The organism is Vibrio sp. YT-19(2023), assembly GCF_033337395.1.
Genome location: NZ_JAWOQN010000005.1, coordinates 57,672 through 115,342, shown reverse-complemented (window position 1 = coordinate 115,342; position 57,671 = coordinate 57,672). Strand labels below are relative to the sequence as shown.

The following is a 57,671-nucleotide window of genomic DNA, read 5'->3' as shown; positions in this document are numbered from 1 at the left end:
GTTGCTTAACCATGTCTTTCACACAGTTGTGAAGCACATTATCAAGTAGTTGAGCACGGTATTCTTCTTTATCTTCATCTGTCATGTTTTCTGGCAGATTAAGAGTCGGAAACTCTTCCATCACATTAATACCAGCGAATGCTTGGCCTACAGAAACTAGAGCATGAAACTGTTCAAAGTTGTCTAGAATGTTCTGTGCACTTGCTGGCATTTCGTCCCATGATTCACGTACCGCTTCTTCAGACACTTCATGGATAGAGGTAACCATTTCGAACATTTGCTCTGGAACTTCGTCAAATTCGATAACTTTACGTAGCTCTGGAGAAATGCTGGCTAGATCGATTTTTTTGCTTTCGCTGTTAGTTGCTTCTGACATGGTGTGTCTCTCATTACAAAAAGGCGGGAATATTAATACCAAATGCATCAAATAGCTATACCCATTAATCCACAAGATGACCAAAGTGAATGAGTTTGTTGAACTTCTGCTCACAGGCCATGATTAGATAGGGTAACGTCCAGTCTAACTGCTTTATGCAATGGATTCCGTGATATTCAAACAAAAATATAGCACTTAATTATGAGTCGAATGCAACAACTCTATGAGTATGGTATATGTTTAATAAAGACATAATTAAAAATGGAACGCGTTATGCAACCGACAGGGACATCGATGCGAATCCTTCTGGTTGACGATGTTCAGCTAGACAGGATGCAGTTGGCTATTCGTCTAAAGCAACTTGGACATATTGTAAAAGCCGTAGGTAGTGGACTAGAGGCGTTAAATACCTACGAGAGTTTTGATCCGGAACTGGTGTTACTCGATATATCAATGCCAGATATGAACGGTTTTGAAGTCTCTCTTCATATAAGAGAAACGTTTCCGGATTGGATCCCTATTATTTTCTTGAGTAGTCACGAAGAGCCAGAAATGATTGCTAAAGCCATAGACGCGGGCGGTGATGACTATTTAATTAAGCCGGTAGATAAACTGGTACTGAACTCTAAACTTATCGCAATGCAGCGTATTGCTCATATGAGACGAGAGCTTAAGCAAGCGACAGCTCAATTGGAGCAAGTTAATCAACTTTTGACTCAGCAAGCGAATGAAGATGGCCTAACCAAACTCTATAACCGCCGTTATATCGACCATAAGTTGGAATCGATGGTTGCATGGCATGGCCGTCACAATATGCCAATGGCTTTGATTCTATTGGACGTCGATTTTTTTAAACCGTTTAATGATAACTACGGTCATATTGAAGGCGACCGTTGCTTACAAGCGATTGCGAATCAACTAAAGGCGACGTTTTGTCGCTCTGGGGAATATGTAGGTCGATATGGTGGAGAAGAGTTTGTCGTGTTGCTAGGGTGTACCGACACTCAAACAGCAGAAAGAGAAGCCGAGCGTATACAAGAGGCTATGTATTTTCTCGATTACCCACATGAGTATTCTAGTGTGTCAAATAGAGTGACAGTGTCACAGGGTGTTTTTGTTTTTCAACCGACAGGGAAAGAAGTGCAATCAGACTTGTATGCAACCGTTGATAAAGCACTATATACCTCGAAGTCTTTGGGAAGAAACACACATACTGTAGTTAATTCTTTTTAAAAACAAAATCTTATGAATGCTATTCTTTTTGTTGCGTTGTCACTTTTGGTGGTTATTTTAAAGCTAACTCAAAGTAAGATAGGCAAACAGTGCGAACGGAATGTCGCAATCGGGCGTATACCTTATACCTTTGATTAGATAGATAACATCGGGATAGTGGCAACGATGAGTGCAGTTATTATGCTGATGGGGAAGTTCGGTTTTGTTGTAAACCCAGACAAGCTTGTTAACTTTCACGATTGGTGAGGGTCTAACGAAGCTTTATGCAGTTACGTCCGGCCTTTTTCGCTTTGTAAAGAGCTTCGTCCGCTGATTTAATGACGTCCAGAGGGGCTTGCCCATTCCGGCTATCAGCAACTCCGAAACTTGCGGTAACAAAAACCGACTTTCTTTTCGAACTGTTGCTACCACGACGTTTTTGTCCTTGTTTATGGTTCTCAGGGCGAGATTCTTCATCGCGTAATATCATCTCGTATTCTGCAATCGATTTGCGAGCTTCTTCCAAAAAGTTCTTACATTCGTCAGCGTATTTGCCTTTAAAAACGATGGTAAATTCTTCTCCGCCAAATCGATAAACTTTTGCGCCGCCTGGGGTTTTAGTGAGGCGCGAAGCGACCATTTTTAGAACGTCATCACCAGTATCGTGACCGTAGGTGTCGTTAAACTTTTTAAAATGGTCAACATCAAGCATTGCGATCGTGAACTTCTTACCCATGTGTTTTAGATCGAGATCAAGTGCACGTCTGCTTGGAATCAGCGTTAGGCTATCGGTGAAAGCCAGTTGATGGCTAGCGGAAGCGGCATAAATAATGATAAGCAGCCCTGTTAGCGTAAACATGGTGCTTGATATGTACTGCACATCAAAGAAAATGAACGTCGCAGACGCCAATACCATGGCAGAGTAGGTCATCGCATGGATAATTTCATTCTTCTTTAAAACAAGGATTCCAAGAAAACAGACAATACCCACGCAATATAAAACAAGAATTAAAGGCAGTTTAGAGACCGTAGGTACAATAAATAAAATACCGCTTGTCCATTGTTCAAACCCTCCTTCAACGTAATATGCTAGCGTTAGATAAGACCAAAGAACGAACATTGCTAACATCAAGATGTAAGTCAACATGGCTCTAGAGTCAAAACCTTCTTTACTAAACAAAAATACCGTAAGAAACGAGACAGGAAGTAACGTGGCTAAAATGGTTAGCTCAAGTAAAGCGGTACCACTTTGAAGCGGGACTTGTAGGCGGTGCTGTATCACGAAGTAGGCTAGCAACATTGCCAAGCACACCATGGACTCTCTGCCTTGCTTAAATGAATAACAAAGGAGTAGCGCACAACCTAATAGTATGTACGGCAAGTTTGCGGCAATGCCCCAGTTTGCCTGAGTCATCTGAATAATGCTGTCCATGCCCGAACTCACTATGCCCAGTAGCAAAAAAGGGAATGAGAATCTGAAGCCTGATGAAGTCATTGACGATGAGGACATCTATTACAAACTGCCTGAAAATAGTTGACTATATAATTGGTTAGGTAAATCGTTTTATCAATATGGATATTTATCCGTTATTGAATTTCGAACTTTGAGAACTAGCAAGAATACGTCTATTTGTTCCTTTTCCCAAGTATTTTGGAAGACATTACGGCAAAAAGAGAGAGATTGATTAAATTAAGAGCAATCAATAAGTTGTTATAAACAAGTCGTTGCTATACTCATTTCATAGGAAAAAGGAGATTTACAGATGCAGATAAGCTCAGATGTGCACAACTACATGGAAACATTAGTAGGCCAGGTTCTCAGTTTGCCCGAATTTTTAGAACAGTATGACAACGAACAGTTAGCCGATATTGCTTGCCTTGCGCTTATCCAGCTCAAGCCTGTCTATATCCGTCATGATATTGATTTTTTGTCTTCACTTCCTGAACAAAAATTAAGCCAGTTTAAGCAAAGCGCGGATATAGCGGTGAAAAACGCCGCAGAAATGGTGAAAGAAGACAGGCGTAAGAACCGAGAGTATGATGTGCCTGTAATTTTTTCCCATACTAGTTATGATGATGACAAAGAGTTGGATTGGTATGAAAAACCGATCCTTAACGTTAATATTAAGTAAGAGTCGCTCAGTTGACTAGTGAGCTGACCCAAGGAGGAATCGTGGGATTTTTTTCGCGTTTGTTTGGTGGTAGTGAGAAAACGGTTGAAGCCAAAAATATCGAACCAGTTGAATATAAAGGTTTCCTTATTTACCCAGAGAGCCTTTCAGAGGGCGGACAATATCGCATCGCTGGTCGAATAGAAAAGCATGACAATGATGAAGTGAAAACACATCGGTTTATTCGCTCCGATTTGCTTGGCTCAGAGCAAGATGCCAATGACCTTATGTTGAAGAAATCTCAAATGTTTATTGATCAAATGGGCGATAAAATCTTCGACTAGCAATTTACTGCAATTTGATTCCAGTCATCTTAAAAAGAGCCATTAGTGTATATGCTAGTGGCTCTTTCTTTTTAACGCTTAAATCTCTGTTAAGTCAGTATTTAATCGTTACCTGGTTAGACCTCAGTCTAGTACGGTGTTGCGTTGTTATTTTTCGTGCACAGAGCGACAATCATTCATTACTTAGCGTTATATGTAATGAAATTTAGTATTTAAATTACAAAACACTTGAAGTAATGAGACGCGTTCGATACAAACAGAATAATAACAGGGCTGTTAGTCAAGGTGTTATTGTGCAAATGGGTGTCCCCAAACATCATCTTTCGTTTGCAATTGTCTTGCGTGGTAAACAGATAGAAATAAAAAAGAATTAGAGTAGAGCGACGCTCTGTTTTGGGACTAATTTATTGATATGTATACAAGGAGTATGCGTTTTGCAAATCGGTGTACCTAAAGAGATACTCGCGGGTGAATCGCGAGTGGCTGCATCGCCGAAGTCGGTTGAGCAGTTAATAAAATTGGGATTCGATGTCGCGATTGAATCCCAAGCGGGGGTGCTAGCGAGTTTCGATGATGCCGCTTATGAAGCAGCTGGTGCGAAAATCGTTTCTAGTGAAGAAGTTTGGGCATCTGGCCTTATTTTAAAAGTTAATGCGCCAATTGTGGATGATGAGCAAGGCATTGACGAAATTGCGTTACTGCAAGATGGAGCAACACTGGTTAGCTTTATTTGGCCGGCTCAAAATGCTGAGTTGATGGAACAACTTTCAAGTAAGAACATTAACGTTCTTGCCATGGATTCCGTTCCTCGTATCTCACGTGCACAAGCCTTAGACGCGCTATCTTCGATGGCTAATATCGCTGGTTATCGTGCAGTGGTTGAGGCAGCTCATGAGTTTGGTCGTTTCTTTACAGGTCAAATTACGGCTGCCGGTAAAGTACCTCCAGCGAAAGTATTGGTTGCGGGTGCTGGCGTCGCTGGCTTGGCGGTTATCGGTGCTGCAGGTAGCTTAGGTGCCATTGTCCGTGCGTTTGACGTCCGCCCAGAAGTAAAAGAGCAAGTTGAATCGATGGGCGCTGAGTTCCTGACCGTTGACTTTCAAGAAGAGTCAGGCTCTGGGGATGGCTACGCAAAAGAAATGTCTGATGACTTCAACAAAAAAGCGGCAGAGTTATACGCAGAGCAAGCTAAAGATGTTGATATCATTATTACGACCGCGCTCATCCCTGGTAAACCTGCGCCGAAGTTGATCACCAAAGAAATGGTCGACAGCATGAAAGCGGGCAGTGTAATTGTTGACTTGGCAGCCGCTAATGGCGGTAACTGTGAATATACAGTGAAAGACCAAGTTATCATGACGGATAACGGGGTAAAAATTGTTGGTTACACTGACATGGTTGGTCGTTTGCCTACACAATCTTCTCAGCTTTACGCGACAAACCTTGTTAACCTTCTAAAACTGCTGTGTAAAGAGAAAGATGGCAACATCAATATTGATTTTGAAGATGTTGTTATCCGAGGCGTTACCGTGGTGAAAGCAGGTGAAGTTACTTGGCCAGCGCCACCAATTCAGGTTTCAGCTCAGCCGCAAGTGAAACAAGAACAGCCTGTAAAGCCAGAGCCTAAAATAGAAGAACCTACGTCTCCAACGAAGAAAATTATTGGTGTGGCAGCGGCTGTTGGAGCCTTTGCATGGGTTGCATCGGTTGCTCCGGCAGCGTTTCTTTCTCACTTTACTGTATTTGTTCTAGCGTGTGTTGTCGGATACTACGTAGTATGGAATGTTACCCATGCACTTCATACTCCACTAATGTCAGTAACGAATGCTATCTCTGGCATTATTGTCGTTGGTGCATTACTGCAAATTGGACAAGGTAATGGCGTCGTTTCATTCCTATCTTTTATTGCCGTATTGATCGCGAGTATCAATATCTTCGGTGGTTTCACCGTTACCAAGCGTATGCTTGAAATGTTCCGCAAAGATAAATAGGAGTCACAATGTCTGCAGGATTAGTACAAGCAGCTTACATTGTTGCTGCATTATTTTTCATCATGAGTTTGGCGGGGCTTTCAAAGCAAGAGTCTGCTCGTAATGGTAACTACTACGGTATCGCTGGTATGACGATCGCGCTAATAGCGACGATCTTTAGCCCAGATGCGCAAGGTTTTGGTTGGATCATTATCGCGATGGCGATAGGTGGTGCGATCGGTATTTTCTATGCGAAGAAAGTAGAAATGACCGAGATGCCAGAACTGGTTGCGATTCTACACAGCTTTGTAGGTTTAGCTGCGGTTTTAGTTGGCTACAACAGTTACCTAGATGCGCCAGAAGCAGCAACACATGCTGAGCATGTTATCCACCTTGTAGAAGTATTCTTGGGTGTGTTCATCGGTGCCGTAACTTTCACCGGTTCAATTGTCGCATTTGGTAAGCTGCGTGGTGTGATTTCTTCGTCGCCACTTAACCTGCCTCATAAGCACAAAATGAACCTCGCAGCGGTTGTTATTTCTACGCTTCTTATGATCTACTTCGTAAAAGCAGATGGCAGCATGTTCGCTCTTATTGTGATGACTTTGATCGCGTTCGCATTCGGCTACCATTTAGTCGCTTCAATCGGTGGTGCTGATATGCCAGTTGTTGTCTCTATGTTGAACTCATACTCAGGTTGGGCAGCAGCGGCAGCAGGTTTCATGCTAGCAAATGATCTATTGATTGTAACAGGTGCTTTGGTAGGTTCATCAGGTGCGATTCTTTCTTACATCATGTGTAAAGCAATGAACCGTTCGTTTATCAGTGTTATTGCCGGTGGTTTTGGTCAAGAGATAGTGATTTCAGGTGACGAAGAGCAGGGCGAATATCGTGAAACAACGGCTGAAGAAGTTGCAGAGATGTTGAAGAACTCAAAATCAGTAATCATCACTCCAGGATATGGCATGGCAGTAGCTCAGGCACAATACCCTGTTCATGAAATTACTGATGTACTTCGTTCACAAGGTATTGAAGTTCGCTTTGGGATTCACCCAGTAGCGGGTCGTCTACCGGGGCATATGAATGTGTTACTCGCTGAAGCAAAAGTACCGTATGATATCGTTCTTGAAATGGATGAAATCAATGATGACTTTGCAGAAACCGATACCGTATTGGTTATCGGTGCTAACGATACGGTCAACCCAGCCGCACTGGAAGATCCGAACAGCCCAATCGCTGGTATGCCCGTATTGGAGGTATGGAACGCGAAAAACGTAGTGGTATTCAAGCGCTCAATGAATACTGGTTACGCAGGAGTACAGAACCCACTGTTCTTCAAAGAAAATACATCAATGCTATTTGGTGATGCGAAAGAAAGTGTTGAGTCTATTTTTAAAGCACTTTAACCATTCTTGATTTAAAACTATACAGGGTCAGCAATCGCCGGCCCTTTTTTGTTCCGTTTCAATGTTATAGTAATGCAAATCCTTCTGTTAGCAGATGTCAATTGCTTGTAGATTGATGTATAGTTTTGGCTAATGTAACAAGTGACGGTAACAGTTTGATTAAAAAGTTTTTGCTCGGTTTTGCAACTGTATTGCCGCTTTTTTCGGCACCTGCATTTTCCGATTCACTACCAGAAAGAATAGATACGTTTACAGAGCTATTTAACTATGAAGTAGCTCTTAAGTCGTACGATATTCGTATTCTGCAATCAAATTATCCTACCAAGTTACTTGCGCCAGATTCGCTTCTGCCGCAAACGTCTGACTATCCGTTAAAAGATATCCAACAGCTTTACAGCTTGGCGAATACTTGTCGTGGCAAATTACCATTAAGTCCTTTAATTACTGAGCCTTTAGTATTTACAAGGGCGATTTGTAAAGGGACGCAGCTGACACCTCGTTGGTTCTCGCGTAGTGGTCTCATTCACCCTGGTGGTGGGACGTATGCGGCACGTTATGTGGATAAGTATCCAGAACTCAAACCCAAACTATCTCAGTACATGCATATAAAAGAGCGTGATAACGAGGAAGGGGATGAGTTGCTAGAAAGCTTGAAAAACATGGATGACGACGCCATTAATGCTTTGATTGCAGGCGCGAGCATGTTTATTGAAGGTAACGAACTTTGGTTAAGACGTGGTGACCGTTACTTTGTTTTCGAGAAAGATATCTGGCAAGAGAACGTAGCGAATGCGGGTCTGTCATACGCTCTAGCCTCTCAAAGCAAAAGTTGCTTTGTTAAACGAGGCAATATTTGTTGGGATGTAGAAGATCACTCGCAAGTTTTGCGGATCAGTATGATCATACTGGTAATCGCCAATATTCTTTTGGTGATTGGTTGGGCGGTGTACCGTTGGAATAGCAAGCGAGAAGAACTACGTAGTAGAATGCTCGTGTTGCAAATTTTAACGCATGAGCTCAGAACACCGATTGCATCCCTGTCACTAACGGTTGAGGGCTTTCGTCGAGAGTTCGAGCATTTGCCTGAAAGTGTGTATGACGAATTCCGCAGATTGTGTGAAGATACGCGCCGCCTGCGTCAATTGGCAGAAGCGAGTAAAGATTATTTGCAATCTGATAACCAAATGCTTGCAACAGACTGGGTACCATCCGTTGCAGATTGGTTAGAATTTAAGATCGAAGAAGAATTTGATAGTGCCGTGCTTTTTAACATCAATGAAGATGTGGCTGCTAAAGTTAATGTGTACTGGTTAGGAACTTGTATCGATAACTTGCTTCGTAATGCGCTTAAGTACGGTGTCGCACCGGTTGAATTGGATGTCTCAACTAGTGAAGAAAAAATAGTATTCCAAGTCCGAGATGCAGGAGGCCTAACGGCTAAAGATTGGGCAAATTTGAAGAAACCGTTCGTAAGTAAGAGCGGGTTAGGACTTGGATTAACAATCGTTGAATCTATGGTAGGCCGCATGGGCGGAAAAATGTCCTTAATGGGACCACCTACAACTTTTATATTGGAGATACCTTGTGAAACAGACTCTGCTTCTCGTTGAGGACGATAAAAACTTGGCTGACGGCCTGTTAGTAAGCCTGGAACAAGCAGGATATGAGTGTTTACATGTGGAGCGTATTGCAGACGTAGAGCCACAATGGAAAAAAGCTGACTTGGTAATTCTCGATCGCCAACTCCCTGATGGTGACTCTGTACAATGTCTCCCAGAATGGAAACAGATTAAAGACGTACCAGTTATCTTGTTAACGGCACTTGTTACCGTAAAAGATAAAGTTGCAGGCCTTGATTCCGGCGCGAACGACTACTTAACAAAGCCTTTTGCTGAGGCGGAGCTTTTTGCGAGAATCCGTGCACAGCTACGAGCACCGGATTCAGCAGAACAAAGCAACGCTGATAAAGTGATTACAAAAGACTTAGAGATTGACCGCTCGACTCGTGAAGTGACTTATAAAGACGAGCTAATTACGCTTACTCGAACAGAGTTTGATTTGCTGCTTTTTTTGGCGTCAAACTTAGGTCGCGTGTTTACTCGTGATGAGCTACTTGACCACGTTTGGGGTTACAATCACTTCCCGACAACACGTACGGTTGATACACATGTACTACAGCTTCGTCAAAAACTGCCAGGACTGGAAATTGAAACACTTCGTGGTGTTGGCTACAAGATGAAAGCATAAGTCGTAATGAAAATACTACTCCCTGTAGTTCTCTCATTAGCGTTAGTGAAACCAGTCCATGCAATGGACTGGTTTCAAACTAACACGCCTTTAACACAGGCACATCAACACTTACTTGAAGATGATCTTGCGGGTATGTTCAACTCTCTTGTTGAACTCTGGCAAACGGAACCAAGTAAAGATTTGACTCCTCACCTTAATGATCTTCTTGGTCAGTCACTATCTAAAAACTGTGGCAAGGCTCTCACTGGTGTAACGCTGCCTGATTGGATAAGTGGTGTGAACGTTATTCGTCAGACTATTCAAAGCCCTGGGCGAGATACATTTAGATTGGTAATCAAGCTAAGAGCTACAACTGACATCGAAAATATTTCATTTAATCGATGGGTGGATGATTCTATATCCGCGGACAGTTCATTCAGCTATGAACAACAGCCGAGCGGGACAGAACTTGCCAACGAGCGTAGCTACTCGAAACGCTATAACTTAACAGGTAAACTTGAAGCTGGTTTATATCACTTAACCGTTGTTTCTACTGATAAACAAGAGTATCGAACTTGGGTAATACTTGGAGATTCAAACTCTTCTCAATATGTTCGTTGGACATCTAAAGAGAATTGGAAAGTAGAAAAGAGCGCACTTCGTAATCCCCATTGTCCATTACCGCAACTTGAAGTCGGTTTGTATGACTACATTGATGGCCAGTACGAGCAAATGTGGAAAAAGACTTACGAGTCTAACTATCCAAATTCATTGGAGCTAGCGGGTGTCCCAAACGATAGATACGTATTGGCGGTAAGTATCAATAGTCGCCGTTGGCAGGGCGATATAATTGTTGAGCAGGCTCAAACTATTAGCCGAACCTATGATCTTTCCCAGGAAGAATAGTTAAAGAAATACTACTTGTGCCGATAAAGGTTCAGGACGAACTAAAATCATAAGTGTAGTATGAAAAACAAATATAAAATTCTTGCCACTTCTGTTGCTACTATTCTTTTCGCTAATGCTGCTTCTGCTGCTACTTATGCGATAGAGGCTCGTAGTGATGCAATGGGGGGCGTTGGTACCGTATCAGCAACTTATCTAACTGCGCCTTTTTTCAACCCCGCTCTTACTGCGATTTATCGCCGAAATGACGATGCAGGAATGATCGTGCCAAGTTTTGGTGGCAGCTACGATGATCAATATGATCTAGTTGATGAAATCGAACGCATCAGCAAATTGACAGACGTCGATGAAATCAAAAAATCGATGGATGCTATCGATGGGAAAAAGACAGACTTTGATCTTGGTGGTGTCGTTGCCATTGGTATCCCCAACAAATTCTTATCTGCAACTGCATACGGTAAGCTATACACTGAATCATTCGTACAACCAAATGTTGATACCTCAGGTACTAATCCATTAGATGATAGCTATGTACAAGGTGTTTCTATTGGCGTGGCTGAAGCTGGTATTTCACTTGCTAAATACACTAATTTCATGAACCAACACCTTTCTTTTGGTGTTACTCCTAAACTTCAGCGTATATACACATACTCATACGCCACGAGTTTTCAGAATTTTGATACTAAAGACTTACGTGAAAATGAGACCGCGGAAACGATGTTTAACTTAGACGCAGGCGCACTTTGGTTCTTTGGCCCATATCGTCTCGGTATTTCAGCGAAAAATTTGATCGGAAGAGACGTTAAAACAAAATCATTCCAATATGGCAGCGATACGATAAAATCATACGAATATAGCATGCGTCCTGTATACACCGTTGGGGCAGGGATTGTTGCCGATTACTTTACGATGAGTGTTGACTACGATCTTAACGAAGAAAAACGTTTTTCATCCTTTGATGATAATACGCAAATGATTCGAGCTGGTATTGAATTTGATATTTTGCGTCAAATGGCATTACGAGCAGGGTATATGAAGAACTTAGCTCGAAGTAAGGACGAAGGAACCATTACTGCTGGTATCGGGTTGTCTCCACTTAAGTTGTTCGAATTGGATATCGCAGCTCAGTACACAAACGAGAACGCTATGGGTGCATCCATTAATTTCCTTGCTACCTATTAATTGAATCGTTATAGTCAGCTCCTCAAAATGAGGAGCTTTTTATGTTTGACGATTTACCCCCTCTATCTCACCAAGAGCAACAACAAGCTGTAGAGAGAATTCAAGAATTGATGGCGAAGGGCACAAGTACTGCAGAAGCTATCAAAATTGTTGCCGAACGGATTCGTTCTGAGTACGCAGAAAAACAACAGCAACAAAACTAATCAATTCATGGACAGGGCATACGCCCTGTTTTTTTTGCCTTTCTATTTTCAATTCCTTTACATTCCCAAACACCACCCTAGTTACGCTGTAACTACAATTTACTAAACCTATATGATTTTAATCTTGTTCAATTGCCTTTAAGACTAAATAGCGAGTTAGTAAAATTTTACCCAATCGTGTTAACCTTAGTTTTCGTAGCACAGGTAATTAGGCGTTTTTTAAAGAACTCATAAATTAAACTCAATAATATCAATTATTTACCTCGGACATTTAATCTACCGACCATATTGGTTGCGATTAATCTTGTAATTTAATTACAAAGTGCGAGAGGGCTTCGTTCCCAGGTAGAGGATTATGCTGAAAAAAGAAAAAAAGATACACCGTAACTTATAACGGTAATTAAACTAGACTTATTAAATAAGCGATATAAGAACAGTAAGCACTCGCAGACATATGTAATAGATGAATCGAAGTTCATCTTATTGAGCTGCTTTTTTAGCCGAAATACGTCTCCTGGATTTGAGCGGAGCGTTACATATTGAACACGCTTAACCTAAAGTAGTTTTACTAAACTAGGCGACGTTGAAGTGGGTAATATGAAACCTCAAGAGTAGTAGAAATCAAGAGCAGTAACGCCTATTACAACGTAACGTTTCCTGACGTCCTTCCTGTTAAATAGTCCGATAATTAGAGAAGAAATTGGGAAAACATCGTTGATCTTTGGATGAGTAGCAGTAGTTTTGATGTTGTGTTCGCTCTATGTGGACTAGACTTAATATGAGAACAAAAACTAACCAAGGGAGGAATGATGGGTTACAAGCACGTTTTGGTTGCTGTCGACTTATCTCAATCTAGCCAAGCCGTTATCGAAAAAGCAATAATGCAAGCAGATAACTCAAGCAGCAAACTCTCATTTGTTCACGTAGATGTTGATCGCATAGTCATGGAAGCGAAGGAAGAGCAAGAATTGGAAAGAAGGCTGCAAGAGCTCGCTGATAAATGCTTATACCCAGTAAACGAGACCATGGTAGTAATCGGCGATCTTCATATAAAACTATCGGGAATCGTCAAAAAAGAGGGGATAGATTTAGTTGTCTGTGGTCATCATCACAACTTATTGAGTCGCTTTTTTTCATCGATACCAAAGGTTGTGAACGAAGTTGAAGCTGATTTATTAATCGTCTATTTAGACGAGTGATCGACAACTCTTGTTCGCACTCATCATTTTTTGTCACTAACAAGCCGAACGTTTATGTTCGGCTTGGTGTATCGGTGATAATAAAAGTTTTTAGCCAGGAATGATTGATGCCTCATGAGATAAAACAGATGCAGACTCCGCGTTTGACTGCAGATCAAAATGTACGTTAACTTGCACGCCTTCTCGCTCAAAAGTGACATCATCAAAATCGGTCATAGCGATTTTGAATCCATTTCTAGCAAAAAAGCCAGTCACCATAGTTCGCTGCTTAATTTCTAATGCAGACGCGAGTAGCTTATCCATGGCATTCTCCTTGGTTATTGTGGGGATATGGGTAGAAGATACACATAGATTGGTATGAAATCAATTTTATATAAAGTTGCTTTTGATGAAAATTTTAATGTAAGTCAATCTATCGTTTACCCCACGTGATTTATTCCACGCAAAACCTTGATAACAAGACGGCAGAGCATCTCACATTGTGATAGCAAGCATAAAGATGGGGGTGTTAATAAATACCGCCGAAACAATATGTTACAAAGATTAGCGTTAGGCCTAGTTGAGTAGACAACGCAAAATTCTAAATCTGAACAACCGCCCTAAAATGACTCACTCTTCAATACTTGTGATAACTCAGACCTAATAAAAGTAGATATCTCAGCTAGCTTTCTTGGCAAAGGGTTTTGATAAGGGTAGGCAATATACATGGAACGTTCTATATCAAAAGTTTGCGATATTCGGATGTTTTTGTCTATATAATTACTTTTAACAAGATAGTTTGGAATGACACCAACCCCAACTCCCTCAGAAACAAAGTTTATTAAAATAGAGGTGTTATCAACTTCGATAACATCAGTATATTGATTTTTAATTGATTCCTTATTCGAATGATGTTTGTAGATTAATAGTGTTTTGTTGTTAGTATTACTTATCCTAGATATCAAAACATCACTATAATCACCAATTTTATGTGCAATAAGAGTGTCATCAATAACATTATTAAGCCTAATCGCTAAATCTACATTGCTTTCTAATAAATTTTCTACATTGTTACTTGACGATATTTCAAAATCAACTTTTGGATATCGTTCTTTTAAGTCTTTAAGAACAGAACCAAAAATAGAAGAGGCTATAGAGTTGGGCATTGTGATTTTAAACTTTCCATCAATGCATTCACTCAACGAGCTAGCTCTGTAATTTAACTCGTGCAAACTCTCTAACGTCTTGATAGCAAGCTCTCTAATGCTTTCGCCATGATCAGTTAAAACGAGTTTCCTTGTTGTTCTGTGGACGAGTGTTACGCCAAGTTGTTTTTCTAATGCTGCTAGCTGCCTGCTGACTTGAGCTTTAGACTTTCCAAGTTCTTTTGATGCCTCTGTAAGAGAGAGGTGTTTACAAATGGCTGCAAAGCAGATCAGCTCATTGTTCATCAATTCCATGATTGTTACCTTTTTGCAACTCTGAGTCACGTTGTCTTTTAACTGGTGGGAAAGTATAACTTGCATCATCGGAGGGGGACAATGATATTTAAAAGCCGCCATGAAATAATGGCAGACTACTATCTTAATAAAACCATATTGGATATTAAGTTAAACCGATATCCTGAAGGAATTAACTCAATCGGATTAAATATAGAAATAAAGATTTAAAAATAAAAAAATTGTCTCGCGAAATTACTAAGTTGGATTCGGGTGATTTAATTGTTGATTGTGCATCATTGATAATGACTCATTCCATATCGGAAAAAGTAATAATAAAAGTTGAAATTGATTCTTTAAATTATAAAGTTAAACGTGTGAGGATATTTAAATATGAAGACTGCAATACAAAATTCGAAAAGATCTGTTTATCAGAAAGATACATTGTATAGAATTATAAATAATATTAGTACTTTGTATACCAAATCACTAGTAAAATTATTTGGTGAAGAGTTGAGAATCCATCATTGCAAACATAAGATTAATGTAAGAACCACTAACGAGTTGAGTGAACATATGAAGAAAGATCTAGGTATAGATTGAAAAGTAGCGAGTTTACACCTGTTAGATTCCTTGTTCCTATAAAGATAATCTAGTACTTACACGTTTGGGTTAAGCAAACGCGTATCCATGTTGACTCATATTGAATGAGCAAGATGCAGAGCCAACGTGTACAGTGTTGAACGTAACCCAAGATGACTGGTTATTATCAAGTTGTCGCTGTGGTGAAATCGAAGTTCACGGTCCATACAAGACAGCTGATGAGGCTTGCAAAGCAGCAACAGCCAAATACGGTGTAACTAAACTGACTTCACCAATGCTAATCTTCTAACTCTTAAGTTCGTATTATGTATATTATGTTAAATTGTATATCGCCGTACGCTAAATGTTGTCTGAGTATGCTCCTATTCCCCTGCAGATTTTAAATTTAAGGGCCTTACTGTGAGCATTAAACATAATGGTTATTTACCATAAAATAGCTAATATCGATCTATCAATCTACGATTGCTTGCTCTTCAATTAGCAACTTATAAAAAATGGCGTCTATTTCTTTAGACGCCATTTTTGTTTACTGGAAATATTAAATTAGCCACCGGCTAATTTGACTGTCATGCCTTTCTTTTCAAGATGTGCCTTGATCTTGTCTCTAGCATCACCTTGAATCTCGATATTGCCATCTTTTACAGAGCCACCACAGCCACAGACTTTTTTGAGTTCTGCCGCTAATAACTTTAAAGGTGCATCATCCAAGTCTAAAACTGTAACAATGCATACGCCTTTACCTTTACGGCCTTTCGTTTGGCGCTGAATCCGAACAACACCATCGCCTTTAGGGCGAGATACTTTTTCTTCTTCCGGTTTAATTCGACCGGTTTCTGTTGAATATACCAGAGTCATTCTATTGTTTCTTTTGTTGTTGAGCTTGCATCGCTTTTTGCTTTGCAACCAAATAAGCTTCGATATGGCGTTGAATAGCGGCTTTACTGCCCTTAATCAGTTTACCATTAAACATACAGTACCAAGAGTTAGGTTGGCCTGTATCGTTTTGAATAGTATAGCCGTTAAAGACCTCTGATTTTGCAACACCAGTTTGCTGCACTCTTTGTCCGAGTGAAGCAAACTCTTTGGGATCAATAATCGATGCGGTGTCACACCACCAATCAATGCTTTTCTTTACCGCCGTCAAACTGCCCTGTAAAACGTGGTTCTTGATTTTAACCTTCCAAACACTGCCATCTGATCCGACTGACTGCAGGTTAAAACCTCTATAATTTGAAATCGCCATACCACTGAGTCATCTGTTTAATGCGTTGATATAATCATAATTGCTACTGAGCAATATTCAAATACGGCTTGAATAATCCTTGCTCTAGAAAACAACTTGTATCATAAAACGCGTCTCGATAACGTTAATCACTTTGCACTGTTTATACAATCTTCCAAGAACTCATGAAATTTGTGCCCGTTGTTTTGAAGCATTTTAGGGAACATTGAGATCGGAGTCATTCCTGGAAATGTGTTTACTTCGTTTAAGTAAATCTCATCATCTTCCGTTAGGAAAAAGTCGATACGAGATAAATGACGAAGATTCATTTGTTTAAATACCGTCTCTGACGCGTGTTGGATGGAATCTAATTGTATTTGAGTTAGATTCTTCGCCTCAACTTCTGTGAGCGAGTGACTTGAACTGCTGTACTTTTCATCGTACGAGTAAAAAGCACCATCAGGCGCGATGACCTCGCCTGGCTTAGTGATATGTAGTTGGCCATTCATCTCATATGCAGCAACTTCAAGTTCTCGAGGTTTTACTGCTTTCTCAACCAACACTTGGTCAGAAAACCCAAAAGCATCATTTACTGCATTAGAAAGCTTGTCTTTTTCTGTGACACTGTAACAGCCAACGGAAGAACCTTGGCGAGCGGCTTTAACAAAAACTTTTCCCCACTTTTCAAAGGCTTTATGAGCTTGAACGTGAGCTTCTTCATCGTTTCGCGTTAAGAATAAGTATGGCGTATTGGGTATGCCAATAGCGTCGTACCAAAGCTTAGATGTGATTTTATTGAAACTATTGCTACTCGCTTCTGGCCCGCAGCCAAGATAAGGAATACCTGCGATTTCAAACAGAGATTGAATGTCGCCTGTTTCGCCAGGAAAACCATGTATACAAGGCACGATGAAATCAATGGTTTGATTAGATTCACTTGAGCACAACTGCTTGGTATTGAGATCCAAGTAAACCAACTCACCTTGGTTGGTCATCCAACCTTCGTTTTTTATTTCTAAGCGTGTAACGTGAACGTCTTCAATAAGATTTAGTTGTTGTTCGACAAAGTTTGCAGACAATAATGAAATCTCGTGCTCAGAAGAGCCACCGCCGCATAGTAAAAGAATATTTTTAATCATGAATCCATCTTTCCGTGACCTACAAAAGATACTATTTATTATGATAAACCTTTGAAGTGTGACGTACAGTAATTTTAATGTGAGGAATGTTGTTCGAATAGGATTTGAGCAAATAAATAAGGGAGCTATTCGCTCCCTTATTTGATGTGTTAATTTAATTTGTTAAGCGTTGGGTAAGCTGAGTTTTTGATTGCATCAATGCTTTTAACAAATGGTCTTAACTGCTGAAATTGAGCTGGCAAAGTCGAAATCGCTTGCTTGGCTTCTGCGCTTGTTGCGTAGTCTCCGTATAAAACTGAGAACCACTTAGTACCGTTTACAACTTTGTAGTTTTCCCAAATTGGCTGACCGTTCTGTGGCAGCTTATTTGCAAACTGATCGACTTTAGCTTGGCTACCCACAGCTGCGACTTGAATGGTATAGCCGAATCGTTGAATGCCAGCTTGCTTTTTACTTGGTGGTACGATCTTAACTGGCTTCGCCTGCTCTTTTGGCGTTAGCTTGACTACTTTCTTTTCTTCAGGCTTTGCCGTCATTTTCACAACAGTTGGTTGTACGTCTTTTTCTACTACAGCGTTTTCAGACGCCATAATTGGTTTAGAGATACGATCTGATTTGTAGTCCTCTCGGTAACTTTCTGAGGTCACATCCGTGATGTAAGTTTCAGATGCACAAGCAGAAAGCAGAACTGACAAGCCGATGATTGCGATTTTTTTCATGAAGTAACAAATGCTCTGGATAAATATTACGATAAATCATGCCGATAGTAGGGCCGTTTATCAAGCATCAAATACAATAATCTGTGATTTTGATGTGATGAATAACACAAACTCCATAAGCATCGTACACATTTTCTGCAATGTCTGGTCTGAAGATGTTTTATCAGTAAATTATTCGTTTATGATTGATATGAAACCGAGAAGCCAACGTGACTTACAAACGGCTAGGAGTCAGCATGAATAAACTACATAAACTCTTTAAACCCAACTCTGTGGCCGTTATTGGGGCATCTCAAAAAGCATTGCGAGCAGGACATGTTGTGATGCGCAACCTTCTACAAAGTGGATTTGGTGGCGCGATTATGCCAGTAACGCCGCGATATAAAGCCGTATCTGGCGTGATCGCTTACCCTGATGTAGCTTCCCTGCCCTATACGCCAGATATTGCAATTTTGTGTACGAACGTTTCACGTAACGAGCAGTTGCTTAAAGAGCTAGATGAGAGAGGCACACCGTTTGCGATTGTTATCTCTGATGACCCTAAGCCTTTAGATATTTCATCATTGAACATTCGAGTTTTAGGCCCAAACAGCTTAGGTATCATCCTTCCTTGGCACAATTTTAACTGCACGTTTTCCCCTGTCGCAGCTAAACCCGGAAAAATTGCTTTCATCTCACAATCCGCGGCGGTTTGTACCACTGTTTTAGACTGGGCAAATGATAAGAACATTGGTTTTTCTTCGTTCATTTCGATTGGGCGCGGACAGGATATCGATTTTGCAGATTTGCTCGACTATTTGAGTATGGATGGAAACACAGAAGCTATTCTGCTTTATGTTGATAATATCCAAGACGCTCGCCGATTTATGTCTGCTGCGCGCGCCGCTTCACGTAACCGACGTATATTGGTGCTAAAAGCGGGCCGCTCTAAAGAGATGAATACTTTTGAGCAGCAAGACGGAGATACACTTGACGTAATTTACGATTCTGCTATTCGCAGAACTGGTATGTTACGAGTCAGCAATACGCATGAGCTTTTTGCCGCGGTTGAAACACTCACGCATTCTGTGCCACTTCGTGGAGAGCGTTTAGCGATCATTACCAATGGCGGCGGCCCTGCTGTTATGTCCGTTGATACTTTGATTGAACGTGGTGGCCAACTCGCAACGCTTGATGACGCTTCCATTGAGCAATTACAAGCAGTACTTCCATCCAACTGGCGTGCTCGAAATCCAATTGATCTGTCTGGTGACGCAACCCAAGAACGCTATATTGATACCATTAACGCACTGATGAATAACGACTGTGCAGATGCGATATTAATTATGCATAGTCCTTCTGCTGTTTCTGATCCTCTTGAAACTGCTCAAGCCGTTATTAATTCAATCAAATCTCACCCTCGGCATAAGCATTTTAATATCTTGACCAACTGGTCAGGAGAACAAACGTCGAGAGAGGCACGACTGGCATTTACTCAAGCAGGTATTCCAACCTATAGAACACCTGAAAGTGCGGTTGTAGCATACATGCACTTGGTCGAATACAGACGAAACCAGAAACAACTAATGGAAACGCCAACGACGGCAGAGCCATTACATTCTGGAAGTGTGAGTTCAGCAAAAGAGTGGGTAAACGAACGAATACTGGATAAAAACACAGTCACCTTGGATACGCATCAAACCAGCCCATTATTTAAGCTGTTCGGGTTTAACGTTTTGCCTACGTGGATTGCATCTGACGACATTGAAGCTGTTCATATGGCAGAAAATATTGGATACCCTGTTGCGGTTAAATTACGTTCTCCAGACATTCCTCATAAATCGGATGTTCACGGTGTCGCTCTAAATTTAAGAAACAGTCGAGAAGTTTCCAACGCAGCGCTATCCATTTTAGATACCGTAAAGCTCAGTTACCCTTCCGCCAATGTACATGGGCTGTTAGTACAAGGGATGGCAAAGCTCGGCAGCGCTGAAGAGCTACGGATTAGTATTGCAGTAGATAAAGTCTTTGGACCAGTGATCTTGCTTGGTCAAGGCGGCTCTGAGTGGAATATCGCCCAAGATGCCGTCGCTGCACTTCCTCCTTTGAACATGACGCTTGCGCGCTACCTTGTCGTTGTTGCCCTAAAGTCTGGAAAGATTCGCCTGCAGAAACACAAAGATGCGCTCAATATTACTGAGTTGTCGAAGTTCTTGGTTCGTATCTCCCAAATGGCAGTTGAGTTACCAGAAATACAAAAACTGGATATCCATCCAGTACTAGTGTCCGGAAGCGATTTAACTATCCTTGATGCAGATGTCACACTGTGTAAATACGAAGGAGACGCCCAAAAACGGCTAGCGATTCGCCCTTTCCCGGCAGAGTTTGTCGAAACTGTAACGCTTCGAGATGGCCAACCTATCCTGCTTCGCCCTATCTTGCCTGAGGATGAGCCGCTGCATGCTCAATTCATTAATAGCGTATCGAAAGAAGATCTCTATAAGCGTTTCTTTTCTGAAGTTGGAGAGTTCAACCATGAGGCTTTGGCAAACTTTACTCAAATCGACTACGACCGCGAAATGGCGTTTGTTGCGGTAGCGTTTAATACTGACGGACCGTCTATCATAGGGGTAGCCCGCGCATTGATTACACCAGACAATAGTGACGCTGAGTTTGCTATTTTGGTTCGTTCAGATTTGAAAGGAAAAGGTTTAGGCAAAGTGCTGATGCAGAAAATAATCAGCTATTGCAAAATTAAAGGCACAAAGCAAATGTCTGGAATGACCATGCCAACAAACAGAGGAATGTTGATGTTGGCTCAGAACTTGGGGTTTGAGATCGATGTCCAGTTTGCAGACGGTACGGCAGATATGGTGCTCCCTTTAAATTGAAAAGCGCAGCATTAGCGATGACTTTTACTTCTTACATTCGATAATCAATGGGAATCTAAGAAGTAAAAGTTACGTTGTTACTTTAGTTTCCAATTCTTTTTTAAGTACTGAATACACCAGGATTTTGCCTCACCCATAGTGTTCCGGCGCCATGCCAAAATAATATCCATCGGCTGTTCTTCAGTGCCTTCGATTCGTTTCAATACACCACTATCAATAAGAGGTTGTGCAATTTGGCTTGGTAATGTACCAATGCCTAAACCTGCAGTGAGCGCTTCTACTTTTGCCGTAAAGTTGGTGACGGTCAAGCGAGGTTGTTTTTGAATGATATTAATTGAGAGCGCGGGTTGCTCACGTGCGGTATCTGCAATAGCAATAATCCGATACTTTTCTCGCGCTGCTTCATCAAACTTACCACTACGCTTGTGAACATAGTGATCAGCGGAAGCTACCCAATACATACTCATTTTACCAATTTTTTCTGACTTAACTTCTTGAGGAAGCGTATCCAGTGATGGGCAAATCAGTAAATCAGCTCTCCCCGTATTCAAAGACTCCCAGCTACCAGCCAGAATCTCCTCTTGCAGCCTGACTCGAGTTGAGCTGACCTCGGCCAACGCATCAACCATCGGGAAAAAATTGGATATAGGAATAATGCCATCAAAGGCAATGGTAATATCCAGTTCCCAACCATTCGCCAATAACGTTGCATCGTTCACTAACTTTTCACTGGCTTGTAAAATGGCTCTTCCTCTTTCAAGAATAAGCTTACCTGCTTCAGTAAAATGGGCTTTGTGACCAGAGCGATCGAAGATAATAATGTCTAAATCTTGCTCGAGTTTCTGGATTTGATAGCTCAGCGATGACGGGGCTCTGTCTAACTCATTCGCAGCAGCAGCAAAACTCCCTCTTCGATCAATAGCATCTAGAATATGGAGTGCTTCTAACGTAATTGGACTCTGCACATGGCCTCTCTTAATGTGACATTTATCACATTCGTTGTATTTGGATGAACTTATCAAGAACTAACGAAAAATTATATAACATATTGATAACTAAAGACTAGGAATGCTAATAGCCTAAGAAGAAGATTCAATACAAATCAATAAATGACAATGGTAATGATAGTAATTACCATTTAGATCCATTAATATCCGCGTGTTGTTACCTATTATGGATCTAAGGTATTGAAGCCAATGTATAAAAAATCAATTTTGTCAGCCTCCATTTTAGTTGCCCTTTCCCATACTGCTTATGCGGAAGAAGCTTCTAAGTTTGAAGAAGTCGTTGTGTCGGCCACCCGTACCAACCAAACCATAAACACTGTTGCTGCTTCTGTTGCTGTTGTATCAGAGAAAGACATCGAAGAAAACATGGTAAAGGACTTGAATGATCTATTCGAGTATACGCCAGGTGTTACTGTTAATGGCACTCAACGCCAAGGCGTCCAAAGTATTAACATTCGCGGGATGGAAGGTAAACGAGTTAAAATCTTAGTAGACGGTGCATCTCAACCAGGTGTATTCAGCGGTGGACCATATTCGTTTATCAATTCTAGTGCCGTTACTGTCGACCCCGATATGCTAAAGAGTGTCGAAATTGTTAAAGGAGCAGCTTCTAGCCTACATGGTAGTGATGCAATTGGCGGTGTTGTCGCATTCGAAACAAAAGATCCGAAGGATTTCCTCAAAGATGGCAAAGACTTTGGTGGTCAAGCTAAACTCTCTTATTCATCGGAAGATAACTCTTTTAGTGAGCATGTAGCTTTAGCAAAGCGTTTCGGTAGTACAGAAGCACTTGTAGCCTTTACACGCCGTGATGGTGCAGAGCTACAAAATTTCTCTAAGGCGCCTTACGATAACTATTCTGTGGACAACCAAGATTATTACAAAAACGATCTATTGGTAAAACTTCAATCTCAATTGAATGACGCTCATCGCTTGGAGTTTTTGGGAGAAGTTATTTACAACGAGACTGACTCAGAGATCGCACATAAAAGTTACAAAAACTTCAACGCTGAAGACACAACCAAGCAAAATCGCATTGGGCTCAAGCACATTTGGTTTGCAGATGCAGCTATCTCGGATACGATCACGTCCAAGCTTACATGGATTGGTAAAGAAGAAAACGGCGTCTCTAATCGCTTTATCGAAGCTAGCCCTGGTTACCCACCTTACGTACCGCCTAGTGGTGACAACCAACAGAAAAAAGATTACGAATATACTGAAGACAAATTTGAATTCGAAACTCAGTTAGATAAAGAGATTCAAAATCACTATATTGTTTACGGAATATCGTACAAACATAGTGACATCAGTAATACCAATCGCGAGTTTAATTCCGATCCTGGCACGCCAGATACTGTTTACGTTTACACACCGGATGCAAAAGAAGAAAGCTTTGGTTTATTCTTGCAAGATGAAATTTCGCTTCTTAATGACAAGCTAATTCTGACTCCAGGTGTGCGTTACGATTACTTCTCTACTAATCCTTCAAATACTTCTGAAGAGTCATTCGAGAAGTTTAGCGACTCTGCATTAACTGGTCGTTTAGGAGCAACTTACTCTATATCGCAACCAGGCACGATCTTCGCGCAAGTGAGCCAAGGGTTCCGAGCGCCATCGTTCGACGAGCTTTACTACACCTACGATAATCCGGCTCATGGCTATACCAACCGCCCTAACCCAAATTTGGGATCTGAAAAGAGTTTGTCTTATGAGCTTGGTTACCGTCATAACACTGCAGCGTCGGCAACTGAAGTAGCGTTCTACTACAGTGATTACAGTGACTTTATTGAGCAAACGTCATCAAACAATGGTGGTTTAACTGAATTCACAAATATCAATATTAGTGAAGCAAACATTAAAGGGGTTGAGCTCTCTAACCGTCTTGATTGGCATGCCATTGCTGGTCTTCCATCAGGCGTGACAACTCGCTTTGTTGCAGCATACACAGAAGGTGAAGATGGTGATGGTAATCCTTTGAACAGTGTAAACCCATGGAATGCCGTAGCTGCTGTAAATTACGATTCACCAAATGCACTTTGGGGGACAAGCCTAAAAGTAAACTACACGGCTAAGAAATCGAACAGTGATATCAACTCTGATGGTGATAAAGGCGGAATCAAAGACCAAGTTGCTTTGCCGTCTGCGACAGTCGTTGACTTAACGGCGTACTACAAACCAATGAAAGATATAACCATTCGTGCTGGTGTTATGAATCTAACGAATGAAGAATACCATCTTTGGAACGATGTTCGCGGTAAGACTGAGTTAAGTCGAGACAAAACGCAAGCTGAGCGTAATTATAACATTAGTGTTAAATACGAGTTCTAAACCTTAAAAACACAAAAGCCAGCGTAATGCTGGCTTTTTTTATGGCTTTCATTTCAAAAATGTAAAGAAAAGTATGAAAAATGAAAGTTTACTGTTTTGCCATCTCTTTTTTCACCATTACTGCAGCTGCAATGATGAAAGTGATGATCAGACCGAGTTCCATGAACTACCCCAATAGCTATGAGAAAATTTATAACCCAAATTAAGAGTCGGGCATAGTTTAACAGCTCTATATATACTTGCTACCTTTTAACCAGTAATTTACGATTTTTTCCGATTTGGATCAAAAAAGACGCAATCACGCGCCTTTTTGTTACTATTATGTAAATTAAAGATTAGGCATCTGGATAACCTTGAGGGTTAGTAGACTGCCAGCGCCATGTATCGCCAGTCATTTCTTCTAGAGTGCGAGTTGCTTTCCAACCTAACTCATTCATCGCTTTTGATGGATCCGCCCAACACTCTGCAATATCACCTGGACGACGCTCAACAAGTTGGTATGGGACACCTTTACCACTTGCGGCTTCAAATGCTTTCACCATGTCCAGTACACTGTAGCCGTTACCAGTACCGAGGTTATAGATATGAAGGCCAGCTTTGCTACCTACTTTTTCTAATGCAGCAACGTGACCATCAGATAAGTCCATTACATGAATATAATCACGTACGCCTGTGCCATCTTTGGTCGGATAATCACTACCAAACACAGAAAGGAACTCTCTGCGCCCTACCGCAACTTGAGAAACAAACGGCATTAAGTTGTTTGGAATACCTTGAGGATCTTCACCTAGCTCGCCTGTTGGATGTGAACCTACCGGGTTAAAGTAACGAAGAAGTGTAATGCTCCAGTCAGGGTTCGCATTTTGGAAGTCGGTTAAACACTCTTCTACCATTAATTTGCTGCGCCCATATGGATTAGTTGCGCTAGTTGGAAAGTCCTCTGTGATGGGTACAGATGCAGGATCACCATATACAGTCGCTGATGAACTAAATACCAACGATTTAACTCCGGCTTCACGCATTGCATCAACCAATACTAAAGTGCCATTAACGTTGTTGTCGTAATACTCTAAAGGTTTTGCTACAGACTCACCGACGGCCTTTAAACCTGCAAAATGGATAACAGCTTCAATATTGTGCGACTTTAGTGCTTCTACCATCGCCAATTTATCTCTGATATCGGCTTTAATGAAGGTTGGCTTTACACCACATACCTTTTCAATTCGATCTAATACCGTAGATTTACTGTTGTACAGGTTGTCTAGAATCACTGGCGTCATGCCAACTTCGATCATTTGAATACACGTATGACTACCGATATAGCCCATACCACCCGTAACGAGTACTTTCATTTTATTATTCCTTCTGACGCGAATTGGGTTAGTTTAAAGCTTTGACGTTACGATTTAAACTGTCTCTTGTAATTCGCATCCCATTAATATTGCTTGGCCTTTTCCGGCTTTTTTTGCTTGATACATTGCCGTATCCGCACTTTTTAAAACTCGAGTAGCATCGCGCTCATTTACGCCGACTAATTTTACGCCGATACTAACGCCAACTTTGAGTAAGTGACCTTTGTACTCAATTGGAGCACATATGCTCTCGAGCAACTGTTCTGCTATTCGGGTGACCACTTTTTGATTGGCGGGATTTACCAACATGACAAATTCATCACCAGAAAGTCTTGCGATTAAATCACTATGTCTCGTCGCAGATGTTAGACGCTCGGAAACTTTTTTCAAAACTTCATCACCTGCATCATGACCGTAGGTATCGTTAACTTCTTTAAATCCATCCAGATCGAGGTACAAAACTGCAAATTCGTCACGCAAGTATCCAGAGCGTTGTACTAGTTGTTCCAACTCTAAATGGAACTTAGATCGATTGGCTAACCCCGTTAAAGCATCGTGATGAGCTAAATGCTCCAATCGTTCCATCTCTTTTGCGCCGGAAAGGTCGGTAAGAACAATAACCAGATCATAGAAACCATAGTCTTCACACTTAACGATACGATTGACTCGAGCAAACATCGGTACAAACTGACCAATATGGTTCTTCTCGATAACTTCACCTTGCCAAACGCCATAATTTTCTATCGACTCGATGATACTAGGCATCATTTCCTGTAACTTGCGCCACTTTAGCGTTTGGATGAATGATTTCCCAATAAGCTGATCCACCTCTAAGCCGACTAACTTAGTGACGGCAGGGTTTGCCATCGTAATGACACCGCGATGATTAAGAACAATGAGACCATCTTGGCTGCTTTCAAAAACACGCCCCGCAACACGTTGCCGGTTTATGGCTTCTTCAATTTCGGTGATATCTTGAATCGAAAACAGTAAGTATTCATGTGTCGAGAGGCGACGACTGGTTAGGCTCAACTGCTGTTCGTTATCTGCATTTTTGAGGTGAATATCATCGCACTCTAGGCCTCGACTCAGGATCTGACTCAGCTCATTCGGTGTTTTGGTTTTAATTAGATCACGAATATTGGCATATTTAAGTTCATCTAATTTTTTTTGAAATATTTGCTGGGTCGCCGTATTACAATGAATAACACGTCCGGAATTGTCGGTAATAACTAATGCATGCTGAACAGATTCGATAACCTCTTCTGAAAATGCGCGCTTTTGTTCTAGTGTGTCTAGCGAATGTTGCCGCTGCTTCTCACGTACTGTTAACCTATTCATCATTTGATTGAAAGAGCGCGCGAGGTCTCCAATTTCATCCTTGGCGTAATAGCGTGCTTGATTTTCCGTGCTTCGTCCGTGTGTCACATTCTCTATTACGCGGCTAAGCTCCATAACGGGCTTGAGAACAAGCCTCTCGATACTTATGTAAAAAACAGTGCCACCAGCGATCAGAAACAGAAGAAGTAAAGCGCCATCTTGAAGTAAAGATTGTATGGCTTCTACAATTGGGCGATGAGAAAGCGTAACTCTCATGCTACCAATGACATAACCATCATGGATAATCGGCTCTAGAACATAAAGAAATTTGGTTGATAAGGCATAGCCTAGAGCGTGCAACCTACTTCTTTCGGTTTGACTTGGAACGGGTGCTAGTGCCCCACTTATCTCCATAACAGCGAATGGTTGGTCATCTTGGTCATAAAGTTTGACCCGCGTTACATTTGGCTGGTTTAAAAAGTTGGCGAGAATAGTTTGAGCTTTTTGCTTGTCCTTTGTTGTCAGCGCATCTTTAATTGAGAAAGAAACATTGTTAATCAGCTTTCTTGTCTGCTCGACCAGTTCATGCTTAGACGATTGGTATACAGTATACGAGGTGTAACCTTTTGAGATAACAAAGATAGCCGTTAAAAAGACCAGAAGAGGCCAAATAAGCTTCGCTCGTAATGACATATATATTCCTGTCGCAGACAACCACAAAAATGACAGAAGAACCATTATGCAATCTATCACCCATGAAGGGCGACAAGATTAACACGATGCTAATGCAAAATAACCTTAAATTCTCAAAAATTGGATGGAAAAGAAACGAAATACCTTAAAATTCGGATCAACTCAAATAACGGCAACATCTTTATGGACTAACGTGATCTTTTTCGTCAGCTATCTGCTCAAAAAGCTTCGTTTTCATGATAGAAGAATGAAGTGAGTCACTGAACCTAGATGCATTTTCCTGCATCGTAAACCCATTGCTTGTGTAGAAATAAAACGTATGACATTGAATAAACAGCAACTTACATTGAACTGTGATATGGGCGAGAGCTTTGGCTCTTGGAGTATGGGCGCAGATGAAGACGTGATGCCCCATGTTGATATGGCGAACATCGCGTGTGGTTTTCATGCCTCCGACCCTAATGTCATGCACGACACTATCACCCTAGCGAATGACAACGATGTTGATATTGGCGCACATCCAGGTTACGCCGACCTACAAGGCTTTGGCAGACGAAGCATAAGCATGACGGGTGATGAAATTACGAACATGGTTATATATCAGGTTGGTGCTTTACAAGCATTATGCCGGGCGCAATACACAGACATCAGTTACATAAAACCTCATGGCGCTCTATACAACGACATGATGAAAAGTGATGCGATATTTAGAGCGGTAGTAAAGGCGGCAGCACTGTTCAAAGTACCGTTAATGATCCTAGCTTCACAGGAAAACGAAAAATACTTAGAAATCGCAGACGATTATGATGTTCCCTTGCTATTTGAAGCATTTGCAGATCGTTTATACCAAGATGACGGCTTACTGACTCCTAGAACACAGCCCAATGCCGTGTTAAAAAGCGAGCACGCGATACTTGAGCAAGTCCGGACCTTAGCTGACTCTGGGCGTGTCAAAACCGCTTCAGGCGGTTACATATTATTGGAAGCCGACACAATTTGTGTTCATGGTGACAATGAAGAGTCGATCGCGCTGATCCAAAAGATCCGCCAAAGCCTATACGCTGGAGGAAATTAATGCATAAAGAGAAATTTAATATCTCTTTGATCTCCGAGTGCAGTATTTTCATTAAGTTTGATGAGAGTATTTCTGAAAATGCAGTCGGAGAGCTTGCTCGCAGCATAAGAGAAACTTTCGCTTCAATTGTTATGAACGTTGTCCCCTCCTATCAAACTATTCTCATTGATTACTTACCTTTTCGAATCAACGAAAAGAACTTAGTCAATGAGCTGCAACAAATCGTGAGCCAGTTTGATACTCAATCACTTAAGCTTTCCCAGCCGAATCACATTACTATCCCTGTATATTACTCTGAAGAAACCGCGTTAGATCTATCTCGTTTTCAAAAGCGAGGTCTGTCATTAGACGATCTTATTACCCTGCATACGAAAACCGAGTACGCGGTTTCTGCAATTGGCTTTGCTCCAGGCTTTGCATTTCTCTCTGACGTTGATACTCAATTGCACATGGCAAGGCTTGCCACACCAAGAACTCAAGTGCCGGCCGGAAGTGTAGGAATCGCAGACTCTAAAACGGCCGTCTATCCATCAGATAGTCCTGGCGGATGGAACATTATTGGTAAAAGCCCGCTTGCGCTCTTCTCCGACTCTCCTCCTTTTATACCGTTTGAAGTGGGTGACAAGGTCACCTTTAATGCTATTTCAAAACAAGAGTTTATCGATTTAGGAGGCGTACTATGAGTTACGGTGGATTACTGGTGGAAAAGCCAGGACCGCTCTCTTTAGTTCAAGACTTTGGTCGTTTTGGCTTAGCGCATGTCGGTGTGACTCAAGGTGGCCCGGTCGACGACTATGCTTACAGTTGGGCCAACCATTTGCTTGGTAACGTAGTCAATTGCGTTGCAATTGAAATTACTCTGGGTAACGCTTGTTTTATTGCATTGCATAACTGCCACCTTGCTATATGTGGCGGTGATTTAAATGCAAAAATAGATGGTGAACCTATTTCAAATTGGTCTGACTTTACGTTGAAAAAAGGACAGAAGCTTCAGTTCGGAGTCGCAAGGAATGGACTTCGCTCCTACCTAGCGGTTAAAGGTGGGTTCAATGTTGCTCAGCACTTAGGAAGCGCATCGACCGTCTTGCGAGAATCTCTAGGTGGTTATGATTCAAATGGTGGCGCTTTGAAAGCTGGCGATATTCTTCCCTTTGTCCCTCATAACTTACCTAAACGTAAACCAAGGCAAATGACGTTTCGCTTTAAGCCAGATTACAACTTACCCATTAAGTTGAGAGTGATTGAAGGCTATCAGAACGAGGACTTTGATGAAGACACTCGCCAAGCATTTTACAACAAAGCATTCATCATCTCCCCCAATTCGAATCGCATGGGCTACCGTCTTGAGGGCAATAACATTCGTCCACCTTACGAAGGCGTCCTATCAGAGGGAATTGCGTTAGGTTCAATTCAAATACCTAGCGATGGTAACCCTATTGTGCTGCTCAACGATCACCAGACTATTGGCGGGTATCCTAAATTTGGCTGCGTAGCTCGTATTGACTTACCTAGACTGGCACAGGCGAAACCCGGACAAAAAGTCAATTTTGTGAAAGGAGATAGAATAGGCTTGCAAGAAGTATGGTGCCAATGGGCTCAGTTTTTTGGGTATTAATACAACCACTGAGCCCAAACACAGCCGATTATGCAGGCATACCATAACGCACTGCTAAAGCTTGTGGATAGCCTCGCTCTTGAGTGAGTTTAATCGCGTACTGCTCGACCTCTTGTTCAGACCACTTTACAGCGACCGGATGCTGTGTTTCCACATTTTGGTTAGGATCGATGTCAAACCAGAATTGAAGCATTTTTTGCGCTGCGAGTAGTGTCGATGACCCTTTTACCACCTCTATTCTCGCGTAGTGGTTATCTTCAAAAGTCACATCTGCCGCTCTGAGTACTGGATCTGTGCCGGGAATTTGCTGAGCGCCAAATAATGCTTTTCCTCCTTTTACAGCAGAGTGATAGTCGGGAATGAACTGTGCCATGTGTTTGATGGCGTTGTTCGTTCGCTCTTCTAACACTTCTTCTCTCCAGCCGTTACGGATCTTCGAGAGTAAAGGCATAGGCAGTTCAGGTTGAGCAGATGAGTTCGTGCTCTCCACTAAACCATCTTCAAACAGCGTGATTCCTTTTGTCATACCATGAAGTTGAAAGTAACCATCGCCATAAGGCGTCAATTGAGCCATTCCTTTATCGGTTCCACGCGGGCCATGAAAAATAACTTCTGGCCATTGTTGTTGACAGTCTGCCCACCTCGTAACGTAAGCGGCTTTAAACTCCACCAACCTGTCTCGCTTGGCACCAACTGTGTTGTCAATTGAGCCTGTTTCAAAGCCACACGCGTTAACCAAGTAGTCGCATGTCATAAGGTAATCGATACCTTCACGTTCATAGCCAAGTTGCCAGTGTTCCCCCATCCAATCGGCTTGCTTGAACGTTGCTTGTGTGAAGACTGAAGCATTAGGAAGCGTATCTAGTGTTAAGTTGGCAATTGCGGCGAGGCGAAAAACACTCCAACCATATTCTTGAACTGCGACAACAGGATACTTTAGCGCTTCAAGATCAGCATGTTGAGCAAAAGGAATACACCACTCATCGAAGTTTGTAGGATGACTTGGTTGAGTACGTTGCGCGAGAGCTTCTAGCTCCGCTTTTGAATACAGTTTGTAGTATTCGCTTGGTTCGCCGAGCACTTTATTACTCTCATCTTTATCAACGAGCGTCTGATAAGCACTTTTCACAACCTCTAATCGCGGAATTAGTGTGGATGGGTCTCCACCATCGGAATGAGGAACCGCGATGATTGTCGGACGAATATTCAGTGAAAGCGGATACAGGCGAACAGTATCAATAGATTGTGCTAACAAGTCTAAGCATTGTTGCTCGGAAATCTCTCGATATAAATTACCACCAGCATGCAAATGACAAATGGGTGGACCATTTACTAGTGATACGCCCTTCTCTATTACGGAAACTTTAAAACCCAGCTCCGCAAAATGAATTGCTGCTGTTGCACCTGCTACACCGCCACCAACAACAGCGATATGCTTATCTTTATAACTTGGAAACTCAGACTTCATTGCTTCACTAAAAATTTTATAAGGAAAATTCTTTACTAACGGTGGATTCTACTCGTGTTTGAACTTGATTAAAATCACAAAAAGTTCATGGGTTTGCGAAATATCCAACAGCGCCTGTAAAGTGCATTAAAGTAGAAAAAATTTGCGAAAAAGTACTTGACGACATGGTTAAGAAGACACTTTTTTGTGTCTATGTGAATAAGAATTTCACTGTAAGACCCATGGCGCAAAGCCTGCAGAAACACCCCACTTTTTACCCCATTTAGTTATCCCAAAAGTTATCCACTGTTTTTGTGGATAACTAAAATAAAAGTGTCATGGAGTGTTCCAAACTTGATAACACTCTCTGCGATTAAGTGTTTACTGGCGTTAACAATCTTTTCAACAAACTCATCACTACAAGTGCCAACGTAACAAATGTTACAAGCGGTAAAGCTATCCACAATTCGGGGTGAATTTGTGCATTGAGATCGAATCCATATGTCATGACTGCGGCCACACAAACTTCCGCAGCAAATACCGCAACACCACTAGCAATCAACGCCATAATTCCGTACTCGGCCCACAGGGTTGTGTTGATCCGTTTCTTACTTGAACCTAATGTGCGATACAAACGAATCTCTTGTTGGCGTTGGGACAAGCTTAACCTCAGTAGCGTAAAGATGAGCAGCAGACCAGCAACAACGCCTAAAAGAGCAAGGATGGTGATTGCTGATACGATTTGCTGAATCAAAGCCTGAATTTTCTCGCCCATAGTTCGGATATCTAAAACAGAGACCGTTGGGTGAGCACGTGACATTGACGTCAACAACGCTTCATTTCCTTCTTCAATCCTATAACTGATGAGGTAAGAACCAGGTAAATTAGCCATCACGTCAGATGAGAAAATAAAATAAAAGTTAGGCTTCATGTCACGCCATTCGACATAACGGATGGTATCTACTACTGCATCGTAATTCTGGCTGTTTATTACAAAGCGCAGCGTATCACCGAGTTTTATGCCTAAGTCATTTGCTACATCCGCTTCTACAGATACACTCCCTTTGTTTGTCCATTCACCCGAAAGCACATCATTATATTCTGGTAGGGTATCTCCCCATGTCAGGTTTAGCTCTCGACGTATCGCGTCAGAACCTTCTCCTTCGTAATCAATCTCTTTGACGTTTTGACCGTTAATCTCTGTTAGTCGTCCACGAATTATTGGATAAGCTTGTGACCGCGTAACTCCATTTTTATCTAGGGTTTCTAGGTAGTTATCGAGCTCATAATCACCAATGTTCAAAGCGAACACATTTGGCGCGTCTGCAGGTAAGGTTCTCTCCCAATCCGCGAGAATATCGCTGCGCACAAGCCAAATGATAGACAGCAACATCAAAGATAATGCCAAAGCACCAAACTGTAGGCCGCTGGTTACTGGCGTCCGGTTGATACGACTCAACGCAAGCTTCATTGCAGGATGGGTTGACACACGTGCAAACAGCTTTGTGAGTGTGACGCTAACTGCTGCGAGTACCACAAACTGTACCGCTATACCAGTGAGCACGATCCAAACTAAGGTGTTATCTGCATACAGTAAAAGCAGTGGAACAACGGGAACTAGAACAAGTAACATTCGCTTCCAAGAACGTTGCGCTTTACCCTGCTGTAGCACTTCTAACGCGGGAGTTTTAATCAAGCCTAACAATGGTATACCGAGAGCAGGCACCGTAATCAAGACTGCTGAGATAAATGCCACCAAAAATGGTGTGACGCCGTAACTAGGGAGTGGCTCGGGTAATAAGTCTTTGAGTGGAATGCGTAATAAATATTCCAGCCCGCTCCCTAACAATAGACCGACGACACTGGCACTAATGAGAAGGATTGTGACTTGAATAAATAACCACTTTTCAATCCATCGGCGGCTCGCACCAAGACTTTTCAACATCGCGATAGTTTGTGTCCGGCTGTTCACGTAATTTTGACAAGTAAGAACCAATGTTGTCGCCGCCATAATGATGACAATTGCTACTGTCAACGACAGATACTGCGTCGTGCGTTCAAAAACCTCATTACTACGACTGGCAGTATCTTGCGTGCGCCAGCGATCGCTCGGAGAAAGCTGCGTATCATCTTGTAAGCTCTTTAGTGTTTTATCATCGGCTTGTAAAAATAGACGGTATTGAACTCGACTCCCAACTTGAATTGCTCCTGTTTTATCTACGTCACTTTGATGAATGTATGCAGAAGGCATTTGCTGAAATGGATTAAAGCTCAAGCCTGGTTCCATCAATACTGCGCCTGATACAGTAAACTCGGCATCGCCTATCGTGACACTGTCACCTGACTTTACGCTTAGTTGAGTCATAATCCGCTCATCAAGCCAGAGTTGGTTCTCTTTAACGCGACCGGCTGGATTATTTTCAAGAACGAGCTCTCCCATTAAAGGGTAATTATCATCCACCGCCCTTACAGAAATAAGCTGCATACCATTATCGCTAAATGCCATAGTGGCAAAGCGTGTCATCGTCGAACGTTCAAGGCTTTCAGTCGAGGCTAACAACGTGTCCGGAATGGGATTAGCAGACACAAACACCGCATCTGCCGTTAATGCGTCCTTCCCCTGCTTGACGATCACCTGCTCCATTCGTTCTGCTAATGCAGAAAGCGCAAAGATACTCGCAATCACGAGAATAAGAGCAACGCTAATAGGCCAAAGATTCCCCTGCCTTATTTCGCCGAAACTCCAGCGTATCAAGCTTTTATTCGACGAGTGCTGTGTTGTACTGTTTTGCTCTGTGGATGTTGCTTCACTTGATGATACTGCAGACATTACATCTCCTCCTTAAGCTCACCCGCCTCCATACGATAAATACGGTCACATCGGCTTGCTAGATGACCATCGTGTGTTACTAAAATCAGAGTTGTCCCGTGCTGTTCATTAAGATCGAATAGCAGCTCAATCACTTTGTCTGCGGTTTGATGGTCAAGATTACCGGTAGGTTCGTCTGCGAACAACAGTTCAGGTTGTGTCATAAATGCGCGCGCTAGTGCAACTCGCTGTTGTTCACCACCAGATAACTGGCTTGGTAGATGGTCGACACGTTTTTCCAATCCAACAGAAGCTAATAATTCCGCTGCTCTTGCTTCATCTTCGGCTTCACCACGTAAAAGACAAGGAAGCGTGACATTACGTAATGCACTCAAACTCGGGATTAACAAGAAACTTTGGAAAACGAAACCTAAAGAGTCAGCCCGAACTTTCGCACGTGCTTCATCATCCAGTTTTGATAATTCATGACCTAATAAAGTAATTTCGCCTGATGTCGGAGTATCAAGACCAGCTAGCAACGTCATCAATGTTGACTTACCTGCACCGGAAGTTCCGACGATGGCGATTTTTTCTCCTTTTCGGATGTCAACATTTACGTCTTTGAGGATTGTTAATTGTTCTTGATTAGTAGAGACTTGTTTAGAAACCAAATTGGCTTGAACAATAGGTGCATTAAGTACAGGTGTTTGCATGATTCGTATACTTTCCTTAGTTCTATTTTTTTGTTTTTCCGCTACTGCACATGCGAGCGAAAAGCTACTTGTTTTGGGTGATAGCTTGAGTGCAGGCTATCAGATGCCGATCGAAGAGAGTTGGCCTAGCTTACTCCCTGATGCGTTGTCAGAACATGGTCAAGATGTAACAGTTATTAATGCCAGTATTTCTGGCGATACCACTGGCAATGGCTTAGCACGGTTACCTCAGTTGCTAACTCAGCATAGCCCTGACATGGTACTTATTGAGTTAGGTGCCAACGATGGCCTAAGAGGTTTCCCTCCTAAACTTATTACGTCGAATCTTTCAAAAATGATTACCATGATAAAAGATTCTGGTGCGGACGTTGTCATGATGCAAATTCGGGTTCCACCTAATTATGGTAAGCGCTATAGCGATATGTTTTACGATATCTACCCTAAGCTTGCACAGCATCAACAAGTTGCCTTGATGCCATTCTTCTTAGAGCATGTTGTCACCAAACCAGAATGGATGATGGATGATGGCCTTCACCCAAAACCAGATGCACAACCTTGGATCGCAGGTTTCGTTGCTCAAGAATTAATTAAACATCTCTAATTTTAATGGTCTAGCTCAATAAGTTTTACGTAACTTTACGTTAATCTATTTTCAATTCCACTCATCGAGGATAGATAACAACATGCGAATAGAACCGTTAATTCAAGGTGTTGTTGCTCGCTCTGCGCACCCCAAAGGGTGTCATGCATCTATTAAACAGCAAATTGAATACGTAAAACGCGCCCCACAGATCAAAAAAGGCCCAAAACGGGTTTTGATTATTGGTGCCTCCTCTGGTTTCGGCCTAGCGGCCCGAATCGCCCTAACGTTCGGTGGCGCTAACGCCGATACCATTGGCGTCTCATTTGAGCGTGGCCCTTCAGAGAAAGGGGTTGGGAGTGCGGGTTGGTATAACAACGTCTTTTTTAAGCAAGAAGCAAATCAAGCCGGGCATACCGCAATAAATATTGTTGGTGATGCATTCTCTGGTTCGGTGCGCAATCAAGTGATTGAAGCCATTGAAACGTACTTTGAGGGTGAAGTTGACTTAGTCATCTATAGCTTGGCAACCGGTGTTCGACCTAAACCTAAATCTGATGAGTTTTGGCGCAGTGTCATTAAACCGATTGGTGAGCCTGTCACTGGCGCTTCTATCATGCTGGAGAACGATAAGTGGATAGAAACCACCTTAACGCCAGCAACAGAAGAAGAAGCCAACGCCACCATTAAAGTAATGGGCGGCGAAGACTGGGAAAGCTGGATTGACACACTCATCAATAACGACTCTATTGCAAACGGCTGCAAAACCATCGCCTTTTCTTACATGGGCCCTGACATTACGCACCCAATTTATCTCGATGGTACGTTAGGTCGAGCGAAAATCGATTTACACCAAACCAGTCATTCATTAAACCTCAAACTCGCCAACTTTGACGGCGGTTCTTACGCAACCGTGTGTAAGGCGTTGGTGACGAAAGCCAGTGTATTCATCCCTGCGCTAAGTCCCTACCTGTTAGCGCTTTATCGAGTGATGAAGGAAAAAGGTACTCACGAACGCTGTATTGAACAAATGCAGCGGCTGTTTACTACGAAGTTATACGATCAAGAGAAAGTGCCAGTTGACGGTGAACGCTTGATTCGAATAGATGACTTGGAACTTGAACCGCAAGTTCAACAAGAAGTCCACGCTCTTTTAGAACAAATGAATGCTGATAACTTTAAAGAGATTGGTGATTACCAAGGTTTTAAAGATGAGTTTATGAAGCTCAATGGCTTTAACTTTGAGGATGTCGACTATTCGCAAGACATTTCTATTGAATCGTTAATGTCGCTTAAGCCTTGATGCTTGTTATCTGTTTCAAGGATGAGATATGTGACAACTATTCCTAGTCCTGAACACTTTTCAGGACTTTTTTTTGTTTCGAGCCCTAGCCACCCTATACTTAATTAAAAAGCGAGAACAAAATAGAGCAGTCTGCATTTTTAATTCACAGGAAGTGAAACCACGTAAAGGATGACCTATATGGGGAGATTGCAAACATTAGACTACGAAATCCCTGAGTCTATGCGAAGAAGTTGGCAAGAAATCGTCAACTTACTGGCTCAAATAACACACGTACCCACCACATTAATTATGCGTATCCATCCGGATCGCATAGAAGTAAATACATCTAGCGAAACTCTAGGTAATCCTTATCGTACTGGCGATGCAGAGCAGCTTGGTAACGGTTTGTATTGCGAGCAAGTTATAGAACAGAAAGGCGAGCTTGTAATCCCCAATGCGCTTGAAGATGAAGAATGGCAAAATAACCCAGACATCAAACTAGGCATGATTTCTTATTGCGGCTTACCGCTATTCTGGCCAAATGGGGAGACATTTGGAACAATCTGTATGCTTGACTCTGAGAGAAACGAGTACAACGATAGTTACCGTCAGTTGCTTGAAACTTTCAAAGATTCAATCGAAGCACAGCTTTCAGTTGTGTACCAACAACATAAACTTCAGCGACTTAACACCGAGCTAAAGAGTCGAATTGAAAATCGTACCACGGATTTAGCCCAGTTAAGTTACTCCTTAACACAAGAAATTGATCGCCGTAAAGCCGCGGAAAAACAAGTGAGCTACCAAAAAACACATGATCAGGGAACTGGGTTTCTAAATCGCTCTGCACTTGAGAACATTGTCCAATACACCTTACAGTCCCTTGATAGTGATCAGCAATCGCTTGTGGTCATCAACATTGGTTTTAGTAACGCTCGCAGTATTCAGACCAGGCACGGGTTCGAGGTCTTTGACAACATTTTAAAAGAATTTCACTCCAGATTAAACAGACACGGTGCTAGCGGATTTATCACTGGTAGACCAAGTTCGAATGACATGGTTTTATTGATTTGGGGAGAGGATATTGAAGCTCGGTTAAATCAACTATTAGATGATATCACTAAAATTAGCGTAGATGGATTTGTCTTCAACAAAACAGAAATACATTTGCACACGTATATCGGTATAGTTCAAGCTTACAAAGATTGCAGCAATGCTAAGCGTATCCTTCAACATGCATGTTACGCGATGCTTCTATGTAAAGAATCCGGCGAACCTTTTAGTTATTTTAGAGAAAATCATTCGGCGGATCTCAATAGTCACAATGAACTGGAAAGTTACCTTTTACAAGCAGTGCGTAACGACGATTTAGTGTTGTACTTTCAACCTCAAGTAGACTCCAAAACACGTAAATGGATTGGCGCAGAAGCCTTGCTTCGCTGGAGACATCCAATACTTGGCGACGTTTCCAACGAAGCATTGATACATATGGCCGAACAAAACGGGCTTATCTTTGAAGTTGGCTCTTTTGTTCTGCGTACCGCGATAGACAAAGCGAAACAATGGTCTGAGTTAATCGATAACTTCAAAATTGCCGTCAACGTTTCTCCCATTCAATTACAAAACGTAAATTTTGCAGAACAAGTGCAACACCTACTCGACACTTTCCATTTGCCAGCACACTTTCTCGAACTCGAAGTAACCGAGAGCGCTCTAATTGCCGATGAAATAGTAGCACGCACAACGTTAAATAAGTTGCACAAACTAGGTGTGACATTGTCACTTGATGATTTTGGTACAGGATATGCCTCGTTCAGCTATTTAAAGAAATATCCGTTTGATGCCATCAAAATTGATAAAAGCTTCGTCCAGCAAATGGAAAAGTCAGATGATGATCGCGAGATCATTTGTTCAATCATACACATTGCAAAAAAACTGGAACTCCAAGTAGTGATCGAGGGCATTGAATCCCACCAACAAGAGCAGTTTCTTATTGGTGAGGGTTGTGATATCGGACAAGGTTTTCTTTATGGTAAACCTATGCCTTGTAATGAATTTGAGCAAAGTTTGTTTAATCAGCGCCTTTCTGGCGGGCAATACGCCTACTCTTCCTAAGCATTCTCTTTACTATGAGGGCGGTGGTTTCTATAATCGCCGCCCGCTTCTATTAAAAGGCCAATATCTTCATGGATCAGTTGACTGCCACGCTTAAGAAAATTGAAAAGCAGAACTACCGAGCTTATCAGCAAATCAAAGGTCAATACGACTTCACTGATTTCACTTTGTTTATCGATCATGTACAGGGTGACCCTTATGCATCGGCGTCACGTTTTCGTGCGACTCGCGCATGGTCTTTGACTGGTCTTGAGTGGCTAAGAGACGAGTCTCCTGCATTTCAAAGAGCTGCACGTGATTTTATTGCGCGTAGTTTTGAACAGTTTGCTAAACAAGAAAACTCAGTATCAATTTCACTGACAGGCCAAACTGTACTGGATAGCACCGCGGTGTTGTTTACTGAAGAAGGTATTGAACTGCGTTTTCGAGTTAACTTACCAGCCGAAGGTCGTTCAGTATTGGGGAAAAAAGCCAACAACATACTGACTTTCCACCTGCCTAAGTTTATCCGTCGAGCAACTTTAGAGCGTGAACTCGACAAAGCCGCTTTAATTAAGCACTGCCAAGTTGTTGAAGACCAAGATGCCCTACGAGAACAGTTAGAGGCCAATAACTTAGTCGCGTTTGTCGCAAACGGCAGTATTCTTCCTCGAATTGCAGGTAATTGCGACCTTCCAATGAAAGAAGCCGTTGAGTTTAAAGCCCCTGAATCTCTACAAGTCACTTTACATGCGCCAAACAAGGGCCATGTCACAGGATTAGGAATTCCAAAAGGTATCACACTGATTGTAGGTGGTGGCTTCCACGGTAAATCTACCTTATTAAATGCAATAGAGCGTTCAATTTACGATCATATTCCAGGAGATGGTCGCGAATACATTGTTGCCGATAACAAGGCTATGAAGATTCGTGCCGAAGATGGCCGATGCGTACACCACTTGAACCTGTCAAACTACATCAACCATTTACCGATGGGTAAAGATACGGCGGACTTTTCTACTCAAGACGCATCAGGCTCAACGTCGCAAGCCGCTTGGCTTCAAGAGTCTATTGAAGCGGGTGCAAGCACATTATTGATTGATGAAGATACTTCTGCTACCAACTTCATGATTAGAGATGAGCGTATGCAGGCATTGGTGGCAAAAGGTGATGAGCCAATTACTCCTCTCGTCGACCGCATTGGTCAATTACGAGATGATCTTGATATCTCTACCATTATCGTTATGGGTGGGTCGGGCGACTACTTAGACGTTGCCGATACCGTCATTCAAATGCACGACTACCAAGCCGTTGATGTGACTGAAAAAGCGAAAGAAGTTATCGCTCAGCACCCTACTCAACGCCATAACGAGTCAGAAGAACGTTTACAGACCTTCCCACCTCGAGCACTGAACCGCGTTGCGTTGATGAATATTCTTACTGACGGCAAGTTCCGTGTGAATGCGAAAGGCAAAGAGTCACTTCGATTTGGTAAAGAGTTTACTGATCTTAGCGCTTTGGAACAGATAGAGTCAGCCGATGAAGTCAACACAATTGGCTGGTTATGGTTCCAAATTGCTCAACTTCCAGGTTGGTGTAATCATCCGGCGAAGGAGATTGAAGAAATGCTGTCTGGTGAGTGGCATGCCGCTCTTCCTAAGCAAGGCGACTTAGCCAAACCACGCACACTAGACGTTATGGCTGCCCTCAACCGCATGCGAAAATCTCAGTTTAAGTCATCATGCTAGTTTTGATACGCTGACAGAGACAGTTCAATCAAAAGGCAGCTATAGTTAGCTGCCTTCCTTTATCTTTATTCTTAGCGAATCATTCGTTTCTCAGTACATTCCACGCTTCACAAAGAACTCTAAATCTTTCTGCATCGCCATTTTCTCGATCAGGATGCCAACGAAGCGCGAGTTTTCGCCATTGTTTTCTAATTTCCGCAGGCGTAGCGTCAGTGTTAAGTTCAAATAGTGACAGTGCCTTTGTCTTATCTACGCTGGCTACTGACGAACCACCGATGAACTTTTGATAAGTTGTCCAAAATTCATTCAACAGTCGACGCACTTCATCTTCGTCCGCTTCGTAATTGCGCCAATCTAAGTAATACTCACGCAAAGGATCATGAATATCGATCTTATGCCTCAAAGCTTCCATCGAAGACATGAGCTGAATATCCATGGCTTCGACTTGAAGCCAGCTATCCGGATACAGAGTGTCTTGCAGTTGATATAATGCATTCATGATCAGGAAATTTCTTTTGAATAAATCCTTATCGGGAGAGTCGTCCAGCTTTGAAATATAACCTTGTTCACCCAACGAGCTTGCCAAGGTGTGCACTTTCCAATTAGAGGGCTGTTTTCTCAGAATTTCTAACATTGGCCAAAGCAGCGGATTTTCTATTGCATGAGGCTCAATACTATTGACAGTACGTTGTCCTTCCATTCATCCTCTCTGACACGAGTTTAGGGCCCCATTCACGGCACAAAAAACATAATTTCCACTTTGTAGCATAAATGCAAAAAGGCCGATAGTCATTCACCATCGGCCTTTGTAAGGAGATCACGTAAAGGTTAAATAACCCCTAGCTCACGTAAACGTTCCATAAGGTAGCTATGTGCAGTGTAGCGTTCAGATAACACCACTTCCGGCTTTGGATGCAGGAACAACGGTAATGAAATACGTGACTTTTCTTGACGGCCACCCGTAGGGTTGATTACACGGTGAGTCGTTGAAGGGAAATAACCACCTGACGCTTCTTGAAGCATATCACCAATATTGATGATTAAGTTTCCGAAGTCACATGGTACATCGATCCAATCACCCTCTTTACTCTTTACTTGCAGTCCAGGCTCATTAGCAGCAGGCAAAACCGTTAACAGGTTAATGTCTTCATGCGCAGCAGCACGAATAGCGCCTGGCTCTTCTTCGCCTGTCATCGGTGGATAGTGAAGCACGCGTAGTAATGTTTTGTCACTGTTATTGATCATTTCTGACAACGCGATAGAGAACTTCTCTTGAACGTCCTTAGGTGCGTACGCTTCAACCCAACCTAATAGCTCTTGAGCAAATGCATTGGCACGCTCGTAGTACTCTAAGATTTCAGCTTTAAGCTGCTCTGGGATCTGACCCCAAGGGTAAACATGAAAGTACTCTTTGATGTCTTTCACTTTGTGCCCTTTCGCCACTTCAGACACAGAAGGTGGGAAGTAGCCATCTTGGGTGTCTACGTTAAAGTGAAAATCATTCTTTTGTTCTGAACAGAAAAACTCATGCCAGTTTTTGTAAATTGACTCTACAAGCTCTTGTGGAATCGGGTGGTTTTTCAACACACCGAACCCCGTTTCGCGTAGAGAGGTAACGAACTGTTGAGCAGCATCGTCAGCAAGATAATCGACAGTTTCCAGTTTCATGGCTTTACTTCTTTTTTATTAGACTGAATCATGGATTCTATGGATGGGCATGTTGTAAATCAAACTTTAATGAAAAGTGCACGCGCAAACGTTTTAATGTTGAGCAGTTTGCCAATAAATCAACATTTTCAGTGATCAAAAAACCCATTAAAATATCAATTGCACACCGTTCAATTAAGTGCAATCATTAACACAATCTATGGAGTCCCACTGTAAGATAAATTGAAGGATCAAATAACTCTATGAAAAGCACCTCGACACTCTTAGGATTAACGATTTTTTATGCCATCGTGTTTTTATTTTCTGCGTTGGAACCTAACTCACGTGCAGTTTGGTTTGCGGAGATTATCCCGGCGATTGGTATTCTTGTTGCTATTTGGGCGATTTCGATTCGCTATCAGTTCAGTAATACGGCTTACTTTTTAATGTTCATCTGGCTCTGTTTGCACACTATCGGTGCGAAATATACGTTCTCCGAAGTGCCGTTTGACTGGTTTAACGACATGATTGGTTCAGAGCGAAATAATTTTGATCGCGTTGCGCACTTTTCAATTGGCCTTTACGCATATCCGATCGCTGAATACTTGATAAACAAAAAACGGTTCAACAAAGCGTTCTCTTGCTGGTTTGCTTTGTTTGCTATCATGTCACTTGCTGCTGGCTATGAGATTATCGAATGGTGGTATGCGGAGTTGGCTGGTGGCGATGAGGGAATTGCCTTTCTGGGCTCGCAAGGTGACATATGGGACGCCCAGAAAGATATGTTGTGCGATACCGTTGGTGCAGTGTTGTCGTTATTCTTAATGTCGGCTCAACGTCGATTCTCTCAACCATTCTAAATAAGGGTTAAACCCATCAACAATTGGAACCTGTACGATTTGAGCGACCTCGTATTCGTGCAGGTTTTCTATTTTCTCTTCCACCAATTCATAAAGTTCTCGACGAGTTTTGATCACCAGCAACCATTCGTTGTCAGTACAAATCTCCCCTTTCCACACATAGTGACTTTCAATAGGCATCGTTTGAATACACGCGGCTAATTGGGCATCTAGCAAACCTTTAATGATCTGATCTCGATTTTTTTCATTACTGGTTGTACTTAAAACCATGCAATAGTCATGTTTCATACTCATTTTCTAGCCCTTCATTATTTCATTGTCACTTTGCCGCCAATCATTTTGTAAGCGGGGGTTCCTCTTACTAAAGTATCTCTTGCAAACTCTTGTCCGCAAGCGGGGCAAATACATGGGGTTTGTGTGAAATCGTCAACAATGCGCTCTTTGAAGCATTTAACCAGTGCGCCTTTCCCGCCTTTACGGTACTTAAATAGTTGAGTTTTACACTTTGAGCAATAGATATCGACGGTTTTCGTCGGCTGCTTCTTATTCGGTTTCGCCATGGTTACTTTCTATATCCGGTTTGACCCATACATTATTAAAATCAAACCAACCTAAGGCATTACACTTTGCATTTTGTAACGCACCGCTGTGGTCTTTATTCACGCCTAGCCAACAGTGAAACATAGGAATCACCTGACAGCTTTTTACTAACTGTCGTCCTAGCTCACGCGCAGGAAAGTCTGTGTGCATCCCAGCACGCCATTGATCGACAAGTTTAGCCCATTCACTAAAATCGTAACCTGAACTGAACTTCTCAATATCACTGTAATCCAGGAGCCAGCCCGCCAACGCGTCATTTCGGTTCGTTGCAATGCCCATAGCTTTCACCCAGATATCCACTTCCTCCGGTGCGGGCGGTTGAGAATCATAACGAATAAACTCAACCTCTATACCGTGCGGTTTTAAGAGTGTCTTGATGGCCTTGGCAACTACTGGAAACATCGGATGCTTTTTCTGATACGCTACGGAAATTACCTTATTAGCCTGTGGTACGCTGCCCGCTTCTGCTGGCCTAAGATCAATCCAACCGGGCTTAAGGCCAAAGGCTTGCAATACTCCCAGTTCCATCACTTTATCTTGTGGGACATGCGCGTAAATCTGGTGACTGTTGAGGGTTTGCGAGAGGAACTCTGCCCAACGTGGATCTTTTGCAATCCCAGTGTTTTTGTTTAGTAATAGGAATGTACAGCCAGGGTCCAGCTCGACTTCATCGGATGAACCTTGTTTATCCATCTTCGGCTTTGACAGGCTTGGATAAACCATTGAAGAATAGGCTTCATCGATTACCCACACCTCCACTTGGTCAAGTAAAGGGCGAAAACCAAAGTAGCCATCAAAAGCAGTCAAAATAAGACGCTTATCATCATTCATTTTAACTTGGAACGGCCCTGTCCCTATCGGTTGTCTATCAAAGCTTTCAGAACGCAAAGCACTCGGTAGCAAAATTTTTGCTTGCGACTCACTCAGAGCCAGAGGCAGGTAGCGATCAGGACGGACGAGCTCAATATCAACGGTCCACTCTTGTGGTGAAGACACCCGCTTTATGTGAGAAAACAAGTTCAAGCCATTTAACGCAAGCACACTTTCAAGAACACAACTGGTTGTTAACGGTTCACCATTATGAAAGCGTACTCCACGACGAAGATAAAAACGCCAATGAGTATCAGAAATTGCTTCCCACGTGTGGGCTAAATCTGGTTGAAGTTGTTCATTTTCATCAAGGCGAGTGAGTCCGCTAAAAATTTGTCTGGCGATGTGCTGTTCAGAACGCCGCATCGGTTTCTGCGGGTTTAACATCGACAATGGTCGATAATAAGGCAAACGCACGACCTGCTCGCCCTGTCGATGCTGAAGCCCTAAATAACCTTGGATAACCTGCGTCAATCGTGCCGCATCGTTATCAAGCGCATCTAGAGCCTGACCGATTTTCCCTTCATCGAGATAACGCCTGGCGAGGTTTTCGCTGACGTCGCTTCGATTACGTTTAAAAACGAGTTTCGAAAGTTTTCCTCGACCCGCTGCCGGATGCCACTCAATCCAGCCCTCTTCTTCAAGTTTATTTAGAACAATACGAGCATTACGACGTGTACAAAACAACGCTTCCGTGATGTCTTCGAGCTGAACGTCCGTATCGTGACCGGAAAATTTTTCAAACAGTGTTTCGAACTGAACACGTAAACGAGGGCTACTCATAAAGAGGAAATTCTTATCTTGTTGTCGATAAGCTAAGTTTCCTCATTTTTTCCAAAAAGTGCAAACATCACACTATAAATTATTGAATATCGATACCAATTTCTCGCGAAAGTTCAGCCAGTTGTACCTCGTTGTCCAGCTTGATAGACCATTTGCACTCTGCTCCATGAGATAAAACAACGTTCGCTCCTCTACCCAGCAACTGAATTGCATCGGTTTGCGCTTGCAAGGTTACCATTGCACTGCCGGAGAGCTTAATCACTATTTCACGCTGGGTTGCAATGATTTTTCCTAATGAAAACTCAATCACCATCTTAGTTTATACCGACTTTGTTTTGTGTTGTTTCACAGCGATGGTCAAGCGACTGGTACACACTAAACGGCCTCGCTCATCAGTGATATCGATTTGCCACACTTGCGTTGAAATACCCAGATGAAGCGGTTTTGCCGTACCAATCACATGGCCACTTCGCATGGCTCGCACATGGTTCGCGTTAATATCTAAACCGACGCAGTAGCTGCCCTCATCGACAGAGAAGTTTGCAGCCAATGAGCCTAATGTTTCTGCGAGCACGACTGATGCACCACCGTGAAGCATTCCTAAAGGTTGATGAGTAAAGCTGCATACGGGCATGGTTGCTGTAAGGGAGTCGTCAGTGAAATCTGTATATTTAATTTGTAGGTGCTCGATCAGGGTATTTTTTGACGTGGCATTCAGAATCTCTATGCTTACGGGCTTTTTCCATATACTCATTGTTTTACTCTTAGTTTCACAAACTGGTTTGTTAGGTTGTAACGATGTGCTAAGAAGCTAGCATAGACGCTACCTGGGCATAACTTCAAGACGTAACATCTCACCTTCTTTATTAAGCAGATGAATAACTTGATCCATGCATCATGTTACTATTTGGGTATATACTATTGCTTCAAAACAAAAAATTAAATGGAGCCTGTTATGAAGGTATGGATGAAAGCCTCTGCTCTTTTAACTATCGCGGGTTTAACAGCGTGTAGCGCATCACCGACGGGTCGCAACCAGATCCTGATGTTTTCAGATCAGGAAATGTCATCGCTTGGCGCTAAATCTTTCGAACAAATGAAGAAAGATATCCCAATCAGCAAAGATCGCAAAACGAATGCCTACGTTCAATGCGTTGCCAAACACATCACTGACACCATTCCCGCTCAATCTGGATTTAAAGACTGGGAAGTCGTTGTTTTTGATAGTGAACAAGTCAATGCGTTTGCTCTACCAGGTGGGAAGATCGGCGTGTATACCGGGCTTTTAGATGTCGCGAAAAACCAAGATCAGTTGGCAACAGTCATTGGTCACGAAGTCGCTCACGTCCTCGCTGACCACAGTAATGAACGTCTTTCACAAAGTCAGTTAGCAAATGCCGGGTTGTCTCTAGCAAACGTTGCTATTGGAGCTTCCGAGTACAGACAGTATCAACAAATGACGATGGCGGCACTTGGTGTCGGTGTTCAATACGGTGTTATCTTGCCATACGGTCGTACTCAGGAATCCGAGGCTGATATTGTCGGGCTGGAATTCATGGCAAAAGCAGGTTTCGACCCACGTCAAAGTGTCGATTTATGGAAAAATATGAGTGCTGCATCAGGTGGTTCTCAACCACCTGAATTCTTCTCAACCCACCCATCGCACAGTACGCGCATTAAAGATTTACAAGCAACCATAAATAAGCTGCCTGCGTATAACGCGAAAGCACCAAGATGTGGCTAATTCATTGCTACTATCGTCTACTACTTAAGCTTGCCAAATAAAAAAGCTCCCTAGGGAGCTTTTTAATGATTCTAATCAAGTGCCCAATATCTGTAGCGGCAAACTTAACAAACTATCTCCGAGAGTGGCAAAATACCAGATGATAGAAACAAAACCTCCGACAGAGACCAAGTACCAAGCAAGTGAAAATAGTTGCCCATAACGGGTTAATGGCAATAAATGGCTTTGATGTCGAGCTCTCCATTCCATCACCACTTCCAACATTCCCATTAACAATAAAAACCCTAGCAACGTCAGACCGAAATAGTAACTGATAAAAATGCCTAATAAAGCGGTCGCAATACTGCCAACTAACCCGACCCAAGTATTCATTGAGAAGGTAATACTTTTGAGCACATGGCCACCATCTAATGGTAAAATAGGCAGCAGATTAAATAGGTTTAGCAAGGCGTTAAACACAGCAAGCCCAGCGAAGATCACCTCACCAGTCATCCAATAAAGCAAAGTAAAAACAATACTAAGTACTAAACCGAAAAATGGTCCCATGATTGAGATAACCACATCCTGCCAGCGCGTGTTTATCTTTTCGTCACTTAGCGCCAAACCACCTAGGAATGGAATCAAATAGATCCCTTTGGTCTTCATTCCAAAATACTTCATCGCTCTAATGTGACCATATTCATGAAAAACCAAGCAAGCGATCAACGCTAGCGCGAACTCGATGGAAAATAGCCAAGAATATGCAGCGAGACTTGCAGACGCTAACGCCACTTTAATAACTTTCGCACTTTTAAGTGCTTTCATCCCAAGAGATACGAGGCCTATTACACTTAAACGCTTTTCGGATGGTGGCGTAACTTCTGGCACTTGGCGCTCGATGTCTTTTTCATTTCGACAACCTTCGTTGACGAGCTCACCGTTAATTGTGACCTTGTAACTCAATTCAAACGGTTGCCATGTTAAAGAACACTCTAAATGACAGTTCAGGATTTCCTCACCCGCAGAGAGCTTAAACTGGTGTAGACAAGTCTCTGCGGTATTGTCACTGGCATCGATTTGAGACACCAACGTATTATCCCAATATAACTGCTGCCACCCAGCCATCGATCCTTCGAGCCTTAGCGAACGACCTAAAAATTCAACATTCAGTAATTCCAATGCGGTTCCTATTGCGTCTATTGAATAACTACATAGCGAGCGCGAATTATGCCTGTGAAGTGAAGAAACAGCAAAGCGAGCTATCTCTTGATTTGATCGTTATTTAACTATAAAGCTCGCAAAACAATTCTGGTCGTACCATTCTCTTCAAAAATATAACGATAATACATGCCCTTACAAGCCATCGTTTGACCTATGCATCATATTTAAAACGCAAAATACGCTCAAACTTTGACAAGTTATTAAACATACAATTAACATTACATTTACATCACCGTTGTATTTCGCGTATTAACAATTGGTGTAAGTACCACACAACAATTACAAGGACTTCGGTCCAGCATTATGACACCCTAGGAGGGTCAAGGATGAACAAGAAGCACTGCTCTCTGCTTACAATTTCAATATTGTTTGCGTGTAATGCCCACTCAGCGGGCTTCCAGGTAGCTGAACATTCGGCATCTGGTCTTGGTCGAGCATTTTCAGGTGAAGGGGCTGTCGCAGATAATGCCAGCGTCCTTGCTCGTAACCCTGCAGCAATGACACTTTTCAAAGAAGCTCAATTTTCGGGCGCGTTATCTATCATCGACCCTGAAGTCGATGTGTACGACACTGTAAACAATGAACACGCGAAAGATGTCGCCCCTTTACAGATCGTGCCAGCAGGTTATTACATCAGCCCTATCAATGATAACTGGGCTTGGGGTATCGGTATGTTCACAACATACGGTGTTGCTACTGACTATCCAAATGATATTTCCGCAGGTGATATGGCGGGTGACACTTCCCTACTTTCAGTAAACATCAACCCTAATGTCGCTTACCGTATCAACGAGTCTTTCAGTGTCGGTGGTGGTATCAACCTCGTATACGCTGAAGCAGAGCTGACTCGCCACAAAGGCGCACTCGCCGGTATTTTAGGTGGTAATAAGTCCGATAACCTTGTCGGCATGGAAGGTGAAACTTTCGCTTGGGGTTGGAATGTCGGCGCTTTATTTGAGCTAAATGAAAACAACCGTTTTGGCTTTGGCTACCGCTCTAAGGTTGATCTAGATTTTGATGACGGTGAGTTTAGTAGTTACGACTCTGGTCGAGCTTCATCACCAAAAGTTGATGGCCGTTTAAAAATCTCTCTCCCTTCAATTATCGAATTATCGGCTTTCCATCAACTGAATGAACAATGGGCTGTACATTACGGCTGGCAACAAACCGACTGGAGCACATTTAAAGAACTAAAAGCGACCAGTAACGAATGTAATGACGGAGTATGTTTCTTTAAACCTGAGAAATATGAAGACAACAATCGCTACTCCATTGGTGCAACTTACATACTTAATACGGACTGGACATTCCGTGCAGGCTTTGCGTACGACGAACAAGCAGGTGAAGCGACATTGAGTATCCCTGACAGTGACCGTTTTTGGTACAGCGCGGGCCTAACTTACGCAATGAGTGAGAATTTAACTTTCGATGCAGGCTTTGCACTTGTTAAGAGTAAATCAGGCTCTTTCACTGAGACAAATGCTCTGGGTGAAGAGATTAAGTTTGACTCAGAAGGTACTGCTTACATCAGCGCGGTACAGATGAACTACACCTTCAAATAATGGGATTACGGAGTAAACCAATGAAACACACGTTTAAATTATCAATGCTTTGTTCTGCAATCCTTCTTGCTGGTTGTGGTGATGATACCTCCAGCTCTGGTACTTCCGACAAAGTTCAATTTGAAGATGAAGTCCAAGCATTGCTTGATCGCGAAACATCCATCAGTTTTACGCTTCAAGGAGCGAACGCAGATGTACCGGCACCGTCTTACTTATTAATGGACACAAGCGATGGTACGCTTGGTCTGCCAACTGATGGCGATGATGCTTTAACCAACCCTAGAGCCTCAATGAACACGATGGATGGATGGTCAACGTCTATGCCAATCGTTCTTAACTTCAACGGCGACGGTTTTGCAACGGGCATGCTGTCGTCTGGTGTTAAAGTCATCAAGATTAATCAACGCTTAACCGAGTGGGACCGCAAATCTAACCCAATCGAAGAAGAGCTTGTTCAGAACCAAGACTACGTAGTTCAAGCAAAAGGTAACTCTCTATACGTCCAGTTCTTGGCTGCACTTGATGAGTCAAGCGAGTACATTTTTGCGGTTACACAAGATGTTACTGACGTGAATGGTGAGCCAATTGGTACATCAGCAAGTTATGCGACTGGTAAATCGAAAGAAATCGTTTATGAAACTGGCGACCTTGCTTCTGTTCAAGCAGTCACTCAGGCGGTTGAAGGCATTTTTGGTATCGCCAAAGTAAACCCTAACGACATCGTTTACTCCTCATGGTTCAGTACCCAGTCTGTAGGTGATACGTTAGCGGCAGTCAAAGGAGTAACCGCTACTGGTTTTTCTACCGGCGCAAACACACTAAATACCGTTTACAAAAATGACTCAAACGAAGGTTCAGTTGACTTATCAACGGCCTACACAATAACGCTCGGTGAAACCCAAGACTTTAGCACTGCGCTAGACTCTGACGATGACTTTAGTAAATACATTAGCGATCAAGACGCAGCTAAAACGGCAATTAAAGGCCTTTACATGCAATCAGGTGCCGATGTAAGCGTGACACAAGGTGTGGTAAGACTGCCTCATTACCTGGAAAAAGGCGCAAGCTGGAACATGCAACCAATGGTATCTGCGATGCCAAGCCTAGCGAAGCTAAGCGCAGCATTAGCGGATCCGAACGAGCAAGCAAACATGGTTCAGCAGCTATCAACAGGCGTTTTTGCAAATGATCCTGTTGATGTGACAAAGCTTGCTACAGATCCTACAGAGCAGCTAAAACTTGTTGGAGCTAAGCTTACTCTTACCGATGGTACCCAGCTTGATAGTGAGCGTATCATAACTCGCTACTCGCCTGTTCCCGTAGTGAAATCGGTTGAAGATGTCGAAGTACTGGTCTTCACACCTAAATCTGGCGTCGCGACAGACGTTGTGATTTATCAACACGGCATCACCTCAGCGAAAGAGAATGCGTACGCGTTCGCGTTCAATATGGTAAAAGCAGGTGTGGCAGTTATCGCTATTGACTTACCTATTCATGGTACGCGCAGCTTAGATGAACAACGTTCCGCAAATGCGAATGTACTGGCTTATCTAAATCTTTCCAACTTAGCCGTTGCGCGTGACAACCTACGTCAAAGTGTTCTGGATGTGTTAGGTTTGCGCGCTAGCTTGGTAGTATCTGCTCAAGGCGGTCTTTTAGCTGGAGGTCCTCTGCAAGGCTTCAACCCAATGACGGGTTCAAAGGTCAAAATGCTAGGTCATTCACTTGGCGGTATTGTAGCTACATCTGCCGTCGCAGCAGCAAACAATACATTGGGCAGCCCTACTGCCGATGCGCTGTACACCTTTAGTTCTGCATCAGTACAGAACTCTGGTGGACAAATTGGTAATTTGTTACTGGGTTCAGACAATTACGGCCCTCAGATCAAACATAACCTCGCTTATGCAGCATCAAAAGACTATGCGACTTACGCTGATGCATCATGTGCGGATCTAGAAGATAAAACATGTTACGAAGCATTTGAGGCTGCGGCAACGGAAGCTCAAGTAGCAGCGCTAGAAGCAGGTTTCTCACAATTTATCTATGCAGCACAGACTACACTAGACACTGTCGATCCGTTCACAAACGCTTCAGATTTAGTGGCATCTGGTTCGCTAACGACACCATTCTTTATGACAGAAGTGGATGGCGATAGCACAGTACCAAACAGCGTTCCAAATGCACCATTCGCGGGTACTGAACCGCTTGCTAATAAGCTAGGGTTGAAGACTGTGAACAGTACGGACACTGATGTGAATGCAACTGCGAGCTTTGTACAGTTTAATGCTACTGCATCGCACAGTACTTTTGCTTCGCCAAATGGCACTCTGTCTGATATTGATCATCATGTAGAGATGCAGATGGAAAACACTGACTTCTTAATGGATGACACACTAACAGGTGTCACTAACACTTCTGTTTTGAAGTAATCGCAACACCCTTCCTACCAAAGCCCAGTTTCTACTGGGCTTTTTCATTTCAATTCTATTCAAACCCACTCATATTTCCTCTGCTATAGTTAAATCGATGTCTTTGCCTAACTCACTTGTTTAAAAGGAAAACTCTATGCGCGTATTGACTGTTATTGCCACTGTATTACTTCTTTCTGCATGCGGAAGTAGCCAATATCTGATGTCGACAAATGAAGGGAAAATTATTACCTCTTACGGTAAACCAGACCTGAACGAGGAAACGGGTATGTACGAGTATGAAGACATGGATGGTAAAGAAATGAGTATTTCAAAAGAGCAAATTGTCCAGATTGTCGAACGTTAACAACAGGCCCTCTGTAAATTAGAGGGCTATGTTCTAGCCACCCTCTCTCTACATTTACCTCTTTTAGGCTTGTAATCGTTGTAGAAATTGACACAACCAATTCATAAGCCAAAACAATTAATAGAGTCTTTTATACTTCCGTATTATTTATTTAGCGAATATTTTACATCTTCACCTTAATCAGGTTGGAGTATTGTAAAATCTAGTCTTTAATTCGCTAACACCCTTTTATTTCTCAGGATAAAGTGGATAATACCGCCACAAAATAACATTACTAAGGTGAGTCCTTATGTCTATTGAAGCTACTCTGCTTGCGCGCTGCGAGTCAAAATGTGAACTGTGTTCTTCTGAATCTCAACTAACTGCATACGCTGTCCCACCTCACGGTAATGTGACGGTTGATACTGCCATCATGGTTTGTGATAAGTGTCTGGGTGAGATCGATGAGCCAAAAGACATTAACCACTGGCGTTGTCTAAACGAAAGCATGTGGAGCCAGGTTCCTGCTGTACAAGTGACTGCATGGCGCCAACTCACTCGCCTAAACACAGAAAGCTGGGCTCAAGATGCTCTTGACATGATGTACATGGAAGAAGAGCAAATGAACTGGGCAATGAAAGGGATGTCTGCTGACGATAAAACGGTTGACTGTAACGGCACTGAACTTAAGAAAGGTGACGATGTAACAGTAATTAAAGACCTACCAGTAAAAGGCACTAACCAAGTAATCAAACAAGGTACAGTGATTCGTGGTATTAGCCTTGGCGATGATCCAAAGCTAGTTTCGGGTAAGGCAAATGGTGGTCAGTCGATGTACGTGATCGCAGAATACTGCCGCAAGAAGTAATATCGCACTTCAGTCATGTCAAAACGGGGCACCAATGGTGCCCCGTTTTTCTATACAACACTTAATCTACTCTCATGTCTACCTCCTCTAGAGTGTTTCTTTTCTAGGGCGTAGGTTGAGTAGGCATGTTTTACAAATAAAAAAATACCGGCTCATAGGCCGGTATTTCTTACACTATTTCAATATTAACGGTACATACCGATGTCTTTTTGAATATGTGCTGACAAGTCTTCTGCGTAGTAACTGCGTGGCGCAGTGTTATCTACAAATAGAATGTCCAGTAAGTGAGCAATCAGTCCTTTGAAGTTAACCGCGTAGGTTTTCTTATCCATAGAGGTTGGTAAAGCTACATTTGTCATTTGCATTGCTTGTGCCATGATTGCCTCTCTTTAAAAGCAGTAGTCTGTTTAGTTGGTTGTATATTAGTCAGTTTCTTATTGTTTAAGAAATGACAAATTTTACCCATTCAAATTAGAATTTCTAATAAAACAAACTCATTACAAAACTCAAAAATACAAATGAATAATAACGGCATAAATAATCACAATTGCTGTAATTACATTGAATAACTGAACATTACCTGCATAATCGCCCCTTGAGCAACAACATATATTTAACAATATTTTTCGTTATTTCTTTTGATTTCAGTGCTTACTTTATATTTTTTGATTAGTAATATTAACGCTAGTTTGACGCTTCGCTTTATTTTTTAGGAGTGATGCCACCACTGCCGATGTCATCACAACAACTAAAAATGTGAGAGACCATGCTGTCGGAATCTCATATTCTGTTCCAACCAATAGCATTTTCACCCCGATAAACATCATGATTACTGATAATGCTGGTTTTAAGTACACAAACTTATCTAACATTGCTTGAAGAACAAAGTACAGCGATCGCAAACCCAATAATGCAAATACGTTCGCGGCTAAGACTAAAAATGGCTCTCGCGTTACCGCGAATATAGCTGGTATAGAATCCAACGCAAACATAACGTCCATTACTGCAATGACACCAACAACGATCAGCATCGGTGTTGCCACCCACTTACCAGCTTGCTTTAAGATTAAGTGATTTCCTTGGTAGTCATCTGTAACTGGCAATACCTTTCGAATCAACTGCTCCGGATATGGATTAACCTCTTCTGCTTCGCCTTTGTCGCGAGCTAGCTTAACACCCGTCCAAATAAGGAAAGCAGCAAATAAGTACAATACCCAGTGATACTGTGCAAGTAACTGAGCACCAACCGCAATCATGACAGCGCGTAAAACTAGCGCACCTATCACCCCCCAAAGCAATGCTCTCGGGCGCAAGTGCTCCGGCACACTGTATTGTGCAAAGATGATGGCAAACACAAACAAGTTATCAACGCTTAACGACTTCTCTAGTAAGTAACCAGTTAAGAATGAAATCGTTGCTTTGTCGTTCGTATAAGCGCTATGTGGCGCGTAAAAGTCCCAGAATAAATAAATAGAACCAGCAAAAACAAAGGCAAGCAAGAACCAAAAAACACTCCAAACGATGGCTTTTTTCATCGTGATAACGCCACCACGTGTTTGATAGATATCAAGAGTAACAAGAACAAGGGTAAATAAACCAAAAGCACCATACATCGCTAATGATTCTTGAAGAGGCACCGATTGGCTCAATTGGGTGGTATTTTCGATAAGAGACATATTTCCTCCCATGGCGGAAGGACTTCGTTTGGTGACCTTCCGCAGACAATAACAACCAACAGCCACATAACGATTATGTGCTGTTAGTCAATGAATGCGTTGGTCTCGTTGAAGTGTTGACGTGAATGAACCACGTAACACCTTTACTTACCGGATAAGCTGATGCTTAACGAGATGACGATAAGTAAACTTGCGCTAACTACTCCCCAAACGCCGACATAATAACGCCGAGCGTCAGGCTTTCCAACAAAAAAACCTTGTCTTATCGAAATAAAATTCTTATCAAAAATCAGGAAGCACTATAAAAAGAAATAAATGGATTCAACCACCGCAACTATAGTAAACAGACAAAAAGCAGCAAATGGCTCAAGACAAACTCTTCATTGGTTAGAGGCCTAGCGGGGAAGATAGATACAAAAAAGGAGCATTACTGCTCCCTTTTGTAGCATCCACATTCTTAGCAATTCAAAAGCCGCTTAGAGGCACAAAGTAGACCAGTGTTGACCAAATTGCGATCCAGGCAACCACGACTACCGTATCTGCCCAATCTTTATTCCACATACTGCCATCCTCATCAACCCATGTAGTAAGTGGAGAGCAGCAAAATGAATACCAGTATCTATTATCGACGTCGCTTTGTGTAAAGTTTGTGACTTTGATTCAAACAGTTTGGCTCATCGGTCAGGAGTTCAATAAAACAATCAGCCATGGACAAACTGGTCACACGCCCTTCTCCTTTCATCTCCTGCAATGCGTCGTACCCCTCTTTCCCTTTCATCGTATAGGCAGAAGAAGTCCCTCGATACCAAACATCATCTTGAACACCTACCCATTGTTTACCATCAAAAATCACTAATGATTGAACTCTTTCGCCTTTTGGGGCATCTGCGTGGTACTCGAAGTTTAAATTGTAAGTGTACGGATAACTGCCAGATCCAGTGCCTTCTACGCCATTGTTGAGTGCATTATTTATCGCGCCTTCAAGTGCACGGCGAATAGCGCTGCCTTTTACATCGTAAAAGCCGATAGGAACGGCAAAAGGCAACAGCCGTCCGGCAATGTCTGCCACTGTAATGTTGCCAGGGTTCAAAGAGGTTCGCACGCCACCCGCATTATGAATTGCAAATTGAACGTCATATCCACGTTTGTTTAAACAGTGCAGAAATGATCGGGCAACGGAGGAAGCCAACTCACTCTCACCAAATTCATCGGGAATTCTCACATGACGCTTTTTGGTGTCAACACTAGCAATGACTTGTGACTGTAACTGCCTGACCTGAGGAATATATTTATCGCTCAGGATCGCTTGAGTTTCCGGGTGTTTCTTACAAACCACGACATTCGGTTGACCATGGATGAAGTCGCACGCGGTTTCGAATACACCTTGGTCGAGCTGTTGGTTTAGCGTCGAGTCCCAAAAAATACGTCGACCAAGCAACAGTTCATTTTGTCCACTCAACATCGTTGCTTTACCGTGTTCATCAAACTCAATGACGCAGTGCCCCATTGTCAAAGCATGGAAACCCGCTTGCACCACATAGGTATCATTAATTTTGATACCGTAGGGATCGTCTTGTCCTAACCCTATTGATGAAAAATCACCTTGCAACCGGTGGCTGTGTCCACCAACAATTATACCAATACCTGCGACTTGCTCAGCTAACTCTAAATCACCTTCATAACCTAAGTGGCTCAGAAGAATAATATTTTTTATACCTGATGAATGGATTTGTTTTACGGTCGCCTTGGCGGTTTCAATTGCTGAGTGAAAAGGCGTGTCTGCATCAGGGTTTGCGATGTCGCTCATTTTATCTATGGATAATCCGAAAATCGCGACCCGCTCACCATGGAATTCTTTAACAATGTATTGAGCGCTCTGTGTATCCGGTTGGTAACTATATACATCCTTGCAATCACTGATACGGTGAGGTTTTT

Annotated in this window: 52 protein-coding genes (2 of these 52 cut by a window edge); 27 read left to right on the top strand and 25 right to left on the bottom strand. The window is 42.4% G+C overall.

From position 1 onward, the window contains the following. On the bottom strand, window positions 1-376 hold the 5' portion of the coding sequence (locus tag R7E78_RS05635) for a DUF3069 domain-containing protein (RefSeq protein ID WP_005376232.1). It extends 62 nt beyond the left edge of the window; 376 of the gene's 438 nt are visible here — the first part of the coding sequence; its start codon is at window positions 374-376; its stop codon lies beyond the left edge, outside the window. A 273-nt stretch (window positions 377-649) separates the two neighbouring features. Here R7E78_RS05635 and R7E78_RS05630 point away from each other — a divergent pair, with 273 nt between their 5' ends. Then, window positions 650-1,609 carry a diguanylate cyclase gene (locus R7E78_RS05630; protein ID WP_017634619.1) on the top strand — a complete coding sequence of 320 codons (960 nt, stop codon included), beginning with the start codon at window positions 650-652 and terminating at the stop codon, window positions 1,607-1,609. Between the two features lie 250 nt (window positions 1,610-1,859). Here the strand turns inward: R7E78_RS05630 and R7E78_RS05625 are convergent, their stop codons facing one another. Continuing rightward, window positions 1,860-3,098 carry a sensor domain-containing diguanylate cyclase gene (locus tag R7E78_RS05625; protein WP_065275318.1) on the bottom strand — a complete coding sequence of 413 codons (1,239 nt, stop codon included), beginning with the start codon at window positions 3,096-3,098 and terminating at the stop codon, window positions 1,860-1,862. A 253-nt stretch (window positions 3,099-3,351) separates the two neighbouring features. Between R7E78_RS05625 and R7E78_RS05620 the strand changes: the two genes are divergently transcribed. From R7E78_RS05620 to R7E78_RS05575, 10 genes are all read left to right on the top strand, one after another. Beyond that, window positions 3,352-3,720, top strand: a complete 369-nt coding sequence (locus R7E78_RS05620; RefSeq protein ID WP_005376241.1) for a late competence development ComFB family protein — start codon at window positions 3,352-3,354, stop codon at window positions 3,718-3,720. 41 nt (window positions 3,721-3,761) lie between these two features. Continuing rightward, window positions 3,762-4,043: an HlyU family transcriptional regulator gene (locus R7E78_RS05615; RefSeq protein ID WP_005376244.1), complete on the top strand. Its 282-nt coding sequence runs from the start codon at window positions 3,762-3,764 to the stop codon at window positions 4,041-4,043. 434 nt (window positions 4,044-4,477) lie between these two features. Continuing rightward, entirely contained in the window at window positions 4,478-6,034 is a 1,557-nt protein-coding gene (locus tag R7E78_RS05610; RefSeq protein WP_318057744.1) for a Re/Si-specific NAD(P)(+) transhydrogenase subunit alpha, read from the top strand. Between the two features lie 8 nt (window positions 6,035-6,042). Beyond that, the gene (gene pntB, locus R7E78_RS05605) at window positions 6,043-7,419 is read left to right on the top strand and encodes a Re/Si-specific NAD(P)(+) transhydrogenase subunit beta (protein WP_005376248.1); all 1,377 of its coding nucleotides are present in this window, start codon (window positions 6,043-6,045) and stop codon (window positions 7,417-7,419) included. Window positions 7,420-7,574: 155 nt separating this feature from the next. Then, window positions 7,575-9,029 carry a sensor histidine kinase VxrA gene (gene vxrA, locus R7E78_RS05600; protein WP_262606059.1) on the top strand — a complete coding sequence of 485 codons (1,455 nt, stop codon included), beginning with the start codon at window positions 7,575-7,577 and terminating at the stop codon, window positions 9,027-9,029. Continuing rightward, the gene (gene vxrB, locus R7E78_RS05595; protein ID WP_005376251.1) at window positions 9,004-9,666 is read left to right on the top strand and encodes a response regulator transcription factor VxrB; all 663 of its coding nucleotides are present in this window, start codon (window positions 9,004-9,006) and stop codon (window positions 9,664-9,666) included. The genes vxrA and vxrB overlap by 26 nt, the downstream gene beginning before the upstream one ends. A gap of 6 nt (window positions 9,667-9,672) precedes the next feature. Next, window positions 9,673-10,554 (top strand): DUF2861 family protein, encoded by an 882-nt coding sequence (locus R7E78_RS05590; RefSeq protein ID WP_017820158.1) that lies wholly within the window; start codon window positions 9,673-9,675, stop codon window positions 10,552-10,554. Between the two features lie 60 nt (window positions 10,555-10,614). Beyond that, a complete protein-coding gene (locus R7E78_RS05585) occupies window positions 10,615-11,736 on the top strand; it encodes a conjugal transfer protein TraF (RefSeq protein ID WP_053349901.1) in 1,122 nt (373 codons plus the stop codon). A 41-nt stretch (window positions 11,737-11,777) separates the two neighbouring features. Continuing rightward, on the top strand, window positions 11,778-11,939 hold the full coding sequence (locus R7E78_RS05580; protein ID WP_005376257.1) for a YoaH family protein: 162 nt from the start codon (window positions 11,778-11,780) through the stop codon (window positions 11,937-11,939). Window positions 11,940-12,748: 809 nt separating this feature from the next. Continuing rightward, complete coding sequence (locus tag R7E78_RS05575; RefSeq protein ID WP_318057758.1) at window positions 12,749-13,138, top strand: universal stress protein; 390 nt, start codon at window positions 12,749-12,751, stop codon at window positions 13,136-13,138. A 90-nt stretch (window positions 13,139-13,228) separates the two neighbouring features. On the opposite strand, the gene R7E78_RS05570 is transcribed toward R7E78_RS05575, so the two are convergent. Further along, window positions 13,229-13,441: a hypothetical protein gene (locus R7E78_RS05570; protein ID WP_005376260.1), complete on the bottom strand. Its 213-nt coding sequence runs from the start codon at window positions 13,439-13,441 to the stop codon at window positions 13,229-13,231. A gap of 296 nt (window positions 13,442-13,737) precedes the next feature. Then, window positions 13,738-14,577 (bottom strand): LysR family transcriptional regulator, encoded by an 840-nt coding sequence (locus R7E78_RS05565; protein ID WP_262606022.1) that lies wholly within the window; start codon window positions 14,575-14,577, stop codon window positions 13,738-13,740. Between the two features lie 682 nt (window positions 14,578-15,259). On the opposite strand from R7E78_RS05565, the gene R7E78_RS05560 reads away from it, so the two are divergent. Next, on the top strand, window positions 15,260-15,448 hold the full coding sequence (locus tag R7E78_RS05560; RefSeq protein ID WP_318057743.1) for a hypothetical protein: 189 nt from the start codon (window positions 15,260-15,262) through the stop codon (window positions 15,446-15,448). 254 nt (window positions 15,449-15,702) lie between these two features. On the opposite strand, the gene yciH is transcribed toward R7E78_RS05560, so the two are convergent. The 4 genes from yciH to R7E78_RS05540 all read right to left on the bottom strand — a co-directional run bounded on the left by yciH (window position 15,703) and on the right by R7E78_RS05540 (window position 18,239). Further along, on the bottom strand, window positions 15,703-16,014 hold the full coding sequence (yciH, locus tag R7E78_RS05555; RefSeq protein WP_318057742.1) for a stress response translation initiation inhibitor YciH: 312 nt from the start codon (window positions 16,012-16,014) through the stop codon (window positions 15,703-15,705). A 1-nt stretch (window position 16,015) separates the two neighbouring features. After that, entirely contained in the window at window positions 16,016-16,402 is a 387-nt protein-coding gene (locus R7E78_RS05550; RefSeq protein ID WP_005376294.1) for a DUF3319 domain-containing protein, read from the bottom strand. 128 nt (window positions 16,403-16,530) lie between these two features. Beyond that, the gene (locus tag R7E78_RS05545; protein ID WP_149192553.1) at window positions 16,531-17,520 is read right to left on the bottom strand and encodes a D-alanine--D-alanine ligase; all 990 of its coding nucleotides are present in this window, start codon (window positions 17,518-17,520) and stop codon (window positions 16,531-16,533) included. A gap of 149 nt (window positions 17,521-17,669) precedes the next feature. Further along, complete coding sequence (locus R7E78_RS05540) at window positions 17,670-18,239, bottom strand: SPOR domain-containing protein (protein ID WP_005390018.1); 570 nt, start codon at window positions 18,237-18,239, stop codon at window positions 17,670-17,672. 236 nt (window positions 18,240-18,475) lie between these two features. On the opposite strand from R7E78_RS05540, the gene R7E78_RS05535 reads away from it, so the two are divergent. Further along, the gene (locus R7E78_RS05535; RefSeq protein WP_318057741.1) at window positions 18,476-21,109 is read left to right on the top strand and encodes a bifunctional acetate--CoA ligase family protein/GNAT family N-acetyltransferase; all 2,634 of its coding nucleotides are present in this window, start codon (window positions 18,476-18,478) and stop codon (window positions 21,107-21,109) included. A 77-nt stretch (window positions 21,110-21,186) separates the two neighbouring features. On the opposite strand, the gene R7E78_RS05530 is transcribed toward R7E78_RS05535, so the two are convergent. Continuing rightward, complete coding sequence (locus R7E78_RS05530; RefSeq protein WP_017634152.1) at window positions 21,187-22,074, bottom strand: LysR family transcriptional regulator; 888 nt, start codon at window positions 22,072-22,074, stop codon at window positions 21,187-21,189. 231 nt (window positions 22,075-22,305) lie between these two features. Here R7E78_RS05530 and R7E78_RS05525 point away from each other — a divergent pair, with 231 nt between their 5' ends. Then, on the top strand, window positions 22,306-24,444 hold the full coding sequence (locus R7E78_RS05525) for a TonB-dependent hemoglobin/transferrin/lactoferrin family receptor (RefSeq protein WP_033907072.1): 2,139 nt from the start codon (window positions 22,306-22,308) through the stop codon (window positions 24,442-24,444). 335 nt (window positions 24,445-24,779) lie between these two features. Here the strand turns inward: R7E78_RS05525 and galE are convergent, their stop codons facing one another. Continuing rightward, a complete protein-coding gene (gene galE, locus R7E78_RS05520; RefSeq protein ID WP_047101128.1) occupies window positions 24,780-25,796 on the bottom strand; it encodes a UDP-glucose 4-epimerase GalE in 1,017 nt (338 codons plus the stop codon). 54 nt (window positions 25,797-25,850) lie between these two features. Next, complete coding sequence (locus R7E78_RS05515; RefSeq protein WP_318057740.1) at window positions 25,851-27,809, bottom strand: diguanylate cyclase domain-containing protein; 1,959 nt, start codon at window positions 27,807-27,809, stop codon at window positions 25,851-25,853. Between the two features lie 319 nt (window positions 27,810-28,128). Between R7E78_RS05515 and R7E78_RS05510 the strand changes: the two genes are divergently transcribed. The 3 genes from R7E78_RS05510 to R7E78_RS05500 are packed head-to-tail and all read left to right on the top strand — an operon-like array spanning window position 28,129 to window position 30,499. Further along, complete coding sequence (locus R7E78_RS05510; protein ID WP_005386314.1) at window positions 28,129-28,884, top strand: 5-oxoprolinase subunit PxpA; 756 nt, start codon at window positions 28,129-28,131, stop codon at window positions 28,882-28,884. Continuing rightward, entirely contained in the window at window positions 28,884-29,567 is a 684-nt protein-coding gene (locus R7E78_RS05505) for a 5-oxoprolinase subunit B family protein (protein ID WP_005386313.1), read from the top strand. The genes R7E78_RS05510 and R7E78_RS05505 overlap by 1 nt, the downstream gene beginning before the upstream one ends. After that, a complete protein-coding gene (locus R7E78_RS05500; RefSeq protein WP_318057739.1) occupies window positions 29,564-30,499 on the top strand; it encodes a biotin-dependent carboxyltransferase family protein in 936 nt (311 codons plus the stop codon). The genes R7E78_RS05505 and R7E78_RS05500 overlap by 4 nt, the downstream gene beginning before the upstream one ends. Before the next feature lie 28 nt (window positions 30,500-30,527). Here R7E78_RS05500 and R7E78_RS05495 read toward each other — a convergent pair whose 3' ends face one another. The 3 genes from R7E78_RS05495 to R7E78_RS05485 form a co-directional block, all read right to left on the bottom strand. Continuing rightward, window positions 30,528-31,967 carry an FAD-dependent oxidoreductase gene (locus tag R7E78_RS05495; protein ID WP_318057738.1) on the bottom strand — a complete coding sequence of 480 codons (1,440 nt, stop codon included), beginning with the start codon at window positions 31,965-31,967 and terminating at the stop codon, window positions 30,528-30,530. A 352-nt stretch (window positions 31,968-32,319) separates the two neighbouring features. After that, window positions 32,320-34,776 (bottom strand): ABC transporter permease, encoded by a 2,457-nt coding sequence (locus R7E78_RS05490; RefSeq protein WP_318057737.1) that lies wholly within the window; start codon window positions 34,774-34,776, stop codon window positions 32,320-32,322. Further along, window positions 34,776-35,468, bottom strand: coding sequence for an ABC transporter ATP-binding protein (locus R7E78_RS05485; protein ID WP_033907076.1), 693 nt, complete (start codon window positions 35,466-35,468; stop codon window positions 34,776-34,778). Before R7E78_RS05485 ends, R7E78_RS05490 begins: the two co-directional genes overlap by 1 nt. Here R7E78_RS05485 and R7E78_RS05480 point away from each other — a divergent pair. From R7E78_RS05480 to R7E78_RS05465, 4 genes are all read left to right on the top strand, one after another. After that, complete coding sequence (locus tag R7E78_RS05480; RefSeq protein WP_033907077.1) at window positions 35,467-36,069, top strand: arylesterase; 603 nt, start codon at window positions 35,467-35,469, stop codon at window positions 36,067-36,069. The two genes, R7E78_RS05485 and R7E78_RS05480, sit on opposite strands and share 2 nt — an antisense overlap. An 82-nt stretch (window positions 36,070-36,151) precedes the next feature. Then, window positions 36,152-37,351 carry an enoyl-ACP reductase FabV gene (gene fabV, locus R7E78_RS05475; protein WP_318057736.1) on the top strand — a complete coding sequence of 400 codons (1,200 nt, stop codon included), beginning with the start codon at window positions 36,152-36,154 and terminating at the stop codon, window positions 37,349-37,351. 180 nt (window positions 37,352-37,531) lie between these two features. Further along, on the top strand, window positions 37,532-39,445 hold the full coding sequence (locus tag R7E78_RS05470) for a sensor domain-containing phosphodiesterase (protein ID WP_318057735.1): 1,914 nt from the start codon (window positions 37,532-37,534) through the stop codon (window positions 39,443-39,445). Between the two features lie 71 nt (window positions 39,446-39,516). Further along, window positions 39,517-41,172: an ABC-ATPase domain-containing protein gene (locus R7E78_RS05465; RefSeq protein WP_017821933.1), complete on the top strand. Its 1,656-nt coding sequence runs from the start codon at window positions 39,517-39,519 to the stop codon at window positions 41,170-41,172. 79 nt (window positions 41,173-41,251) lie between these two features. Here the strand turns inward: R7E78_RS05465 and R7E78_RS05460 are convergent, their stop codons facing one another. Further along, on the bottom strand, window positions 41,252-41,872 hold the full coding sequence (locus R7E78_RS05460; RefSeq protein WP_005376328.1) for a DNA-J related domain-containing protein: 621 nt from the start codon (window positions 41,870-41,872) through the stop codon (window positions 41,252-41,254). 128 nt (window positions 41,873-42,000) lie between these two features. Beyond that, complete coding sequence (locus R7E78_RS05455) at window positions 42,001-42,840, bottom strand: isopenicillin N synthase family dioxygenase (protein WP_005386285.1); 840 nt, start codon at window positions 42,838-42,840, stop codon at window positions 42,001-42,003. 242 nt (window positions 42,841-43,082) lie between these two features. Between R7E78_RS05455 and R7E78_RS05450 the strand changes: the two genes are divergently transcribed. Next, a complete protein-coding gene (locus tag R7E78_RS05450) occupies window positions 43,083-43,679 on the top strand; it encodes a DUF2238 domain-containing protein (protein ID WP_005376330.1) in 597 nt (198 codons plus the stop codon). On the opposite strand, the gene cutA is transcribed toward R7E78_RS05450, so the two are convergent. From cutA to R7E78_RS05425, 5 genes are all read right to left on the bottom strand, one after another. Beyond that, window positions 43,641-43,973: a divalent-cation tolerance protein CutA gene (cutA, locus tag R7E78_RS05445; protein WP_005376332.1), complete on the bottom strand. Its 333-nt coding sequence runs from the start codon at window positions 43,971-43,973 to the stop codon at window positions 43,641-43,643. The two genes, R7E78_RS05450 and cutA, sit on opposite strands and share 39 nt — an antisense overlap. A 14-nt stretch (window positions 43,974-43,987) precedes the next feature. After that, a complete protein-coding gene (locus tag R7E78_RS05440) occupies window positions 43,988-44,239 on the bottom strand; it encodes a hypothetical protein (RefSeq protein ID WP_017634167.1) in 252 nt (83 codons plus the stop codon). Continuing rightward, the gene (locus R7E78_RS05435) at window positions 44,223-45,932 is read right to left on the bottom strand and encodes an SgrR family transcriptional regulator (RefSeq protein WP_005386283.1); all 1,710 of its coding nucleotides are present in this window, start codon (window positions 45,930-45,932) and stop codon (window positions 44,223-44,225) included. Before R7E78_RS05435 ends, R7E78_RS05440 begins: the two co-directional genes overlap by 17 nt. Window positions 45,933-46,011: 79 nt before the next feature. Further along, on the bottom strand, window positions 46,012-46,245 hold the full coding sequence (locus R7E78_RS05430; protein ID WP_005386281.1) for a DUF3389 domain-containing protein: 234 nt from the start codon (window positions 46,243-46,245) through the stop codon (window positions 46,012-46,014). Window positions 46,246-46,251: 6 nt separating this feature from the next. Next, on the bottom strand, window positions 46,252-46,686 hold the full coding sequence (locus tag R7E78_RS05425; RefSeq protein ID WP_005376340.1) for a hotdog fold thioesterase: 435 nt from the start codon (window positions 46,684-46,686) through the stop codon (window positions 46,252-46,254). A 201-nt stretch (window positions 46,687-46,887) separates the two neighbouring features. On the opposite strand from R7E78_RS05425, the gene R7E78_RS05420 reads away from it, so the two are divergent. Beyond that, window positions 46,888-47,676, top strand: a complete 789-nt coding sequence (locus R7E78_RS05420; RefSeq protein ID WP_136977258.1) for a M48 family metallopeptidase — start codon at window positions 46,888-46,890, stop codon at window positions 47,674-47,676. Window positions 47,677-47,751: 75 nt separating this feature from the next. On the opposite strand, the gene R7E78_RS05415 is transcribed toward R7E78_RS05420, so the two are convergent. Continuing rightward, complete coding sequence (locus tag R7E78_RS05415; protein WP_021035977.1) at window positions 47,752-48,780, bottom strand: site-2 protease family protein; 1,029 nt, start codon at window positions 48,778-48,780, stop codon at window positions 47,752-47,754. A gap of 422 nt (window positions 48,781-49,202) precedes the next feature. Here R7E78_RS05415 and R7E78_RS05410 point away from each other — a divergent pair, with 422 nt between their 5' ends. From R7E78_RS05410 to R7E78_RS05395, 4 genes are all read left to right on the top strand, one after another. Then, window positions 49,203-50,438, top strand: coding sequence for an outer membrane protein transport protein (locus tag R7E78_RS05410; protein WP_005376347.1), 1,236 nt, complete (start codon window positions 49,203-49,205; stop codon window positions 50,436-50,438). A 20-nt stretch (window positions 50,439-50,458) separates the two neighbouring features. Next, entirely contained in the window at window positions 50,459-52,867 is a 2,409-nt protein-coding gene (locus R7E78_RS05405) for a VolA/Pla-1 family phospholipase (protein WP_318057734.1), read from the top strand. A 136-nt stretch (window positions 52,868-53,003) separates the two neighbouring features. After that, on the top strand, window positions 53,004-53,213 hold the full coding sequence (locus R7E78_RS05400) for a YgdI/YgdR family lipoprotein (protein ID WP_017634171.1): 210 nt from the start codon (window positions 53,004-53,006) through the stop codon (window positions 53,211-53,213). Window positions 53,214-53,502: 289 nt separating this feature from the next. Beyond that, entirely contained in the window at window positions 53,503-54,060 is a 558-nt protein-coding gene (locus R7E78_RS05395; protein ID WP_005376350.1) for a PhnA domain-containing protein, read from the top strand. 185 nt (window positions 54,061-54,245) lie between these two features. Here the strand turns inward: R7E78_RS05395 and R7E78_RS05390 are convergent, their stop codons facing one another. The 3 genes from R7E78_RS05390 to R7E78_RS05380 all read right to left on the bottom strand — a co-directional run. After that, window positions 54,246-54,437: a hypothetical protein gene (locus R7E78_RS05390; protein WP_005376351.1), complete on the bottom strand. Its 192-nt coding sequence runs from the start codon at window positions 54,435-54,437 to the stop codon at window positions 54,246-54,248. 279 nt (window positions 54,438-54,716) lie between these two features. Then, entirely contained in the window at window positions 54,717-55,736 is a 1,020-nt protein-coding gene (locus R7E78_RS05385) for a TerC/Alx family metal homeostasis membrane protein (protein WP_033907086.1), read from the bottom strand. A gap of 622 nt (window positions 55,737-56,358) precedes the next feature. Beyond that, a protein-coding gene (locus tag R7E78_RS05380) for a bifunctional metallophosphatase/5'-nucleotidase (protein ID WP_005376363.1) crosses the window boundary here: on the bottom strand, window positions 56,359-57,671 show its 3' portion. The gene runs 430 nt beyond the window's last position; 1,313 of the gene's 1,743 nt are visible here — the last part of the coding sequence; its start codon lies beyond the right edge, outside the window — the gene reads right to left on this strand; it ends in the stop codon at window positions 56,359-56,361.

Coding starts and splice junctions, on each gene's coding strand:
- R7E78_RS05630 (WP_017634619.1), top strand. CDS start 650: ATGCAACCGACAGGGACATCGATGCGAATCCTTCTGGTTGACGATGTT.
- R7E78_RS05625 (WP_065275318.1), bottom strand. CDS start 3,098: ATGTCCTCATCGTCAATGACTTCATCAGGCTTCAGATTCTCATTCCCT.
- R7E78_RS05620 (WP_005376241.1), top strand. CDS start 3,352: ATGCAGATAAGCTCAGATGTGCACAACTACATGGAAACATTAGTAGGC.
- pntB (WP_005376248.1), top strand. CDS start 6,043: ATGTCTGCAGGATTAGTACAAGCAGCTTACATTGTTGCTGCATTATTT.
- R7E78_RS05590 (WP_017820158.1), top strand. CDS start 9,673: ATGAAAATACTACTCCCTGTAGTTCTCTCATTAGCGTTAGTGAAACCA.
- R7E78_RS05585 (WP_053349901.1), top strand. CDS start 10,615: ATGAAAAACAAATATAAAATTCTTGCCACTTCTGTTGCTACTATTCTT.
- R7E78_RS05580 (WP_005376257.1), top strand. CDS start 11,778: ATGTTTGACGATTTACCCCCTCTATCTCACCAAGAGCAACAACAAGCT.
- R7E78_RS05575 (WP_318057758.1), top strand. CDS start 12,749: ATGGGTTACAAGCACGTTTTGGTTGCTGTCGACTTATCTCAATCTAGC.
- R7E78_RS05570 (WP_005376260.1), bottom strand. CDS start 13,441: ATGGATAAGCTACTCGCGTCTGCATTAGAAATTAAGCAGCGAACTATG.
- R7E78_RS05565 (WP_262606022.1), bottom strand. CDS start 14,577: ATGGAATTGATGAACAATGAGCTGATCTGCTTTGCAGCCATTTGTAAA.
- yciH (WP_318057742.1), bottom strand. CDS start 16,014: ATGACTCTGGTATATTCAACAGAAACCGGTCGAATTAAACCGGAAGAA.
- R7E78_RS05550 (WP_005376294.1), bottom strand. CDS start 16,402: ATGGCGATTTCAAATTATAGAGGTTTTAACCTGCAGTCAGTCGGATCA.
- R7E78_RS05545 (WP_149192553.1), bottom strand. CDS start 17,520: ATGATTAAAAATATTCTTTTACTATGCGGCGGTGGCTCTTCTGAGCAC.
- R7E78_RS05540 (WP_005390018.1), bottom strand. CDS start 18,239: ATGAAAAAAATCGCAATCATCGGCTTGTCAGTTCTGCTTTCTGCTTGT.
- R7E78_RS05535 (WP_318057741.1), top strand. CDS start 18,476: ATGAATAAACTACATAAACTCTTTAAACCCAACTCTGTGGCCGTTATT.
- R7E78_RS05525 (WP_033907072.1), top strand. CDS start 22,306: ATGTATAAAAAATCAATTTTGTCAGCCTCCATTTTAGTTGCCCTTTCC.
- galE (WP_047101128.1), bottom strand. CDS start 25,796: ATGAAAGTACTCGTTACGGGTGGTATGGGCTATATCGGTAGTCATACG.
- R7E78_RS05515 (WP_318057740.1), bottom strand. CDS start 27,809: ATGTCATTACGAGCGAAGCTTATTTGGCCTCTTCTGGTCTTTTTAACG.
- R7E78_RS05510 (WP_005386314.1), top strand. CDS start 28,129: ATGACATTGAATAAACAGCAACTTACATTGAACTGTGATATGGGCGAG.
- R7E78_RS05505 (WP_005386313.1), top strand. CDS start 28,884: ATGCATAAAGAGAAATTTAATATCTCTTTGATCTCCGAGTGCAGTATT.
- R7E78_RS05500 (WP_318057739.1), top strand. CDS start 29,564: ATGAGTTACGGTGGATTACTGGTGGAAAAGCCAGGACCGCTCTCTTTA.
- R7E78_RS05495 (WP_318057738.1), bottom strand. CDS start 31,967: ATGAAGTCTGAGTTTCCAAGTTATAAAGATAAGCATATCGCTGTTGTT.
- R7E78_RS05490 (WP_318057737.1), bottom strand. CDS start 34,776: ATGTCTGCAGTATCATCAAGTGAAGCAACATCCACAGAGCAAAACAGT.
- R7E78_RS05480 (WP_033907077.1), top strand. CDS start 35,467: ATGATTCGTATACTTTCCTTAGTTCTATTTTTTTGTTTTTCCGCTACT.
- R7E78_RS05485 (WP_033907076.1), bottom strand. CDS start 35,468: ATGCAAACACCTGTACTTAATGCACCTATTGTTCAAGCCAATTTGGTT.
- fabV (WP_318057736.1), top strand. CDS start 36,152: ATGCGAATAGAACCGTTAATTCAAGGTGTTGTTGCTCGCTCTGCGCAC.
- R7E78_RS05470 (WP_318057735.1), top strand. CDS start 37,532: ATGGGGAGATTGCAAACATTAGACTACGAAATCCCTGAGTCTATGCGA.
- R7E78_RS05465 (WP_017821933.1), top strand. CDS start 39,517: ATGGATCAGTTGACTGCCACGCTTAAGAAAATTGAAAAGCAGAACTAC.
- R7E78_RS05460 (WP_005376328.1), bottom strand. CDS start 41,872: ATGGAAGGACAACGTACTGTCAATAGTATTGAGCCTCATGCAATAGAA.
- R7E78_RS05455 (WP_005386285.1), bottom strand. CDS start 42,840: ATGAAACTGGAAACTGTCGATTATCTTGCTGACGATGCTGCTCAACAG.
- R7E78_RS05450 (WP_005376330.1), top strand. CDS start 43,083: ATGAAAAGCACCTCGACACTCTTAGGATTAACGATTTTTTATGCCATC.
- cutA (WP_005376332.1), bottom strand. CDS start 43,973: ATGAGTATGAAACATGACTATTGCATGGTTTTAAGTACAACCAGTAAT.
- R7E78_RS05440 (WP_017634167.1), bottom strand. CDS start 44,239: ATGGCGAAACCGAATAAGAAGCAGCCGACGAAAACCGTCGATATCTAT.
- R7E78_RS05435 (WP_005386283.1), bottom strand. CDS start 45,932: ATGAGTAGCCCTCGTTTACGTGTTCAGTTCGAAACACTGTTTGAAAAA.
- R7E78_RS05430 (WP_005386281.1), bottom strand. CDS start 46,245: ATGGTGATTGAGTTTTCATTAGGAAAAATCATTGCAACCCAGCGTGAA.
- R7E78_RS05425 (WP_005376340.1), bottom strand. CDS start 46,686: ATGAGTATATGGAAAAAGCCCGTAAGCATAGAGATTCTGAATGCCACG.
- R7E78_RS05420 (WP_136977258.1), top strand. CDS start 46,888: ATGAAGGTATGGATGAAAGCCTCTGCTCTTTTAACTATCGCGGGTTTA.
- R7E78_RS05415 (WP_021035977.1), bottom strand. CDS start 48,780: ATGGCTGGGTGGCAGCAGTTATATTGGGATAATACGTTGGTGTCTCAA.
- R7E78_RS05410 (WP_005376347.1), top strand. CDS start 49,203: ATGAACAAGAAGCACTGCTCTCTGCTTACAATTTCAATATTGTTTGCG.
- R7E78_RS05405 (WP_318057734.1), top strand. CDS start 50,459: ATGAAACACACGTTTAAATTATCAATGCTTTGTTCTGCAATCCTTCTT.
- R7E78_RS05400 (WP_017634171.1), top strand. CDS start 53,004: ATGCGCGTATTGACTGTTATTGCCACTGTATTACTTCTTTCTGCATGC.
- R7E78_RS05395 (WP_005376350.1), top strand. CDS start 53,503: ATGTCTATTGAAGCTACTCTGCTTGCGCGCTGCGAGTCAAAATGTGAA.
- R7E78_RS05390 (WP_005376351.1), bottom strand. CDS start 54,437: ATGGCACAAGCAATGCAAATGACAAATGTAGCTTTACCAACCTCTATG.
- R7E78_RS05385 (WP_033907086.1), bottom strand. CDS start 55,736: ATGTCTCTTATCGAAAATACCACCCAATTGAGCCAATCGGTGCCTCTT.